The sequence below is a fragment of the Variovorax sp. DAIF25 genome (genome assembly GCF_050711835.1).
GTDB lineage: Bacteria > Pseudomonadota > Gammaproteobacteria > Burkholderiales > Burkholderiaceae_C > Variovorax.
Window position 1 is genome coordinate 2,702,257 of sequence record NZ_CP136636.1, and the last position, 54,834, is coordinate 2,757,090.

General features: G+C 69.5%; 55 protein-coding genes and 1 riboswitch (2 of these 56 cut by a window edge). Of the genes, 20 read left to right on the forward strand and 35 right to left on the reverse strand.

What is annotated here, in order from left to right:
- Window positions 1–235, forward strand: the 3' portion of a protein-coding gene (locus R0232_RS12360) for a molybdenum cofactor biosynthesis protein MoaE (RefSeq protein WP_431512273.1). 245 nt of this gene lie to the left of the window's left edge; the window shows 235 of its 480 coding nt (coding positions 246–480); its start codon lies off the left edge, out of view; it ends in the stop codon at window positions 233–235.
- Between the two features lie 6 nt (window positions 236–241).
- On the opposite strand, the gene R0232_RS12365 is transcribed toward R0232_RS12360, so the two are convergent.
- Window positions 242–1,237 (reverse strand): Bug family tripartite tricarboxylate transporter substrate binding protein, encoded by a 996-nt coding sequence (locus R0232_RS12365; RefSeq protein ID WP_093343468.1) that lies wholly within the window; start codon window positions 1,235–1,237, stop codon window positions 242–244.
- Window positions 1,238–1,379: 142 nt separating this feature from the next.
- On the opposite strand from R0232_RS12365, the gene clpB reads away from it, so the two are divergent.
- Together clpB and R0232_RS12375 are read left to right on the forward strand one after the other, a co-directional pair.
- The gene (gene clpB / locus R0232_RS12370) at window positions 1,380–4,019 is read left to right on the forward strand and encodes an ATP-dependent chaperone ClpB (RefSeq protein WP_431512274.1); all 2,640 of its coding nucleotides are present in this window, start codon (window positions 1,380–1,382) and stop codon (window positions 4,017–4,019) included.
- A gap of 9 nt (window positions 4,020–4,028) precedes the next feature.
- The gene (locus R0232_RS12375) at window positions 4,029–4,358 is read left to right on the forward strand and encodes a hypothetical protein (RefSeq protein WP_256222512.1); all 330 of its coding nucleotides are present in this window, start codon (window positions 4,029–4,031) and stop codon (window positions 4,356–4,358) included.
- 78 nt (window positions 4,359–4,436) lie between these two features.
- Here the strand turns inward: R0232_RS12375 and R0232_RS12380 are convergent, their stop codons facing one another.
- From R0232_RS12380 to R0232_RS12405, 6 genes are all read right to left on the reverse strand, one after another.
- Window positions 4,437–6,251: an AMP-dependent synthetase/ligase gene (locus R0232_RS12380; RefSeq protein WP_431512275.1), complete on the reverse strand. Its 1,815-nt coding sequence runs from the start codon at window positions 6,249–6,251 to the stop codon at window positions 4,437–4,439.
- Window positions 6,248–7,066, reverse strand: a complete 819-nt coding sequence (locus R0232_RS12385) for an ABC transporter ATP-binding protein (protein ID WP_057595848.1) — start codon at window positions 7,064–7,066, stop codon at window positions 6,248–6,250. The genes R0232_RS12380 and R0232_RS12385 overlap by 4 nt, the downstream gene beginning before the upstream one ends.
- A 13-nt stretch (window positions 7,067–7,079) precedes the next feature.
- A complete protein-coding gene (locus R0232_RS12390; protein ID WP_208511168.1) occupies window positions 7,080–8,270 on the reverse strand; it encodes an ABC transporter substrate-binding protein in 1,191 nt (396 codons plus the stop codon).
- A gap of 14 nt (window positions 8,271–8,284) precedes the next feature.
- A complete protein-coding gene (locus R0232_RS12395) occupies window positions 8,285–9,322 on the reverse strand; it encodes a branched-chain amino acid ABC transporter permease (RefSeq protein WP_208511167.1) in 1,038 nt (345 codons plus the stop codon).
- 317 nt (window positions 9,323–9,639) lie between these two features.
- Window positions 9,640–10,518, reverse strand: a complete 879-nt coding sequence (locus tag R0232_RS12400) for a branched-chain amino acid ABC transporter permease (protein ID WP_057595845.1) — start codon at window positions 10,516–10,518, stop codon at window positions 9,640–9,642.
- Entirely contained in the window at window positions 10,518–11,405 is an 888-nt protein-coding gene (locus R0232_RS12405) for an ABC transporter ATP-binding protein (protein ID WP_431512276.1), read from the reverse strand. Before R0232_RS12405 ends, R0232_RS12400 begins: the two co-directional genes overlap by 1 nt.
- 210 nt (window positions 11,406–11,615) lie before the next feature.
- Between R0232_RS12405 and R0232_RS12410 the strand changes: the two genes are divergently transcribed.
- From R0232_RS12410 to arfB, 4 genes are all read left to right on the forward strand, one after another.
- A complete protein-coding gene (locus R0232_RS12410) occupies window positions 11,616–12,329 on the forward strand; it encodes a TetR/AcrR family transcriptional regulator (RefSeq protein WP_431512277.1) in 714 nt (237 codons plus the stop codon).
- 30 nt (window positions 12,330–12,359) lie between these two features.
- Entirely contained in the window at window positions 12,360–13,154 is a 795-nt protein-coding gene (locus R0232_RS12415) for an enoyl-CoA hydratase/isomerase family protein (protein WP_431512278.1), read from the forward strand.
- 42 nt (window positions 13,155–13,196) lie between these two features.
- Window positions 13,197–14,381: an acetyl-CoA C-acyltransferase family protein gene (locus R0232_RS12420; RefSeq protein ID WP_296777997.1), complete on the forward strand. Its 1,185-nt coding sequence runs from the start codon at window positions 13,197–13,199 to the stop codon at window positions 14,379–14,381.
- 237 nt (window positions 14,382–14,618) lie between these two features.
- Window positions 14,619–15,032 carry an alternative ribosome rescue aminoacyl-tRNA hydrolase ArfB gene (arfB, locus tag R0232_RS12425; protein WP_431512279.1) on the forward strand — a complete coding sequence of 138 codons (414 nt, stop codon included), beginning with the start codon at window positions 14,619–14,621 and terminating at the stop codon, window positions 15,030–15,032.
- Here arfB and R0232_RS12430 read toward each other — a convergent pair.
- Complete coding sequence (locus R0232_RS12430) at window positions 14,998–15,471, reverse strand: hypothetical protein (protein WP_431512280.1); 474 nt, start codon at window positions 15,469–15,471, stop codon at window positions 14,998–15,000. The two genes, arfB and R0232_RS12430, sit on opposite strands and share 35 nt — an antisense overlap.
- A gap of 445 nt (window positions 15,472–15,916) precedes the next feature.
- On the opposite strand from R0232_RS12430, the gene R0232_RS12435 reads away from it, so the two are divergent.
- Window positions 15,917–16,504, forward strand: a complete 588-nt coding sequence (locus tag R0232_RS12435; protein ID WP_256222511.1) for a DUF3299 domain-containing protein — start codon at window positions 15,917–15,919, stop codon at window positions 16,502–16,504.
- 20 nt (window positions 16,505–16,524) lie between these two features.
- Here R0232_RS12435 and R0232_RS12440 read toward each other — a convergent pair whose 3' ends face one another.
- From R0232_RS12440 to R0232_RS12455, 4 genes are all read right to left on the reverse strand, one after another.
- Window positions 16,525–17,412, reverse strand: a complete 888-nt coding sequence (locus R0232_RS12440; RefSeq protein WP_431512281.1) for a LysR substrate-binding domain-containing protein — start codon at window positions 17,410–17,412, stop codon at window positions 16,525–16,527.
- Between the two features lie 10 nt (window positions 17,413–17,422).
- On the reverse strand, window positions 17,423–19,168 hold the full coding sequence (locus R0232_RS12445; RefSeq protein ID WP_093342938.1) for a SulP family inorganic anion transporter: 1,746 nt from the start codon (window positions 19,166–19,168) through the stop codon (window positions 17,423–17,425).
- Between the two features lie 154 nt (window positions 19,169–19,322).
- Window positions 19,323–19,784, reverse strand: a complete 462-nt coding sequence (locus R0232_RS12450) for a DUF2501 domain-containing protein (RefSeq protein WP_208511200.1) — start codon at window positions 19,782–19,784, stop codon at window positions 19,323–19,325.
- 82 nt (window positions 19,785–19,866) lie between these two features.
- A complete protein-coding gene (locus R0232_RS12455; protein ID WP_431512282.1) occupies window positions 19,867–21,231 on the reverse strand; it encodes a M20/M25/M40 family metallo-hydrolase in 1,365 nt (454 codons plus the stop codon).
- Between the two features lie 186 nt (window positions 21,232–21,417).
- Here R0232_RS12455 and R0232_RS12460 point away from each other — a divergent pair, with 186 nt between their 5' ends.
- On the forward strand, window positions 21,418–22,311 hold the full coding sequence (locus R0232_RS12460) for a LysR substrate-binding domain-containing protein (RefSeq protein ID WP_296781342.1): 894 nt from the start codon (window positions 21,418–21,420) through the stop codon (window positions 22,309–22,311).
- A 12-nt stretch (window positions 22,312–22,323) separates the two neighbouring features.
- On the opposite strand, the gene R0232_RS12465 is transcribed toward R0232_RS12460, so the two are convergent.
- From R0232_RS12465 to R0232_RS12480, 4 genes are all read right to left on the reverse strand, one after another.
- Window positions 22,324–23,547 (reverse strand): beta-ketoacyl-[acyl-carrier-protein] synthase family protein, encoded by a 1,224-nt coding sequence (locus R0232_RS12465; RefSeq protein ID WP_431512283.1) that lies wholly within the window; start codon window positions 23,545–23,547, stop codon window positions 22,324–22,326.
- Complete coding sequence (locus R0232_RS12470; protein WP_057597863.1) at window positions 23,544–23,786, reverse strand: acyl carrier protein; 243 nt, start codon at window positions 23,784–23,786, stop codon at window positions 23,544–23,546. Before R0232_RS12470 ends, R0232_RS12465 begins: the two co-directional genes overlap by 4 nt.
- Before the next feature lie 138 nt (window positions 23,787–23,924).
- Window positions 23,925–24,617 carry a phosphatase PAP2 family protein gene (locus tag R0232_RS12475; protein WP_208511196.1) on the reverse strand — a complete coding sequence of 231 codons (693 nt, stop codon included), beginning with the start codon at window positions 24,615–24,617 and terminating at the stop codon, window positions 23,925–23,927.
- A gap of 55 nt (window positions 24,618–24,672) precedes the next feature.
- Window positions 24,673–25,569 (reverse strand): AraC family transcriptional regulator, encoded by an 897-nt coding sequence (locus tag R0232_RS12480; protein WP_256222509.1) that lies wholly within the window; start codon window positions 25,567–25,569, stop codon window positions 24,673–24,675.
- Window positions 25,570–25,658: 89 nt separating this feature from the next.
- On the opposite strand from R0232_RS12480, the gene R0232_RS12485 reads away from it, so the two are divergent.
- The 3 genes from R0232_RS12485 to R0232_RS12495 all read left to right on the forward strand — a co-directional run bounded on the left by R0232_RS12485 (window position 25,659) and on the right by R0232_RS12495 (window position 29,544).
- A complete protein-coding gene (locus R0232_RS12485; RefSeq protein ID WP_431512284.1) occupies window positions 25,659–26,915 on the forward strand; it encodes an MFS transporter in 1,257 nt (418 codons plus the stop codon).
- Between the two features lie 39 nt (window positions 26,916–26,954).
- Entirely contained in the window at window positions 26,955–27,704 is a 750-nt protein-coding gene (locus R0232_RS12490) for a sulfite exporter TauE/SafE family protein (protein ID WP_431512285.1), read from the forward strand.
- A 187-nt stretch (window positions 27,705–27,891) separates the two neighbouring features.
- Window positions 27,892–29,544, forward strand: coding sequence for an ATP-binding cassette domain-containing protein (locus tag R0232_RS12495; RefSeq protein ID WP_431512286.1), 1,653 nt, complete (start codon window positions 27,892–27,894; stop codon window positions 29,542–29,544).
- Here the strand turns inward: R0232_RS12495 and arsC are convergent.
- The 6 genes from arsC to R0232_RS12525 all read right to left on the reverse strand — a co-directional run bounded on the left by arsC (window position 29,541) and on the right by R0232_RS12525 (window position 34,914).
- Entirely contained in the window at window positions 29,541–29,924 is a 384-nt protein-coding gene (gene arsC / locus R0232_RS12500) for an arsenate reductase (glutaredoxin) (RefSeq protein WP_296791613.1), read from the reverse strand. The genes R0232_RS12495 and arsC overlap by 4 nt on opposite strands.
- 34 nt (window positions 29,925–29,958) lie before the next feature.
- The gene (locus tag R0232_RS12505) at window positions 29,959–30,666 is read right to left on the reverse strand and encodes a glutathione S-transferase family protein (RefSeq protein WP_431512287.1); all 708 of its coding nucleotides are present in this window, start codon (window positions 30,664–30,666) and stop codon (window positions 29,959–29,961) included.
- A 24-nt stretch (window positions 30,667–30,690) separates the two neighbouring features.
- Entirely contained in the window at window positions 30,691–31,203 is a 513-nt protein-coding gene (locus R0232_RS12510) for a 6,7-dimethyl-8-ribityllumazine synthase (protein ID WP_093342920.1), read from the reverse strand.
- A gap of 99 nt (window positions 31,204–31,302) precedes the next feature.
- Window positions 31,303–31,474: riboswitch (FMN riboswitch) on the reverse strand.
- A 105-nt stretch (window positions 31,475–31,579) separates the two neighbouring features.
- Window positions 31,580–32,674, reverse strand: coding sequence for a DNA glycosylase AlkZ-like family protein (locus R0232_RS12515; protein ID WP_431512288.1), 1,095 nt, complete (start codon window positions 32,672–32,674; stop codon window positions 31,580–31,582).
- 38 nt (window positions 32,675–32,712) lie between these two features.
- Window positions 32,713–33,918: an amidase gene (locus R0232_RS12520; protein WP_431512289.1), complete on the reverse strand. Its 1,206-nt coding sequence runs from the start codon at window positions 33,916–33,918 to the stop codon at window positions 32,713–32,715.
- A gap of 9 nt (window positions 33,919–33,927) precedes the next feature.
- Entirely contained in the window at window positions 33,928–34,914 is a 987-nt protein-coding gene (locus tag R0232_RS12525; RefSeq protein WP_431512290.1) for a Bug family tripartite tricarboxylate transporter substrate binding protein, read from the reverse strand.
- A gap of 146 nt (window positions 34,915–35,060) precedes the next feature.
- Here R0232_RS12525 and R0232_RS12530 point away from each other — a divergent pair, with 146 nt between their 5' ends.
- Window positions 35,061–36,008, forward strand: a complete 948-nt coding sequence (locus R0232_RS12530; protein ID WP_431512291.1) for a LysR family transcriptional regulator — start codon at window positions 35,061–35,063, stop codon at window positions 36,006–36,008.
- On the forward strand, window positions 36,005–36,739 hold the full coding sequence (locus R0232_RS12535; protein ID WP_431512292.1) for a hypothetical protein: 735 nt from the start codon (window positions 36,005–36,007) through the stop codon (window positions 36,737–36,739). Before R0232_RS12530 ends, R0232_RS12535 begins: the two co-directional genes overlap by 4 nt.
- A 44-nt stretch (window positions 36,740–36,783) precedes the next feature.
- On the opposite strand, the gene R0232_RS12540 is transcribed toward R0232_RS12535, so the two are convergent.
- The 9 genes from R0232_RS12540 to R0232_RS12580 all read right to left on the reverse strand — a co-directional run bounded on the left by R0232_RS12540 (window position 36,784) and on the right by R0232_RS12580 (window position 46,165).
- Window positions 36,784–37,662 carry a sugar phosphate isomerase/epimerase family protein gene (locus R0232_RS12540; protein ID WP_431512293.1) on the reverse strand — a complete coding sequence of 293 codons (879 nt, stop codon included), beginning with the start codon at window positions 37,660–37,662 and terminating at the stop codon, window positions 36,784–36,786.
- Window positions 37,663–37,670: 8 nt separating this feature from the next.
- Complete coding sequence (locus tag R0232_RS12545) at window positions 37,671–38,876, reverse strand: dihydrodipicolinate synthase family protein (RefSeq protein ID WP_398497157.1); 1,206 nt, start codon at window positions 38,874–38,876, stop codon at window positions 37,671–37,673.
- Window positions 38,877–38,895: 19 nt separating this feature from the next.
- The gene (locus tag R0232_RS12550; protein WP_203205351.1) at window positions 38,896–40,071 is read right to left on the reverse strand and encodes a Gfo/Idh/MocA family protein; all 1,176 of its coding nucleotides are present in this window, start codon (window positions 40,069–40,071) and stop codon (window positions 38,896–38,898) included.
- Between the two features lie 42 nt (window positions 40,072–40,113).
- Window positions 40,114–41,544, reverse strand: a complete 1,431-nt coding sequence (locus R0232_RS12555; RefSeq protein ID WP_431512294.1) for an enolase C-terminal domain-like protein — start codon at window positions 41,542–41,544, stop codon at window positions 40,114–40,116.
- A gap of 2 nt (window positions 41,545–41,546) precedes the next feature.
- The gene (locus R0232_RS12560; RefSeq protein ID WP_431512295.1) at window positions 41,547–42,326 is read right to left on the reverse strand and encodes an ABC transporter ATP-binding protein; all 780 of its coding nucleotides are present in this window, start codon (window positions 42,324–42,326) and stop codon (window positions 41,547–41,549) included.
- A gap of 46 nt (window positions 42,327–42,372) precedes the next feature.
- Window positions 42,373–43,374, reverse strand: a complete 1,002-nt coding sequence (locus tag R0232_RS12565; RefSeq protein WP_431512296.1) for an ABC transporter substrate-binding protein — start codon at window positions 43,372–43,374, stop codon at window positions 42,373–42,375.
- Between the two features lie 66 nt (window positions 43,375–43,440).
- Window positions 43,441–44,214 carry an ABC transporter permease gene (locus tag R0232_RS12570; RefSeq protein WP_093342908.1) on the reverse strand — a complete coding sequence of 258 codons (774 nt, stop codon included), beginning with the start codon at window positions 44,212–44,214 and terminating at the stop codon, window positions 43,441–43,443.
- Between the two features lie 91 nt (window positions 44,215–44,305).
- Window positions 44,306–45,289: a tripartite tricarboxylate transporter substrate binding protein gene (locus R0232_RS12575; RefSeq protein ID WP_093342906.1), complete on the reverse strand. Its 984-nt coding sequence runs from the start codon at window positions 45,287–45,289 to the stop codon at window positions 44,306–44,308.
- A gap of 228 nt (window positions 45,290–45,517) precedes the next feature.
- On the reverse strand, window positions 45,518–46,165 hold the full coding sequence (locus tag R0232_RS12580; RefSeq protein WP_281077614.1) for a TetR/AcrR family transcriptional regulator: 648 nt from the start codon (window positions 46,163–46,165) through the stop codon (window positions 45,518–45,520).
- Window positions 46,166–46,257: 92 nt separating this feature from the next.
- On the opposite strand from R0232_RS12580, the gene R0232_RS12585 reads away from it, so the two are divergent.
- Complete coding sequence (locus R0232_RS12585) at window positions 46,258–47,982, forward strand: thiamine pyrophosphate-binding protein (RefSeq protein WP_431512297.1); 1,725 nt, start codon at window positions 46,258–46,260, stop codon at window positions 47,980–47,982.
- Here the strand turns inward: R0232_RS12585 and R0232_RS12590 are convergent.
- The gene (locus R0232_RS12590) at window positions 47,948–48,241 is read right to left on the reverse strand and encodes a hypothetical protein (RefSeq protein ID WP_431512298.1); all 294 of its coding nucleotides are present in this window, start codon (window positions 48,239–48,241) and stop codon (window positions 47,948–47,950) included. The genes R0232_RS12585 and R0232_RS12590 overlap by 35 nt on opposite strands.
- A gap of 130 nt (window positions 48,242–48,371) precedes the next feature.
- On the opposite strand from R0232_RS12590, the gene R0232_RS12595 reads away from it, so the two are divergent.
- Window positions 48,372–49,124 carry an AraC family transcriptional regulator gene (locus tag R0232_RS12595; protein WP_431512299.1) on the forward strand — a complete coding sequence of 251 codons (753 nt, stop codon included), beginning with the start codon at window positions 48,372–48,374 and terminating at the stop codon, window positions 49,122–49,124.
- Window positions 49,125–49,207: 83 nt separating this feature from the next.
- On the opposite strand, the gene R0232_RS12600 is transcribed toward R0232_RS12595, so the two are convergent.
- Both R0232_RS12600 and R0232_RS12605 read right to left on the reverse strand, forming a co-directional pair.
- Window positions 49,208–49,675, reverse strand: a complete 468-nt coding sequence (locus tag R0232_RS12600; protein WP_093342900.1) for an SWIB/MDM2 domain-containing protein — start codon at window positions 49,673–49,675, stop codon at window positions 49,208–49,210.
- Window positions 49,676–49,806: 131 nt separating this feature from the next.
- Window positions 49,807–50,721 carry a DMT family transporter gene (locus R0232_RS12605; RefSeq protein WP_208509703.1) on the reverse strand — a complete coding sequence of 305 codons (915 nt, stop codon included), beginning with the start codon at window positions 50,719–50,721 and terminating at the stop codon, window positions 49,807–49,809.
- A 69-nt stretch (window positions 50,722–50,790) separates the two neighbouring features.
- Between R0232_RS12605 and R0232_RS12610 the strand changes: the two genes are divergently transcribed.
- Entirely contained in the window at window positions 50,791–51,201 is a 411-nt protein-coding gene (locus tag R0232_RS12610; RefSeq protein ID WP_431512887.1) for a gamma-glutamylcyclotransferase family protein, read from the forward strand.
- Window positions 51,202–51,464: 263 nt separating this feature from the next.
- Complete coding sequence (aceA, locus tag R0232_RS12615; RefSeq protein ID WP_093342897.1) at window positions 51,465–52,796, forward strand: isocitrate lyase; 1,332 nt, start codon at window positions 51,465–51,467, stop codon at window positions 52,794–52,796.
- A 77-nt stretch (window positions 52,797–52,873) separates the two neighbouring features.
- Here the strand turns inward: aceA and R0232_RS12620 are convergent, their stop codons facing one another.
- A complete protein-coding gene (locus R0232_RS12620; RefSeq protein ID WP_431512888.1) occupies window positions 52,874–53,839 on the reverse strand; it encodes a GlxA family transcriptional regulator in 966 nt (321 codons plus the stop codon).
- Between the two features lie 121 nt (window positions 53,840–53,960).
- On the opposite strand from R0232_RS12620, the gene R0232_RS12625 reads away from it, so the two are divergent.
- Window positions 53,961–54,272, forward strand: coding sequence for a putative quinol monooxygenase (locus R0232_RS12625; protein ID WP_431512300.1), 312 nt, complete (start codon window positions 53,961–53,963; stop codon window positions 54,270–54,272).
- 245 nt (window positions 54,273–54,517) lie between these two features.
- Window positions 54,518–54,834 carry the beginning of a threonine--tRNA ligase gene (gene thrS / locus R0232_RS12630; protein WP_208509700.1) on the forward strand. Its footprint extends 1,591 nt past the window's final position, so the window shows 317 of its 1,908 coding nt (coding positions 1–317); its start codon is at window positions 54,518–54,520; its stop codon lies off the right edge, out of view.

Here is a 54,834-nt window from a genome sequence, read left to right on the forward strand (position 1 = left end):
CGTGATCCACCGCGTGGGCCTGCTGCAGCCGCTCGCGCAGATCATGATGGTGGCGGTGGCCTCGGCGCACCGCGGCGAGAGCTTCCAGGCCTGCGAGTTCCTGATGGACTACCTCAAGACCCAGGCGCCGTTCTGGAAGAAGGAGCAGACGCCCGAGGGCGCCCGCTGGGTCGATGCGCGCGTCGCGGACGACGCGGCGCTCGCGCGCTGGGGCATCAGCGCGTCGAACGCCTGAACGCGCTCACAGCGGCTTGAAGCCGCTCGACTGGATGATCCGCTCCCAGGTCTGCGTGTAGCTGCGCACGCGGCCCGCGAACTGGCCCTGCGGCTCGTAGCCGACCGTCAGGCCCAGCGTGGTGAGCTTCTGCTTCACGTCGGGCATGGCCAGCACCTTCTGCAGCGCCTCGCCGTACTTGTCGATGATCGGCTGCGGCGTGCCCACGGGCGCGAAGATGCCGTAGTAGGGCAGGTCCTCGAGGTTCGCGAAGCCCAGCTCGGTGAAGGTCGGCACGTTGGGCAGCAGCGCCTGGCGCTTGGCGCCGATCGAGGCCACGATGCGCAGCTTGCCGGCCTTGTGGTTCTCGATGAAGTCGGGCACCGAGGCGATGCCGGCCGTGATCTGGTTGCCCAGCATGTCGGCCGTCATCGGCGCGCTGCCGCGGTAGGGCGCGGGCTGCACGTCGATCTTGTACTTGTCCGAGATCATCTTCACGAGGAACTCGGGGATCGAGGCCGGCGCCGGGATGCCGATGGTCTCCTTGCCGCCCTTCTGCGTGCGCACCCACTTGACGTACTCGTCGATGCTCTTGGCCGGCGTGCCGCCCGACACCGCCAGCACGTTGGCGAAGGTCGCGAAGCCGGCCACGGGCACGAAGTCGGTGGCGGGATTGAAGCCCGGGTTCTTGACCACCTGCGGCAGGATCGAGATCGTGTGGTCGTGCGTGAGGAACAGCGTGTGGCCGTCGGCCGGCGAGGACTTCAGCACCTGCGCGGCGATCTGGCCGCCCGCGCCCGCGCGGTTCTCGACCACCACCGGCGCGCCGAGCTCGTCCTTGAGCTTCTCGCCCAGCGTGCGCGCGATCGCGTCGGTGCCGGCGCCGGCCGGGAAGCCGACCAGGATGCGGATCGGCGTGCCGCTCTGGGCCTGTGCCAGCCCGGCCATGCCCAGGGCAGCCGCGAGGAGGCCCACGCCGAGCGCGCGGCGCACCGGTTGGACGCGCTGCATTGAAAAAACCATGATCGACTCCATTCGAGAAGAGAGAAATGCCTACGGGCGGAAGGGTGCGGGCATCGTGCAATAGCCGTGCCCGCCACGCGGGCCCGGCCCGCAACCTTGAATCGTGCCCGAACAGCCCTATTTTGGATGCAGGAATACCACCATGCGACAAGACAAACTCACCACCAAGTTCCAGGAAGCGCTGGGCGACGCGCAGTCGCTCGCGCTCGGCAACGACAACGCCTACATCGAGCCGGCCCACCTGCTGGCCGCGATGCTGCGCCAGGACGACGGCCCGCGCGCGCTGCTCGAGCGCGCCGGGGTCAACGTGCCCGGCCTCGCCCAGGCCGCCGAGGCGGCCATCAAGAAGCTGCCCCAGGTGCAGGGCCACGACATCGTGCAGGTCGGTCCCGAGCTCGGCAAGCTGTTGCAGGCGACCGAGAAGGAAGCCCTCAAGCGCAACGACCAGTTCATCGCGGGCGAACTCTTCCTGCTGGCCGTGGCCGACAGCAAGAGCGACGTCGGCCGGATCGCCAAGGAGAACGGCCTCTCGCGCAAGTCGCTCGAGTCCGCGATCGACGCGGTGCGCGGCGGCCAGGGCGTGAACAGCGCCGATGCCGAAGGCCAGCGCGAGGCACTGAAGAAATACACGCTCGACCTCACCGAGCGCGCGCGCCTGGGCAAGCTCGACCCGGTGATCGGCCGCGACGAGGAGATCCGCCGCGCGATCCAGGTGCTGCAGCGCCGCACCAAGAACAACCCCGTGCTGATCGGCGAACCCGGCGTGGGCAAGACCGCCATCGTCGAAGGCCTCGCGCAGCGCATCGTCGCGGGCGAGGTGCCCGATTCGCTCAAGGGCAAGCGCGTGCTGTCGCTCGACATGGCCTCGCTGCTCGCGGGCGCCAAGTTCCGCGGCGAATTCGAGGAACGGCTGAAGACCGTGCTCAACGAACTCGCGAAGGACGAGGGCCAGACCATCGTCTTCATCGACGAGCTCCACACCATGGTCGGCGCCGGCAAGGCCGAGGGCGCGATGGACGCGGGCAACATGCTCAAGCCCGCGCTCGCGCGCGGCGAGCTGCACTGCGTGGGCGCCACCACGCTCGACGAATACCGCAAGTACATCGAGAAGGATGCCGCGCTCGAGCGCCGCTTCCAGAAGATCATCGTGGGCGAGCCCAGCGTCGAGGCCACCATCGCCATCCTGCGCGGCCTGCAGGAGAAGTACGAAGTGCACCACGGCGTGCAGATCACCGACCCGGCCATCGTGGCCGCGGCCGAGCTCTCCGACCGCTACGTCACCGACCGCTTCCTGCCCGACAAGGCCATCGACCTGATCGACGAGGCCGCGGCCAAGATCAAGATCGAGATGGACTCCAAGCCCGAGGTGATGGACCGCCTCGACCGCCGCCTGATCCAGCTGCAGATCGAGCGCGAGGCCGTGCGCCGCGAGAAGGACGAGGCCTCGCAGAAGCGCTTCGGCCTGATCGAGGACGAGATCGCCAAGCTGCAGAAGGAGATCGCCGACTACGACGAGATCTGGCAGGCCGAGAAGGCCCAGGCCCAGGGCAGCGCGCACGTGCGCGAGGACATCGACAAGATCAAGTTCCAGATCGAGGAATGGAAGCGCAAGGGCGACTTCAACAAGGTCGCCGAGCTGCAGTACGGCCAGCTGCCGGCGCTCGAGAAGCGCCTGAAGGAAGCCGAGGCCAGCGAGGCCAGCAAGGGCAAGTCGAGCGCGCACACGCTGCTGCGCACCCAGGTCGGCGCGGAAGAGATCGCCGAGGTCGTGGCGCGCGCCACCGGCATCCCGGTCGCCAAGCTGATGCAGGGCGAGCGCGACAAGCTGCTCGTGATGGAAGACAAGCTGCACGAGCGCGTGGTGGGCCAGGACGAGGCCATCGGCGCGGTCGCCAATGCGATCCGCCGCTCGCGCTCGGGCCTGTCCGATCCGAACCGCCCCACGGGTTCGTTCCTGTTCCTCGGCCCCACGGGCGTGGGCAAGACCGAACTCTGCAAGGCGCTCGCGGGCTTCCTGTTCGACAGCGAGGATCACCTGATCCGCATCGACATGAGCGAGTTCATGGAGAAGCACTCGGTGGCCCGCCTGATCGGCGCGCCGCCCGGCTACGTGGGCTACGAGGAGGGCGGCTACCTGACGGAAGCCGTGCGCCGCAAGCCCTACAGCGTGGTGCTGCTCGACGAGGTCGAGAAGGCGCATCCGGACGTGTTCAACGTGCTGCTGCAGGTGCTCGACGATGGCCGCCTGACCGATGGCCAGGGCCGCACCGTGGACTTCAAGAACACCGTGATCGTGATGACCAGCAACATCGGCTCGCCGATCATCCAGGCCATGGTGGGCAAGCCGGGCGAGGAGATCAAGGAAGCGGTGTGGGACGAGCTGAAGAACTACTTCCGCCCCGAGTTCCTCAACCGCATCGACGAGACGGTGGTGTTCCATGCGCTCGACGCGAAGAACATCGAATCGATCGCCGCGATCCAGCTCAAGGTGCTGCAGGCACGGCTCGCGAAGATGGACCTGGGCCTCGAGGTGTCGCCGGCGGCGCTGGCCGAGATCGCCAAGGTCGGCTTCGACCCGGTGTTCGGCGCCCGTCCGCTGAAGCGCGCGATCCAGCAGCGCATCGAGAATCCGCTCTCGCGGCTGCTGCTCGACGGCAGCTTCGGGCCGAAGGACACGATCGAGGTCACGACCGACCCGATCCGCTCGCCGGGCCAGTTCGGCTTCGCAAAAGCAGGAAATCCCGGAAAAACCGGGGAACCTGCGGCCGAACCCTCGGCCTAAGATGGAATGATGAACTTCATTCTTCGCGTGATCCTCGTGATGCTGGGCCTGGTCTTCGCGGCCAGCCTGGCAGTTGCCGTGGTGCTGCTGGCCGCGGTGTGGGGCGTGCGCTACGCCTGGGGCCGTCTCACGGGCAAGCCCGTGACGCCGTGGGTGATGCGCTTCAACCCGCGTTCGGGCTTCGAACGCTTCCGCAGCGCCGCCCAGCCGGCCGAGCCCTCGGCCGCCGACGTGGCCAATGCGCGCGCGCGTGGCGAGTCGGTGCGCAGCCCGCTGCTGCGCGAGCGCGGCGGCAACGTGACGGACGTGCAGGCCCGGCCCGCGACGCGCGGCGAGTAAGCAGCTGCAACACGGCTGCAGTTTTTTTCAGATCACGAAAGGCCGGCTTCGCGCCGGCCTTTTCCTTTCTGGCGACCCTCAGGCGTACAGCGCCTCGATCTCCCCCGCATAGGTCTTGTAGATGCTCGAGCGCCGCACCTTCATGGTGGCGGTGACCTCGCCATCGTCGTGGTCGAGTTCCTTGGTCAGAAGGTGGAAGCGCCGCACCTGCGCCACCTGCGCGAGGCGCGCATTGCCGCGCTGCAGCTCGGCGTCGATCAGCTCGCGCACGCGCGGCAGCTCGACCAGCGAACGGAAGTGCGTGAAAGCCAGGCGCTGCGCCTCGGCCCATTTGCCCACGGTCTCGTAGTCGATCTGCACCAGTGCCGAGACGAACTTGCGCCCCTCGGCGATCACTATGCATTCCTTGACGTAGGGGCTGGCCTTCATCGTGTTCTCGATCTCCGAGGGCGTGAGGTTCTTGCCGCCCGCGGTGATCATGATGTCCTTGAGCCGGTCGACGATGCGCAGCTGGCCGCCTTCCTCGGCCACCACGTCGCCGGTGTGCAGCCAGCCGTCGCGGATCGACGCGGCCGTGGCCTCGGGGTTCTTGTAGTAGCCACGGAACACCATCTCGCCGCGGATCTGCAGCTCGCCCTGGTCGCCCACGCGGTGCTCCACGCCCTCGGTCGCCGGCCCCACGGTGCCCACCTTCACCTGGTCGAGCCGGTGGCCGCTGACCATGCCGGTCGATTCGGTGAGGCCGTAGACCTCGACCAGCGGCACGCCCAGCGTGCGGAAGAAGCGCACCACGTCGGGCGGGATCGGCGCGGCGCCGGTCAGCGCCACGCTCGCGTTGCGCAGGCCGATGAAGTTCTGCAGCGCGCGCAGCACGCTCCAGTAGGCGAGGCCGAAGCGCAGCCGTTCACCCGGGGTCCACTGCGCGCGCGGCTTCTCGGCCAGCGGCGCGCAGGTGGCCAGCGCGCGGCGGTAGAGCGCCTGGCGCAGCCGGCCGGTGTCCTGCATCTTGATGCTGATGGAGGCGTGCAGCTTCTCCCAGATGCGCGGCACGCCGAGGAACATGGTGGGCGCGACCTCGCGCAGGTCCTCCTGCACGGTGCGTATCGATTCGCCGAAGTTGACCTGCGAACCCAGGTACAGCGGCACGAAGCTGGTCAGCATCTGCTCGGCCACATGGCACAGCGGCAGGTACGACAGGTGGGTGGTGCGCGCATCGAGCTGCAAGCGCTCGACGATGCCCGGCACCACGCCGCGGATGTTGCGCCACGAGATCATCGCGCCCTTGGGCGCGCCGGTGGAGCCCGAGGTGTAGATCATGAGGCCGATGTCGTCGAGCGACTGCGTGGCCAGCGCGGCGTCGACGCGCGCGTCGCCCTCGCGCGCCTGCAGCGCGGCACCGGCGGCCTCGAGCTCGGCGAAGCTCAGGATGCGCTCGCGCGCTTCGGGCCCGTAGCTCGCGAGGCCCTTGGTCTCGATCACGACGATGCGGCGCAGCCGCGGCAGCGTGTCGATGGCCTCGAGCACCTTGTCGGCCTGTTCCTGGTCCTCGCAGACCACGATCTCGATGTCGGCATGGCCGACCACGTAGGCCACCTCGTTGGTCGGGCTGGTGGGATAGACGCCCACGGTCACGGCGCCGATCAGGCCCGCGCCCATTTGCGCCAGCACCCATTCGACGCGGTTCTCCGAGATCACGCCCACATGGCCGCCGCGCGCCAGGCCCAGCGCCGCGAAACCCAGGCCGACGTGGACCGCGCGCCGGTGGTAGTCGGCCCAGCTCAGCGGATGCCAGATGCCGAAGTCCTTCTGCCGGATCGCGATGCGCGCACCCAGCGCGCGCGCCTGCTCGCGCAGCATCTGCGGCAGGCTTCGTTCGGGGAGGGGATGCGTCATGACAACCAGCGCTTGCGCCGCTTGTAGTGCTTCAACTCGCGAAAGCTCCTCGATTCGCCGGCACCGCCGACGCCCAGGTAGAACTCGCGCACGTCGGGGTCGGCCGCGAGCCGCTCGGCGCTGCCGTCGATCACGATCTTTCCGTTCTCCATGATGTAGCCGCTGTCGGCCACGGCCAGCGCGAGGCTGGCGTTCTGCTCCACCAGCAGCATCGACACGCCGCGCTCGGCGTTGATGCGCGCGATGATCCCGAAGATCTCCTCCACCAGCTTGGGCGAGAGGCCGAGCGAGGGCTCGTCGAGCAGGATCAGCTGGGGCTCGGCCACCAGCGCGCGGCCGATCGCGAGCATCTGCTGCTCGCCGCCCGAGAGGTAGCCCGCGAGGCCGCGGCGTCGCTCGTGCAGCCGGGGGAAGTAGGCATAGACGGCGTCGAAGTCGCGTGCCTGCGCGCCGCGGCCGGCGCGCGCGTAGGTGGCGGCCACGAGGTTCTCCTCGACCGTCAGGTCCTCGAACACGCGCCGTCCCTCCATCACGTGCGCGAGGCCGCGCCGCACCAGCTGCTGCGGCGCGAGCCGCTCGGTGGGCTGGCCGTCGAAGGCGATGCGCCCGGCCTCGAGCTCGCCGTCCTCGAGCGGCAGCAGGCCCGAGATGGCCTTCAGCGTGGTCGACTTGCCGGCGCCGTTGCTGCCCAGCAGCGCCACGATCTGCCCGCGCGGCACGGCCAGCGACAGGCCGCGCAGCACCTGCACGACCTTGTTGTAGACCACCTCGATGTTGTTGACCTCGAGGATGGGGCTGCCGCCGCCGGTGTTCATCGCCGCCGTCCGCTCACTTGTCGAGCGAGATCCAGTCGGATGCCGCCACCATCTTCTGCGCCTTCATGTCGGCGCGGTAGACGCGGCCCACCGGAATGGAGTTGCCCTTGATGGTGATCGGCACGCCGATCAGGCCGCCGGTGTCGAAGTCCTTGATGCTGTTGAGCGCGGCCTTGAGGTTCTTGCCGTCCAGCGGCTTGCCGGCGTCGAGGGTGCGCTTGGCGGCCTCGGTGAACAGCATGGCGGTGAGGAAGCCCTGGGTGTAGGCGGTGCTCTGGTACTCGGGGCGCAGGGCGCGGATCTTCTCGAGCATCGGCGCCTTGGCCGAGGTGTCGTAGTAGTAGCGGTAGGGCATGACGCCCATGAAACCGTCGCCGGCCTCGCCCATCTTCATGACGGTGGAGCTGTCCATGGTCCAGAAGGTGCCCATCCACTTGGTGGTCATGCCCATCTGCTTGCCCTGCTGCACGAACTCGGGAATGGGCGCGAGCACGTAGCCGTGGAAGATGGTGTAGTCGGGCGCTGCGCGGCGCAGCTTGATGACCTCGGTCGAGACGTCGACGCTGCCGGCGGGCGTCATGATCTTGACGGGCACCGTGAGGCCCAGCTTCTTGGCGGCGGCCTCGCTCGACTCGATGGGGTCGCGGCCGAACTCGGAGTCGGAATAGACGAAGGCCACCTTCGCGCCCGGCTTCTCCTTGGCGATATGGCGCAGCAGGATGCCGATCATCTCGGTGTAGTCGGGGCCGACCAGGAACTGGTTCGGGTACTTGGCCGGGTCGTTGAGCTCGGTGGCGAACGAGGCGCCGGCCATCAGGATCTGGCCGCTGCGGTCGAGCTCGGGGTTGATGGTCTTCGAGAAGCCGGTCGAATCGCCGTAGTAGAGGTTGACCTTGTTCTGGCTGGTGATCTTCTTGTAGGTGGCGACCGAGACGTCGACCTTGTAGCCGGTGTCCTCGGGCACATAGCGCAACTTGCGGCCCTTGATGCCGCCGCCGTCGTTGACGATCTTCACGTAGTCGGCGATGCCGGCGTTGATGCCGATGCCCGCGAAGGCGAACACGCCGGTCATCGGGATCGAGCCGCCGATGACGATGTCTTCGCCCGACTGGGCATACACGCTGAGCGGCGCTGCGAGCGCGGCGCCGGCGGCCACGATGAGTTCGCGGCGGCGCAGGACGGGGGTCTTCTTGTCGGATGCCATGCTTCGTCTCCTTGTCAGTTCTTGAAAGGCCACAGATGAAAGAAACGGCGGATGCGCCGCCACACTTCGGCGAGCCCGTGCGGCTCGAACACCAGGAAGCCGACGATCAGCAGGCCGAAGACGACCGTGCGCACCGGCGACAGGAAGACGGTCATCTCGTGGCCGCCCGGCAGCAGGTCGAACACCAGCTTGAGCAGCTCGGGCACCATGGTCATGAACACGGCGCCGAGGATGCCGCCGAGGATCGAGCCCATGCCGCCGACGATGATGGCGGCGAGGAAGAAGATCGACATCAGCAGCGGAAAGCTCTCGGGCGTGACGACGCGGAAGAAGTAGGCCCAGAGGCCGCCGGCCACGCCGGCATAGAACGACGAGAGGCCGAACGAGAGCAGCTTGTAGCGCAGCAGCGGAATGCCCAGCACTTCGGCCGAGATGTCGCGATCGCGGATGGCGATGAAGGCGCGGCCCACGCGGGTGCGAAACAGATTGGCCGCACCCAGCAGCATCAGCACGGTGATCGGCAGGATCAGCCAGTACAAACGGAACGAGGTGTCGAGTGCGATGCCGAAGAGCTGCGCGGGCGGCAGCGACAGTCCGGTGGTGCCGCCGGTGAGCTTGAGGTTGGCGAACAGGAAGTGGGTGATGAACGAGGCCGCGATGGTGGCGATGGCGAGGTACAAACCCTTGACCCGCAGCGAGGGAATGCCGACGACGAGCCCGCCCACCATGGCCACGACGCCGCCCGCGAAGAGGTTGAACAGGAAGGGCGTGCCGAAGCGGATCTGCAGGATGGCGACGGTGTAGGCACCGAGGCCCATGAACGCGGCCTGGCCCATGCTCACGAGGCCGGTGTAGCCGGTGAGGATGTTGAGACCGGTGGCGCTCGCAACGTTGATGGCGACGAGGCAGGCCAGGTAGAGCCAGTAGTCGCTGGCCATGAAGGGGAACAGCACGAGCAGGGCGGCGCCGATCCACAACCAGGTCTTCTGGGTGCGGGAGTCGAACAGTGCGGCGTCGGCGATGTAGCTTTGCTTGAGGGTGCCTATGCGCATCGGGTCACCTTTCGATGAGGCGCGAGGATGCGTCGGGGCGCGTGCACAGGACGCCGGGTACTTCCCTCCGCGAATGTCCCCCGCCCTTCGGGCTCCTCCTTTATTTCGCTGCGGGAAGCACCCGGCATCCTGTGCACGAGAAGCGCAGCGGTGGTGCGGCCGGTTCGACCAGCGTGTCCAGGCGCACGTCGATGGGGTACTCCCCGCAGCGAAATCAAGGAGGAGGCCGCAGGCCGGGGGACATTCGCGGAGGGGAGTACCCCGTCGGCGTGAGCCCACCCCGAACAAAGCGATCGTGTGAAAGAAGAGACCCTCATTCAGAGCCTCTCGATCTCATGCGTACCGAACAGCCCGTAAGGCCGGATCATCAGCACGATCACCAGCACCACGAAGGTCGCGAGCAGCTTGTATTCGCCGCCGAGGTAGGACCCGGCCAGCGCCTCGACCAGCCCGATGAAGAGACCGCCCACCAGCGCGCCGAGCACGCTGTCCAGACCGCCCACGATCACCACCACCAGCACCGAGAGGCCGAAGATCCCCATCGACGAGGAGATGCCGCCGATCGCGCCGACCACGATGCCCGCGACCGCCGCGATCATGGCCGAGGCCACCCAGGCCAGCGAGAACACGCGCGGCACGTTGATGCCCATCATGTAGGCCGCGCCCTGGTCCGACGCCGTGGCACGCAAGGCCACGCCGCCGCGCCAGAAGCGGAACAGCAGCAGCACCAGCACGATCAGCACCAGCGCTGCGAGCGCGCCGTAGGCCACCTTGGGCGCGAGGAAGGCTTCGCCCACCATCACCGGCGCGCTCGGCATGAACTCGGGCAGCCGGCGCTGGTCGGCGGTCCAGACGATCTCGACCAGGCCCACCAGCACAGAGGCCAGCCCCACCGTCACCATGAAGGCCGAGATCGGCGGTTCGCCCAGCAGCGGGCGGATCATCGTGCGCTCGATCACCGCGCCCAGCAGGCCCGTGCCCAGCACCGAGCCCAGCACCGCGAGCCAGATCGGCAGCGAGAAGGTCGCGGCGAAGGCGAAGAACAGGTAGGCGCCGATCATCAGCATCTCGCCGATCGCGATGTTGACCACCCGCGTGGCCTTGTAGACCAGCACGAAGGCCAGCGCCGCGAGCGCATAGAGCCCGCCGCCGGCCAGGCCGGTCAGTGCGATCTCGAACAGGTAGGCCCAATCCATCACGCCACCGCCGTTGCCGCGGTGGCCGCCGCCTGGCCGCGCAGCCTGCGCCGCAGCTCGCCCACGTCGCCCGCGCCCAGGTAGGCGCGCACCACCTCGGGATCGGCCTGCACCTGCGCCGGCGTGCCCTGCGCGATCACCTGGCCGAAGTTGAGCACCACCACATGGTCCGACAGGTCCATCACCATCCCCATGTCGTGCTCCACCATCAGCACCGTGATGCCCCATTCGCGCCGCACGTCGAGGATGAAGCGCGCCATGTCCTCGGTCTCCTCGCGGTTCATGCCGGCCACCGGCTCGTCGAGCATCAGCACCTTGGGGCGCATCGCGAGTGCGCGCGCCATCTCCACGCGCTTCTGCAAACCGTAGGGCAGGGCGGCCACGCTGGCATGGCGGATGTGGTCGATCTCGAGGAAGTCGATGATCCGCTCCTCGATATCGCGGCGCAGCTCGGCCTCCTCGCGGCGCGCGCGGCCCAGGTAGAACAGCGCATCGAACACGTTGGCCTTCAGGTGCACGTGGCGGCCGAGCTTGATGTTGTCGAGCACCGTCATGCCGCGGAACAGCGCGATGTTCTGGAAGCTGCGCGCCAGCCCGAGCGCGGCGCGCCTGGGCGCCGGCAGCCGCGTGATGTCCGCGCCCTCGAAGACCACGCGGCCGGCGGTTGGCCGGTAGAAGCCCGAGACCGTGTTGAACAGCGAGGTCTTGCCCGCGCCGTTGGGGCCGATCACCGCGGTGATCGAGCCGGGCTGCACGTCGAAGCCCACGCCGCTGAGCGCCTTCACGCCGCCGAAAGCCAAGGTGAGCGCCTCCACGCGCAGCACGGGCGCGGCGGCGCTTCCGTCGGCGGGCGAGGTGGCGCGCGGGCGCTCGGTGTCGGCGTGCATGGCGTCGAATCGTGTCCTGTGTCCGGGCTTCTGGACGAGAAGAGAAAAAAGCAAGTGAGCGATGCGCCGCCGCCTCAGGGTTCCTCCGGCATCCGCATCGCGGGCTACTTGCCCGTAGAATTTCTACTCCTCGGTAACGTCCGCGATCTTCCAGACGCGACTTCGCCGCGGCATCAGGACTTACCCCTGCGCGCAAACCCGGATCGCCCCATGACCCTCACCAAGCGCCGTGCCTCCGCCGCCAAGGCCTCTGCCATCGAGGCCGCCGACGAATCGCCCTGGGTGCCCTCGGCCCAGCGCGCGATGCAGCGCGAACTCAAGCGCCAGGCCGTGCTGCAGACGGCGGCGCAGCTGTTCAACGAGCGCGGCTTCCACGCCACCTCGCTCGACGACATCGCCGAGCGGCTGCACGTGACCAAGCCCACGCTCTACTACTATGTGAAGAGCAAGGACGACATCCTGCTCGAGTGCGTGCGCGCCGCGCTGGGCATGATGCAGGAGGGCATCGACGAGGTGCGCCGCAACGGCGGCCGCGCGCTCGACCAGCTCATGGCCTGCATGCGCAGCTACTCGGCCATCGTCTGCGAGGAGTTCGGCAAGTGCGTGATCCGCATCGGCGAGGACCCGCTGCCCGAGCCGCTCAAGAAGGAGCTGCGCCGCCTCAAGGCCGGCATCGACCACGAGTTCCGCCGGCTGATCGACGAGGGCATCGCCGAGGGCTCGATCGCGCCCTGCGACCCGAAGATGGCCGCCTTCATGCTGGCCGGCGCGCTGAGCTGGATCGGCCGCTGGTACCGGCGCGACGGCGACCTCACGCCCGAGCAGATCGCCGACCAGGCGATCGCGCTGCTGCTCAACGGGGTGCTGCAGCAGGTGCCCGCGGCACCGGCGCGGCGCAAGACAACCCGGGCGACGGCGGCCTGAAGTCCTTCCCCTCTCATGGAGCAGACGACGATGACCCAGACAACCACCCCCGACACCCCGCTCGAGTTCGGCCGCGAAGGCGCGGTCGCCACGCTGCGCTTCAACCGCCCGGCGGCGCTCAACGCCATCGACGTGCCGATGGCGCAGGCCTTCCTCGCGGCGGTGCGCGCCATCGCGGCCGACCGCTCGGTGCGCGCGGTGCTCATGAGCGGCGCCGGCAAGGGCTTCATGGCCGGCGGCGACCTCGCGCTGCTGAGCGCCGATCCGCAGGGCGGCGCGGCCGCGCTGATCGGCCCGCTGCACGAGGCGCTGGAAGTGCTCGCCACCATCGACGCCCCGGTGGTCGCGCAGGTGCACGGCGTGGCGGCCGGCGCGGGCCTGAGCCTGATGCTGCAGGCCGACTTCGTGCTCGCGGCCGAGGGCACGCGCTTCAACCTGGCCTACGTCAACATCGGCGCGAGCTGCGACGTCGGCGCCTCGTGGGCGCTGCCGCGCTGGGTCGGGCTGCGCCGCGCGCTCGAGATCGCGATGCTCGGCGACATGCTCGACGCGCCCGAGGCCGAGCGCATCGGCCTCATCAACCGCGTGCTGCCGGCCGATGCGCTGGCCGGCGAGGCGATAGCGCTGGCGCAGCGCCTGGCCAACGGGCCGACCGTGGCGCTGGGCCAGTTGCGGCGGCTGATGCGCGGCAGTTTCGAGCGCGAGTTGCCGACGCAGCTCGCCGCCGAATCGGCGGCCTTCCAGGTCTGCGCCGCGAGCCAGGATTTCCGCAGCGGCGTCGACGCCTTCTTCGCGAAGAAGCCGGCGCGCTTCGAAGGCCGCTGATCCCTTTTTCCCTTTCTTGTTCATTTCATCCAGGAGCAGTTCATGACCTCTCGCGAGATCTTCGTCGTCGGCAGCGCCCGCACGGCCATCGGTACCTTCGGCGGTTCGCTGAAGGACGTGCCCAACACCCAGCTGGCCACCACCGCGGTCAAGGCCGCGATCGAGCGCAGCGGCGTCGCGCCCGCGGCCATCGGCCACGTGGTGATGGGCAACGTGATCCCCACCGACACCAAGGACGCCTACCTCAGCCGCGTGGCCGCCATCGATGCCGGCTGCCCGATCGAGACGCCAGCCTTCAACGTCAACCGCCTCTGCGGCTCGGGCCTGCAGGCCATCGTCTCGGCGGCGCAGGCGATCGCGCTCGGCGACTGCGACATCGCGATCGGCGGCGGCTCCGAATCCATGAGCCGCGGCCCGTACTTCGACACCGCCGCGCGCTACGGCGCGCGCATGGGCGACGTGCAGCTGGTCGACTACATGCTCGGCATCCTCCACGACCCGTGGGAGAAGATCCACATGGGTATCACGGCCGAGAACGTCGCCGCGCGCTACGGCATCACGCGCGAGCAGCAGGACGCGCTGGCCGTGGCCAGCCAGCAGCGTGCCGCGGCCGCCATCGCCGCGGGCCGCTTCAAGGAGCAGATCGTTGCGGTCGAGGTCAAGACGCGCAAGGGCGTGGTGCTGTTCGACACCGACGAGCACGTGCGCGCCGACACCACGCTGGAGACGCTCGCCAAGATGAAGCCGGCCTTCAAGAAGGATGGCCTGGTCACGGCCGGCAATGCCTCGGGCATCAACGACGGCGCCGCCGCGCTGGTGCTGGCCGAGGGCGCGCGCGCGAAGGCCGAGGGCCTGAAGCCGCTGGCGCGGCTCGTGGGCTATGCGCACGCGGGCGTGGAGCCGGCCTACATGGGCATCGGCCCGGTGCCGGCCACGCGCAAGGTGCTCGAGCGCACCGGCCTCAAGGTGAGCGACTTCGACGTGATCGAGTCGAACGAGGCCTTTGCGGCCCAGGCCTGCGCGGTGATCCAGGAGCTGGGCTTCGACCCGGCCAAGGTCAATCCCAACGGCTCGGGCATCTCGCTGGGCCATCCGGTGGGCGCCACGGGCGCGATCATCGCGGTGAAGGCGATCGCCGAGCTGCACCGCGTGCAGGGCCGCTATGCGCTGGTCACGATGTGCATCGGCGGCGGTCAGGGCATCGCCGCGGTGTTCGAGCGCGTCTGATCCGGCGCGAGCAACGGAACGCGGTGTGTGGCGGCATCCTCCACAAGGAGGATGGCCCGAAGCGACACCCCCGCTAATCTTCTGCCTGCCCGGAGAGGAGGAGCGAGTGATCGAGGAGAGGACTCCGGGTGTGTGCAGCGCGTCGGGCGGGGTGGTCTGCCCGACGCGACATGCCTCCTTCCGGACCGCTCTCCCCACGCTCCCCCCCGCTTCGCCGCACCGCGCACAATGCAGCCCGTGCAGCGCCATCCCCCCATCCTCGTCGACGAATCCGAGATCGATTTCAGCGCGATCCGTGCCCAGGGCGCGGGCGGGCAGAACGTCAACAAGGTCTCGAGCGCAGTCCACCTGCGCTACGACATCCGCGCGAGTTCGCTGCCCGAGGACATGAAGGAGCGGCTGCTCGCGCTGCGCGACAGCCGCATCACGCAGGAGGGCGTGCTGGTGCTAAAGGCTCAACAGCACCGCAGCCAGGAGATGAACCGCGCCGATGCGATCGCGCGCCTGCAGGCCGTGGTCGACAGCGTGGCGACGGTGCCGCGCGTGCGGCGCGCCACCAAGCCCACCTACGGTTCGAAGCAGCGCCGGCTCGAAGGCAAGAGCCAGCGCTCGCAGGTCAAGAGCCTGCGCGGACCGGTCCGGGGGGACTGAGCGGTGCGGTGCCGCCGCGCAGCCGCCGGATCTGCAGGCTCAGGCCCACCGCATAGAGCACCAGCAGCACGCCGGTGATCGCCTTGAGTTCGGGCGCATCGGGGCTCGCCAGCAGTGGCGCGCCGAGCGGCAGCCGCGTCAGCGTTTCGGTGAAGGTCGGAATCCAGTGGAACATGAAGGTGGCCGAATAGGCCGCCAGCTCGGCATGGCGCGCGAAGCGCCCGAAGAGCCGGCCGCGCCCGGCCTGGAAGCCGATGGCCAGCGCCAGCAGGGTCACGATGCCCAGCACGTGCGGCCGGCCGAAGCCGCCATGCTGGAAGATGCCGAAGCCCGTGAGGCAGGTCAGCACCGTGGTCCAGACGTAGAGCCGGCCGAGGCCGGTGCGCCAGGAGATCTCCTTGTAGCGGATCAGGGCCAGTGCCCCGGCCGCCAAAGCCACCAGGCGAGGGCCTGTTCACCCTACGCAAGGGGTCGCGAAGCTCACCAGAGCCCGCCCATCAAGGCGCGCGACGCCGCGTGTGCGTCCGCACACGCTAGGAGCGCAACGCCGAGGGGCGGGCTCTGGTGAGCTTCCCTTCGGGCTGCTTCGCAAAGGGGCCGTCTGCGGCGTTGCCCGCGCTTGCAAGGCATCAGCCTTGCTGCGCGCGGGCGCCTTGCATCCAGCCCCTTTGCGAAGCAGCGCGACCCCTTGCATAGGGTGAACAGGCCCTCTCGCCGTATGGACGATCCCCAACGAAGTCAACCCCAGCCAGACCGTTGCCGCCATGTGCTGCTCCTCATGTTTCGTGGTGCGCGCGATTCTGTCGTGTTCGGCCGGTTTTGGGGAGGGGCCGGTTAAGTCCTGCTTAAACCTGCGCCAGGGCGCTGCTTGCACAATCCAGGCCATGACCGCTTTCCCGATGCATTGGCGGCCCGTGCGGGCCGTCGCCCTCTCGCTGGCACTGGCCGCGGGGCTGCTGGCCGGATGCGGACCCGAGCGTGCCGCGCCGGCCAGCGCGGCCGCCGGCGTGGCGCCCGAGCTCAAGTGGGAGGAACTGATCCCCAAGAGCTGGGACCCGACCCAGCGCTACCGCAACATCAGCCTCGAATCGCTGCGCGACAACGACCCGCGCGCGATCCAGATGCTCGACGAGATGCGCGCGGTCTGGGACAACGCGCCGGTGAACGTGGCGCTCGACGGCGTCGACGGCCGCCTGACCGGCTTCGTGGTGCCGCTGGACGCCTCGCCCGACGGCATCCGCGAGTTCCTGCTGGTGCCGTACTTCGGCGCCTGCATCCACACGCCGCCGCCGCCGGCCAACCAGATCGTGCGCGTGATCGCCCACGAGACGGTGAAGGGCCTGCATGCGATGGACACGGTGCATGTGCGCGGCACCCTGCGCGCGGCGCGCTACGCCTCGGCCGACATGGGCGTGAGCGGCTACGAGATCCGCTCGGCGGCGGTCGAGCCCTTCGTCGCCAAGGCGCAATAGGCGCAAGCGAGCGGCGCGATTCAGTCCGCGAGCCGCTCGGCCAGGAAATCCAGGAACGAGGTGATGCGCGCCGACAGCTGCGTGTTGCGGTAGTAGACCGCGTTGACCGGCTGGCGCACGTCGACCGTGTCCCTGGCCAGCACCTGCACCAGCGCGCCGCTCGCGCGGTCGGCCGCGGTCATGAAGTCCGACAGGCACACCATGCCCACGCCGGCCAGCGCGAGCTGGCGCAGGGTCTCGCCGCTCGAGGCCGCGAGGCCGGGCACGATCTGCCATTCGTCGCCATGCGGGCCGCGCAGCGGCCAGCGGTTGAGCGACTCGGGCTGGGTGAAGCCCAGCAGCGTGTGCGTGGCGAGCTCCTCCACCTTGCGCGGCCGGCCATGGGCCTCGAGGTAGGCCGGGCTCGCGAGCACGCGCAGCCGGTGCGTGCCCAGCGGCCGCGCATGCAGCGTGGAGTCGCGCAGCGGGCCGATGCGGATCGCGATGTCGGTGCGGCGCTCGAGCAGGTCGATCGGCAGGTCGTCGGTGTCGAGCTCGAGCTCGATCTGCGGATAGCGGCGGCGGAACTCGGCCACCAGCGGCACCACCGCATGCAGCATGTAGGGCGAGGCGGCATTCACGCGCAGCCGGCCCGCGGGCTGCCCGCGGCGCGAGGCCATCTGCTCCTCGGCCTCGTCGATGGCGTCGAGGATGCTGCGGGTGCGCTGCAGGAAGGCCGCGCCTTCCTCGGTCAGCTCGAGCCGCCGGGTGGTGCGGCGCAGCAGCGTGGTGGCCAGCTTCTGCTCGAGCCGGCTCAGCGCGCGGCTCACGCCCGAGACCGTCTGCGAGAGCTGCTCGGCCGCGGCCGTGATCGAGCCGGTGTCGACCACGGTGCGGAAGGCCAGCAGTTCCTCGATCGTGGTCTTCATGGACGCTCGCTCAGTGCGCGGCCTGGGCCTCGGCCTCGGTAGGCAGCGGCACCTCGATGCGCGGCACCAGCGCCGCCAGCGCCTCGCCGTCGGTGCGGTAGCTGAACAGCAGCGGCCCCGGCGCGAGCAGGCCGGCGCGTTCCAGCACCTGCATCGCAGGCAGCTTGAGGCCGCTCAGGTGCAGCCGCACGCCGCGCGACTCGAGCATGCGGCGGATCGAGCCGAACACCTCGGCGCCGGTGATGTCGATGCGGTTGATCGGCTGGGCGAACAGGCACACGTCGGTCAGGTCGGGCCGGTCGGCCAGCGCCACCGTGAGCGCGCGCTCGAGCGTGGAGGCCGAGGCGAAGTCGAGCTCGGCGTCCATGCGCAGCGCATGCAGGTGCGGCGCCAGCGGCGGCAGCTTCCACAGGTGGCGGTCGCGCAGGCTGCCGTCGGGATGCAGGCCGACCTCGATGATGCGCGGGTGCAGGTGGCGGTACATGTAGTTCGCCAGGCTCGCGAGCAGGCCGCCGAGCACGCCCCAGTAGATGCTGGGCGCGGTCGCGATGGTGAGCACGAAGGTGCCGATGGCGATGCCGGCCTCGAGCCGCGAGATGCGCCACAGCGCGGTGAAGCTCGAGGGCTTGACCAGCCCGAGGATGGCCGTCACCACCACCGAGGCCAGCACCGCCTGCGGCACGTGGTAGAGCAGCGGCATCAGCCACAGCAGCGCGCCGGCCACCACCACCACGCTGAACAGCGTGGCCCAGCCGGTCTGCGCGCCGGCGTAGAGCGTGATCGCCGAGCGCGAGAACGAGGAACTGGTGGGAAAGGCGCCCGTGAAGCCCGAGGCCAGCTTGGCCAGGCCCTGGCCGATCAGGTCCTGGTTCTCGTTCCACAGCGTGCCGGCGCGCGCGTTGTCGACCTTGGCACTCGAGGCGGTCTCGAGGAAGCTCACCAGCGTGATCATCAGCGCCGGCAGCACCAGCGCGCTGAAGGTGCTGGCCGGCAGCAGGCCGGGCCAGTAGAAGTCGGGCAGGCCCGAGGGCAGGCTGCCGACCACCGCGCCGCCGCGCAGCGCATAGCTGATGCCCCAGCTCAGCGCGGCCGCGCCGGCCACCAGCGCCATGGTGGTTGGAAAGCGCGGCACGAAGCGCTTGCCCAGCCACAGCACGGCGATGCCGCCGAGGCCGAAGGCGATGGCCGTGAGGTCGGGCAGCGGGCCGTCGCCGCGCAGCACCTGCGGGATGGTGCGCCCGGTGAAGCCCAGCAGCGCCGGCAACTGCGAGATCGCGATCAGCACCGCCGCGCCCTGCGTGAAGCCGATCAGCACCGGCGAGTTCACCAGCCGCAGCATCCAGCCGAAGCCGCCCGCGCCCAGCACGATCTGGATCGCGCCCGACATCAGCGTGAGCCACACCGCCATCGCCACCCATTCGGGGCTGCCGGCCACCGCCAGCGGCGCGAGCGAGGCGCCCACGAGCAGGCTGGTGAGCGCGGTCGGACCGACCGACAGCCGTTGCGAGGAACTGAACATCACGGCGATCAGCGCCGGGAACAGCGCCGCGTAGACGCCGGTGACCAGCGGCATGCCCGCGAGCGCCGCATAGGCCACGCCCTGCGGGATCACCATCAGCGCGACCGTGATGCCGGCCATCGCCTCGCCGCGCAGCAGGGCGGCGGAGGGGCGCGGCCAGCCCAGACAGGGAACCCAGCGCGCCAGGCGCTGGCGCAGGGACGGGGAAGAAGCGGAGGTGGCGGGTGGCGGCGTCATGGAAAGCGGTCTGTCGCGCACGCGGGGCGTGGGCGGACGCGGCACGGGAACGAAGGGAAGAGGAAAAATGCCGCGACCGTGCGATGTTAGTGCGCCGCACGGTGCCGGCGCAGCACGGTTTACCCCGGCATCGCCGCTGCCGGGGCCCCGGGCCTCAGAGCAGCTTGGTCGCGTTCTTCAGCACGTAGTCGCAGCCCTTTTCCTTGACCTTCGAGGTCAGCAGCTTGAAGTTGAGCGTCTGGCCGTCGCCGCCCTTGAGCAGGCCCTTGGCGCCGTTCGCGAAGCCGGTCTGCTGCTGCTTCTGGCCGGTGATCTTGGCCAGCAGCTTGTCCTTGACCGAGGCCGCGTCGCCGCCGCCCAGGTAGTTGTTCTTGATGCAGTACTGCAGCACGCCGGCCGCGTTGCCCATGGTGTTGTTGCCGATCGCGGGCATCGAGAAGCCGAGGTTCTCGGCCAGCCCGGCGGTCGCGCCGCCGCTGCTGCCACCGTTGCTGCCGGCGCTGGCCGCGCCGCCGCCCATCTGGTTCTTGAGCTGGTCGAGCAGCTTCGATTCGGCGCTGGCCGAGACGCCGGCCGCGAGCAGGGCGAGCGCGATCAGGGTGGAACGGAACTTCATGGCGACCTCCTTGGTGCGAATGGATATGCGGGCACAGCATACGCCGCCCCGGTGGCGAAAGGAGGTCGCCGCGCGGACCGGCTCAGCGCGTGCGCGCCGGGCGCTTGGGCAGCAGCGGCTCGCTCACGCCCGCGACGCCGACCAGCCCGAGCACGGTCACCAGCGAGTTCTGCGCGCCCTTCCAGCCGTCGGTCACGTCGATCCACTCGCTGAGCGCGTGGAAGCCGCCGGTCTTGCCGCCGCCGCCGATGATGATCGCGGGGATGCCCAGCGAGATCGGCACGTTGGCGTCGGTGCTGCCGCCGCGCAGCAGGGTCTTGTGGCCGAAGGCCGCGTTGGCGCGCGTGGCGGCCTCGACGATCACCGAATCCGGTGGGGTGCGGCCACCGGGCCGGTCGCCGATCAGCCTGGTGCTCACGCTCAGCGTGTTCACGTTCCAGCGCTTGTTCTCCTCGGCCACGGCTTCGTCGAGCGTGGCGAGGATCTTCTTCTCGGCCTCGAGCAGCGAGGCCATGTCGTCCGAGCGGATGTCGATCGCCATGCGCGCATCGGGCGCGATGGTGTTGACCGAGGTGCCGCCGCCGACCGTGCCGACCGTGAAGGTGGTCTTGGGGAAGCTCGGCGTGCGCACCTCGGCGATCTTGGCGATGGCGCGGCCCATGCCGTGGATCGCGCTGGGCACCTGGCCGAAGGCGCCGAAGCTGTGGCCGCCCGGGCCCTTGAAGTTCACCTCGTAGCGATGGCTCGCGGTGCCCAGCACCAGCACGTTGCCGTCGGGCGAGGGCTCGAGGCCGACCATGCCGTCGATGTCGAGGTGGTCACGGAAGATCGCCTTCATGCCGCGCAGGTTGCCGAGTTCCTCCTCGCCGACATTGCCCACGAACAGCAGGTCGCCGCGGGTCTGGATCTTGTTGTCGTTGAGCACCTTGAGCCAGGACAGCAGCACCGACAGGTCGCGCGTGTCGTCGGAGATGCCCGGGGCGAACAGCTTGCCCTCGCGCTCCTTGACCTTCACGTCGGTGCCGGCGGGGAACACGGTGTCGAGGTGCGCCGAGACCAGCAGCTTCGGACCATTGCCCGTGCCCTTGCGCAGGCCGACCACGTTGCCTTCGGCATCGATCTTCGCGTCGGCCAGGCCCAGCGCCTTCATGCGCGCGAGGAAGGCCTCGGCACGCTTCTGTTCCTTGAACGGCGGCGCCTCGATCTCGGTCAGCAGCTTCAGGTCTTCCACCGAGCGCTCGTGGTCGGCCTTCACCGCCTCGAGCAGCTTCTGGACCGTGGGCGCGGCCATCAATTGCGTGTAGGCCTTCTCGACCTCCGGGCTCACCTGGGCCGGCGTGGGCGCCACCGCCGCGCTCTGCGCATGGGCGAGCGGGGCGGTGCCGAACACCGCGAGGGCGAGGGCGAGCGGGGCGAGGCGGAGGGAAGAGGGCGCGAGACGGGGCATGCGGTAGTCCGGGAGTGAGGGATCCTGTTGAAAGAAAAACCGTCGTTCGACGGAGCCGGAGGGATTCGAACCCCCGACGACGGCATCACCGGTTCGCCGAGGACGAAGCGTCGGCGATTCTTCCTTTCAGTCGCCTGTCGTGCTGGGGTTTAATCTTCGACTCCGTCAGTTTTTCTAACGAACACCATGCGACGTCACATCCCGAGCACGCGCGCGCTGCTGGTCTTCGACGCGGTCGCGCGCCAGCACGGCGTGAGCCGTGCCGCCGAGGAGCTGTGCCTCACGCACAGCGCCGTGAGCCAGCAGCTGCGGCTGCTCGAAAGCCAGATCGGCGTGCGGCTGGTGCAGCGTTCCGCGCGCGGCACCACGCTGACCGAGGCCGGCCGGCGCTACCACGGCCAGATCTCGGGCGACCTGATCCGGCTGCAGGACCACACGCTCGAGGCGATGGCGCGGCGCACCGACGGCCTGCGGCTGATCGTGGGCGCGGTGCCGGTGCTGGCCGAGGGCTGGCTGCTGCCGCGGCTGCCCGGCTTCACGGCGCTGCAGCCGGGCTGCAGCCTGCACCTGCAGGTCTTCCCGACGCTGCGCTACATGGAGGACCTGCCCTTCGACGTCGGCGTGCAGTACGACGACGCGGTCTGGCCCGGCGCCCACACGCAGCCGCTGATGGCCGAGGCGTGCGTGGCGGTGTGCGCGCCCGGTGCCCGCGGCCGCGCCGAGATGGCGCGCGGCGATTTCCGCGCGGCGCCATTGCTGCAGCTCCGCAGCCGGCTCGGTGCCTGGGAGGAGTGGTTCGCGCAGGCGCCCGCCGCGATGCAGCCGCCCGAGAACCTGATCGCGGGCCATCGCTTCGACCTGTTCTCGATGCTGGTCGAGGCGGTGCGGGCCGACCTCGGCGTGGGGCTGGTGCCGCGCTACTACGTCGAGCGCGCGCTGCGTTCGGGCGAACTGGCGCTGGCCTGCGAGCACGAGGCGCCCTCGCGCCGTGGCTACAGCGTGTTCGTGCCGCCGCAGCGCGCGGCCGATCCGCTGGTGCAGGCCTTCATCGACTGGGTCTGCGAACTGCCGACCGCTTGAGGCCGGCGCGATTCAGGCGCGGCGGAACAGCAGCACCGAGTTCGTGCCGCCGAAGGCGAAGGAGTTGCTGATCGCCGCCTCGAGCGCGGGCGCGTCGGCGTCGCCTGCGGCCACGAGGTTCAGCGCGCAATCGGGATCGGCCTGGCCACCGTTCACGTTCGGCGGCAGCCGGCGTTCGCGCAGCGCGAGGATGGTGATGACCGCCTCGAGCGCGCCGGCGCCGCCGAGCAGGTGGCCGTGCAGCGCCTTGGTCGAGCTGGTGCGCAGGCCGTCGAGATCGTCGCCCCAGACCGCGGCCAGCGCGTTGCGCTCCACCGCGTCGCCGATGCGGGTGGCGGTGCCGTGCGCGTTGCAATAGCCCACGTCGCGCGGCGCGAGGCCGGCCTGGCGCAGGGCCGAGCGCAATGCGCGCGCCTGGCCGGGCGCGTCGGGCTTGGTGAGATGGGTGGCGTCGCTGCTCAGGCCCCAGCCGGCGAGCAGCGCATGGATGCGCGCGCCGCGCCGGCGTGCGCGTTCGGCCGACTCGAGCACCACGAAGGCCGCGCCCTCGCCGAGCGCGAAGCCGCTGCGGTCGGCCGCGAAGGGCTTGACGGCCTGCGCCGCCTCGCCAGGCTGGAAGCCGGCCAGCGTCATCATGGCCTGCCAGGCCAGCACCACGCCGGGCACGATCAGCGCCTCGCTGCCGCCCGCGATGGCGAGATCGACCTCGCCGCGCTGGATCGCCTTGGCGGCCTCGGCGATCGCCACCGACGACGAGGCGCAGGCCACCGAATAGGTGAGCACCGGGCCCTGCACGCCCTGGCGCATCGACACGTGGGCCGCCGGCGCATTGGGCATGAAGGCCGGAATGGTCAGCGGCGACACGCGGCCGTTGCCGCGGTAGGCGGCCTCGAGCGCCGCCGCGCCGCCCATGCCGCAGCCGCCGTAGACGCCCACGCGTTCGGCATCGAGGCCGCTGTCGGCGAGGGCGGGAATGCCGGCATCGCGCATCGCGAGGTCGGCGGCGGCCACCGCGAGCTGGCTCACGCGGTCGACGCCCGCGAGCTGCAGCTTGGTGAACCAGCGGCTCTCGTCGAAGGCGACGGTGGCGGCGGCGGCCGGCTTGGGGAGTTCGGGAAACACCGGCGCGATGGCCGAGCGGCCCTGCAGCAGGGCCTCGAACAGGGTGTCTGGATGGTCGCCGTGCGGGGCGATGACGCCCAGCCCGGTGACGGCGACCTCCGAGGGCGTGTTCACGCTGGCTTGGCGGCGCGGACCTTGTCGACCAGCACGGCCAGTTCGGCCAGCGTGTCGATGTTGGCGTCCTCGTCGGGCATGGTGATGCCGAAGTGGTCTTCGATGGCGAACAGGAATTCGGCCAGCGCCAGCGAATCGAGGCCGCCTTTCTCCCGCATGGAGGCATGGGGGTCGAGGGTCGACGGTTCGATGCCGTACTTCTCTTGGATCAGGTCCTGCAATTCCTTCAGCGAACTCATCGTGCGATGCCTGTGGTCTCTCTTGCCAGCCGCTGATCGATTGCAATCGATCCCTTCCTCGCTCGGCGTATGTCTAGGGTCGGTGAGCGCCAATGATATCCGCTCCCACCGCAGGGACATGCCGGCCGGAAGGGGGAGTCAGCGTGCTCGGTAACCCGGACGCCAGCGCAGCGAGGGCAGCGCGAAGGCCAGCCCGAGCAGCGCGCCGGCCAATGCATCGAGCGCCACGTGCTGCTTGACCGCCAGCGTCGACCAGGCGATGGCCGCGAACCAGAGCCAGTTCAAGAGCCGCGGCCACAGCGGCGTGCGGGCCTCGCGCAGCACGTGCTCGAGCCGCACCGCGGTGAAGATCGCCACCGCCACGTGCATCGACGGGCAGGCGTTGCCGGCCGCGTCCACGCCCTGCAGCATCTCGAAGCCCGGATAGCCCGAAACGTCGATGGCCAGAGGAGGTATCTGCGTCGGCCACAGGTAGAACAGGCCCAGCCCGGTGAGGCACAGCCCGCCGACCCAGAAGCCGTAGACCAGCAGCTCGCGGAAGTTCGGCTGCAGCCCGGGCGCCACGCCCACGTAGAGCCACAGCGACAGGTAGGCACCCAGGAAGTGGGGCTGGAACGGGACCAGCGCGTCGAGCGCGGTCAGCGGCATCACCGTGACCGGGAAGGCCGGGTTGCGCAGCAGGTGGAAGTAGCCGATGAAGAACAGCCAGGTGAAGACCGTGGTGCCGACCGCCTTCAGCAGGAACAGGCTGCGCACGCGGCGCCCGATCTCGGCGCCCCAGGTGGGCGTGGCCGGTGCGGCGGGCAGGGGCAGGGGGAGCGGTCGGTTCATGGCGGGCTGGCGGCCGATCTTGCCAGAGCCCCATGACCGGACGCCGCAAAGCACCTCAGGCGTGCGCGGACGAGGGACCGCGCTTGCGGTGCTGGAACGAGGTCGGCGAGCGCCCGGTGGCGGCCTTGAACATGGCGCAGAAGGCGCTGTCGGTGGCGTAGCCGCTGGCGGCCGCCACCTGGCTCACGGCCATGCCGCGCGCCAGCAGCGGCAGCGCATGCGCCATCACCGCCTGCTGGCGCCACTGCTGCCAGCTCATGCCGAGCTGGTCGCGGAACATGCGCGCCACCGTGCGTTCGCTGGCGCCGATGCTGGCGGCGCGCTCGGCCAGGGTGGCGCGGTCGGCTGGGTTGCGCAGCAGCGCCTCGCAGAGCTGGCGCAGCCGCTTGTCGGCGGGCAGCGGCACGTCGATGCGGATCTGCGTGGCGCGCTCGAGTTCGTCGACCAGGAGCGGCGCGATCATGCGTTCGCGCTGCGGCGCATGCGCGTCGGTGGGCGGCAGGCCGTCGGGCGTGGTGTCCAGCGCCAGCATCAGCGCGCGCAGCAGCGGGCTGATCTCGAGCACCTCGCATTTCTCCCAGGCCGGGCCCAGCCAGGCATGCAGGTAGATGGTGCGCAGCTCGGCGTCCTCGATCAGCATGATGCTGTGCGGCATGTCGGCCGGCACCCAGACTGCGCGCGAGGGCGGCACGATGTAGCTGCCGTCCTGGGTGTTGAGGCGGATCACGCCGCGGGTCGAGAAGGTGAGCTGCGGCCACGGATGCTGGTGCAGCTCGACGAAGGTGTCGGCGCTCAGGAAGTGTTCCTTGGCGCGCAGCGGCCGCACCGCGTCGGGCGCGTACAGGTGCGGCGTGAGCGAGGCCACGCTGGTGACCGGCGCGGGCACCGGGGCCGCGCGCGGCTTGTCGGGTCGCGGAACGCCGTCCGCAGGGGTGGGGGGCTCGCTTGGCATAGTTTCGACAAATGTTGTCGCGGTATCGCCATTCTGCCGCCGAGCCCGGACATAGCATCGGGGCTTGCCCCGGTTTTTTGTAGCAATCCATGTCTTCCTCCGCCTCGACCACTCCCAACGCCACCGCCCCGACCACCCTGCGCAACGACGCCCAACTGATCGGCCTGGTCGGGCTGGCGCATGCGATCAGCCACTTCAGCCAGCTGATCCTGGCGCCGCTGTTCCCCTGGCTCAAGGACGCCTTCGGCGTGAGCTACACCGAGCTGGGCGCGGTGCTGACGGTGTTCTTCGTGGTCTCGTGCATCGTGCAGGCCGCCTCGGGCTTCATCGTCGACAAGCTGGGCCCGCGGCCGGTGCTGTTCGTGGGCCTGGGCGCGCTGGGCCTGGCCGCCTTCGGCTACGCGGCGGCGCAGAGCTACTGGATGCTGCTGCTGTGCGCCGTGGTCGGCGGCATCGGCAACGGCGTGTTCCACCCGGTCGACTACACGCTGTTCAACCGCAAGGTCGCGCCTACGCGCCTGGGCCATGCCTACAGCGTGCATGGCATCACCGGCAGCCTGGGCTGGGCGCTGGCACCGGCCCTCGTGGTGCCGATCGCCATCGCCACCTCGTGGCGCGTGGCGCTGGCCTCGGCCGGCGTGCTCGCGATCGTGGTGCTGCTGGTGCTGTGGGTCTACCGCCGCGTGCTCGACCTCGACGTGAAGGCCGTGCACAAGGCCACCGGCCAGGGCGAGGCCGCGGTGGGCGGGCAGTTCGACTTCCTGCGCATCCCGGCCGTGTGGATGTGCTTCGGTTTCTTCTTCTTCTATGCGGCCGTGATCAGCGTGGTCCAGACCTTCGCGCCGGTCGCGGCCGGCCACCTGCACGCGGTGCCGGTCGGCATCGTGGCGGTGTGCCTCACGGTCTACATGGTGGCGAGCTCGGCCGGCATGGTGGCGGGCGGCTTCCTGGCCTCCGATCCCTCGCGCTGCGAGCGCATCGTGGGCCTGGGCTTCGGCATCGCCGCCGCGCTGGCCTTGGTGCTGGCCTTCGCCGACTTCCCGCCGCTGGTGGTGCCGGTGCTGTTCGGCGCCATGGGCTTCGTCTCGGGCGTGGCCGGTCCCTCGCGCGACCTGCTGGTCAAGCGCTCGACGCCGCCCAATGCCACCGGCCGCGTCTATGGCGTGGTCTACGCCGGCCTCGACATCGGGCAGGCCGTGGCACCGCTGATCTTCGGTCGCCTGATGGACCATGGCCAGTACGTGGCCGTGATCGTGGGCCTGGCGCTGGTGCAGGGCGTGCTGATCGCGAGCGCCTTCAACGTGACGCGCGTGCGCCGCACGGCGCTGGTGCCGGCCTCGGCCTGAGTCCCTTCTCTCGCAGGGGCGGCCGATATCATCGGCCGCATGCAGGCCTTGTATCTCTATGTGATCGTCGGCGCGGTGCTGGCGGGATTCGTGCAGGGCCTGTCCGGCTTTGCGTTCAGCATGGTGGCGATGTCGGTCTGGGCCTGGACCCTCGACCCGCAGCTCGCGGCCATCCTCGCGCTGTTCGGCGGCATGACCGGGCAACTGATCACCGCCTTCAGCGTGCGCCGCCGCTTCGACCGCCACCTGCTGTGGCCCTTCGTCGCCGGCGGCCTCGCGGGCATTCCCTTCGGCGTCTGGCTGCTGCCGCACCTCGACGTCGAGCTGTTCAAGGTCTGCCTCGGCGTGGTGCTGGTGCTGTGGTGCCCCGCGATGCTGATGTCGCAGCGGCTGCCGCGCGTGCGCTTCGGCGGCCGGGTGGCCGACGGCGTGGCCGGTGCCATCGGCGGCGCGATGGCCGGCATCGGCGGCTTCTCGGGCGTGGTGCCCACGCTGTGGTGCACCCTGCGCGGCTTCGAGCGCGACACCCAGCGCGCGGTGATCCAGAACTTCAACCTCACGATGCTGGTGGTGGCCTTCTCGCTGCACGTTGCGCGCGGCGGCGTCGCCATATCGACGATCCCGCTGCTCGGCCTGGTCGCGGTGGCCGTGTTCGTGCCGGTGCGGCTCGGCGCGCGGCTGTACATCGGCATCAGCGAGGCCACCTTCCGCAAGATCGTGCTGAGCCTGCTGACGGCCTCGGGCGTGGCGATGCTGGCCTCGGCGCTGCCCGCGCTGCTGCGGCGCTGAAGAAGACAGAGAAAGAAAAGTCGCGGAACCTTCGCGCGAGGCCCGCCTCCAAACCGGCCCGGGGCCTTTCAGGGCCCTTTCGTTTTTTCCGGAGCGTCCCCCCGAAATGCGCCTTTGAGCCTTCCTTGATCGCCGCGATGCATGACCACCGTGCATCGCCTTGCCAACGATTCATCGGAGGGCCGGCATGGCTCATCGCACGCACGCACCGCGCCCGGGTTCAGGGCCGGACGCTTCCTTTTCTCTTTCCGCCACCGCGGGCTTCGAGCTGCGCCACGCCAGCCTCGCGCTGCCGGGCGGGTACCTGTTGTTCGACGATCTCTGCGAGACCTTCCAGCCCGGGCGCATCGGGCTGGTCGGGCGCAATGGCGCCGGCAAGTCGATGCTGCTCGACCTGCTCGCGGGCCGGCGCGAACCCACCACCGGCGCGATCGTGCGGCCGTCGCGCCGTGTGCACGTGGCGCAGAACGCCGGCGCCGCGCCGGATGCGGACCTGGCCGCGCTCGCGCGCATCGAGGCCGGGCAGGGCACGCCCGCCGACTTCGACGATGCCGAGGGCTGCTGGGACCTGCCCGCGCGCTTCGCGGCCGCACTCGCCGACGCGGGCCTGCCCTTCGCCATCGACCGCCGCGCCGACAGCCTGAGCGGCGGCGAGCGCACCCGCGTCGCGCTGGCCGGTGCCTTTCTCTCGGGCGCCGATGCGCTGCTGCTCGACGAGCCCAGCAACCATCTCGATGCCGATGCGCGGCGCTGGCTGCGCGAGCGGCTCGCGGCCTGGCGCGGCGTGGTGGTGGTCGCGAGCCACGACCGCGAACTGCTCGAGGGCATGGACCGCATCGTCGAGATCACGCCGGCCCGCGGCCTGCGCGGCTGCACCGGCGGCTGGCAGGCCTACAGCGCCTGGCGCGAGCGCGAGGCCGATGCCGCGCAGGCCCGGCTCGCGCATGCGCGCAACGAGCGCGACGTTGCCTTGCGCGAACTGCGCCGGCAGCACGACGCGCAGCAGCGCCGTGTTGCACGCGGCGCCGCCTGGGCACGCGATGCCAATCTGGGCGGTCTCCACCTGGGCCGCCTCCAGGGCAATGCCGAGGCCCACGCGGGACGCGAGCACGAGCGGCAGCGCGAGCGTCGCGCGGTGCTCGATGCCGCCGTGCGCGAGGCGGCCGCCGGCGTGGCGCCACCGTCGGCGATCGCGCTCGCATTGCCGGGTTCGGTGGTGCCCGCGGGGCGCCGCGTGCTGTGGCTCGAGGGCGCGGTGCCCGCGCAACCGGCCGGCGCGAAGCCGCTGGACCTGTGTCTGCAGGGCCCCGTGCGCATCGGCATCGGCGGCCCGAATGGCTGCGGCAAGACCAGCCTGCTGCGCATGCTCGCGGGACAGCAGGCACCGATCGCCGGGCGTTGCGAAGCACCGCTGCGCTCGGCATGGCTCGATCAGGATGGCGGCGCCGCGATGCCGCTCGACAGGTCGTTGCTGCAGCAGCTCGATGCGCTGCATTCGCCGCTGCCCGAAGGCGAGCTGCGCACCCGGCTCGCGCTGCTGGGGCTCGGTGCGGCCGAAGTGCTGCGGCCGCTGGCGCAACTGAGCGGCGGCGAGCGACTCAAGGCCGCGCTGGCCTGCGCGCTGTGGAGCGGCGCTCCGGCCGAGATGCTGTTGCTCGACGAGCCCACGAACCACCTCGACATCACCTCGGTGCTCGCGCTCGAGCAGGCGCTGAGAGGCTTCCCGGGCGTGCTCGTTGTCGCTTCGCACGATGCGCGCTTCCTCGACGCGCTCGCGCCGACCCATCGGCTGGTGTCTCGCGACAACGGCTGGACGCTGCGCGAGGCGGACAGCCCTTAGGCCGCAGGCAGGATCTCGCGCACCCGTTCCCAGGGCCGGCACATCAGCGTGCCGCGCGGCGACACCACGATCGGGCGCTGCAGCAGGATCGGATGCTCGACGATGAAGCCGAGGATCTGGTCGTCGCTCCACGTCGGGTCGTCGAGATTCAGCGCGGCGTACGGTTCTTCCTTGGTGCGCAGCAGTTCGCGCGCCTTCAGGCCCATCGCGTCGGCGAGCTCGCGCAGCTTCTTCTTCGACGGCGGCGTCTTCAGGTACTCGACGATCTCGGGCTCCACGCCGCTTTCGCGGATCAACGACAGCACGTTGCGCGAGGTGCTGCAGTTGGGCTTGTGGTAGATCGTCATCGGGTAGTCGGTGGTGGCTTCTTTGCGGGTCATGGCGCGATTATCGGAAGCCGCGGCCCGACGGGCATCACCCGCCGCGTTCCCAGCCCGGCGTGAACGGAAAGCGCTCGGCCCAGAACGCGGCCAGCCGCGGTTCGGCATCGACGCGCTTCACCACCTCGGCCATGCGCGGCGCCTCGCGGTAGAAGCGTTCGCGGCAGGGTGTCCAGCGCGACATCACGGCCACGTAGAGGTCGAGCATGCCGATGCGCTCGCCGAGCAGGTAGGGCGAGGGCGGGTCGATCTGCGTGTCCATCAGGTGCCAGCAATGGGCCACGCGCTCGGCCGAGCGCTCGAGCATCGCGGGCTGCGCCGCCTTGTCGGGCACCAGGCGCGCGGGATCGTCGCGCACCCAGAACATCGAATAGATGGCGGCCGGCAGGTAGACCATCCAGCGCAGGTACTGCGCGCGCAGCGCATCGCCGGGCGCGGGGCAGAGGCCGGCCTCGGGATGGCGGTCGCCGAGCCAGATCAGGATCGCCGCGCTCTCGGTCATCAGCTCGCCCGAGGGCAGCACCAGCGCCGGCACCTGGCGCATCGGGTTGAGGCCGGCGATGCGGTCGCGCTCGGCATCGCCTTCCCAGGTCGCGATGTCGACCGTGTCGACCCGGTCGCCGAGGCCGATCAGCGTGAGCGCCGCGTGCACGGGCGTGGCGCCCGAGCCGGGCGCGCCGTAGAGCGTGTAGCGACCGGGTGCGGCGGAAGGTGGGGTGGTGGGGGATGACGGGGAGGCCATCCGCCCAGACTAGCGCGCCCGCGTTCAGGCCGCCAGCAGCGTTTCGACCTCTTGCAGACCTTTCAGCGTCTTGACGCAGGCCTCGGCCACCTCGGAGCCCTTGACCGCGAAATGGCGGTGGAAGTACTTGCGGTGCTCCACGTGCTCGTGGAAGTGGTGCGGCGTGAGCACGGCCGAGAAGATCGGCACGTTGGTCTCGAGCTGCAGCGACATCAGCGTGCTGACCACCGTGCTGGCCACGAACTCGTGGCGGTAGATGCCGCCGTCCACCACCAGCGCGCAGGCCACGATGCCGGCGTAGCGGCCCGACAGCGCGAGCCGCTTGGCATGCAGCGGGATCTCGAAGGCACCGGGCACGTCGAAGACGTCGATGCGATCGCGCGGCACGCCCAGGCGCTCCATCTCCTCGAGGAAGGCGTCGCGCGCCTGGTGGACGATGTCGGAATGCCACTGCGCCTCGACGAAGGCGATGCGCTGGCCGCGCGGCGCGTCCGTCGCGGCGATGGCGGAAAGGGGAAGGTCGTTGATCTGACTCATGGTGTGCCTCTTCAAAAGCAGGTTTCCTGAATCAGGGCGCACGAAACCACGGAGCAGACCGCACGCTCCATGGAAGAAGCGCGCGGGCCGGCCCGCATTTCGCGCTCTCTTTCATCCGGACTGTGACCGTCGGCCCCGGGATCGCACCGGGTCTGCTGACCCCGCGGCTCATTGCAAGCCACGGGCGCTCGCGGGCTCATGCGGCGCCTTCGGTTCGAAGAACGCCGCCATCACCGCCGGTGGGGAATTGCACCCCGCCCTGAGAACGCTTGCCCCGGCTCGCACCGGGGCGAGGGCGATTCTAGGCAGGCGCCGCGGCCGGCCCTGTCGCGCACGGGCCAAGACCCCAGGCCGCCGGGGGTGGCCCGCGGCCGGCTCAGCGCGCCGCGAGGAACTCGGCCATGCGCCCGAGCTCGTCGTCGAGCGCCGCGCGGAAGGCCGCGCCGTGCGGCTTGCGGCCCTCGACGTAGCCGAAGGCGGGCTGGGGCCGTCCCTCGGGTGCGCTCACGTTGGCCCAGCCGATCACGCGGTCGTGCCACAGCAGCGGCAGCGCGTAGTAGCCGAACTGGCGCTGCGGCGCGGGCGTGTAGGCCTCGAACTTGTAGGTCCAGCCCCAGAGCAGCTCGAAGCGGCGGCGATCCCACACCACGGGGTCGAAGGGCGCGAGCAGGCGCACCGCGTCGTCGGGCGCATGGCGGCGCGAGGCCGGGTTCTCGTCGGCCGGCCAGTACCAGGTGGTGCCGTCAATGCGCAGGCTCGCGAGCTCCTCGCGCGCGAGGCGCAGCGCGGCCTGCGTCTGGGCCGACAGGTGCGGCGCGCCGTAGCCGAGCAGCCGCACCAGGTAGGTCAGGCTGCCGGCCGGCAGCGGCGCGTACTTGCGCACGATCAGTTCGATCAGCGCGGCCGCGCGGCGCGCGCGGCCGGCCGGGCTCTCGTCGGCCGGCGCATGCTCGACCGCCTCGTAGATGCGCGTGCCGCTGTCGCGCCGCACCACGCGCAGCAGGCCGCGGTAGTGCATGCCGTCGAGCAGGTGCGTCGACGCATTGCCCGAGCCGCCCCAGTAGTTGCGCATGCGGCCGTGCGCGAAGTGCTGCTCGACCTCGCGCGGATGCACGCGGCCGCGCTCGCGCACGAAGGCCAGCACCTCGGCGGCCTTGCGCCGCGTCTCCGCGTCCCAGGGCTTGGCGGCCTCGCGCGGATGCATCAGCGCCAGGTGCTCGCGCGGCAGGAAGCCGTAGTTGACCAGGCAGTCCTCTTCGATCGCGAGCCGCGTGTAGCGCCGCTCGAGATCGCCCGCGCGGTAGTCGTTGACACGGTGGCGCAGCGTCAGGTCCTGCGCGCGCGCCGGGGCGCGGATCGGATCGGCCTGCACGAAGCCGAGCTTCTTGATCGCGCCGGGGAGCGTGGTGGGCTTGAACAGAGTGCGCGCCACGGCGTAGCGGCGCAGGTCGTCGAGGCTGGGGGCGGGCATGGGCGCATTGCAGCACAGGCGCGGCCTGCTCGCAGCGCTCAGCTCAGGTGCGCGTGCACCGCCTGCGCGGCCGTCAGCACCAGTGCATCCGCATGGCTCGGACCGATCAGCGACAGCCCGACCGGCGCGCCGTCCACCGCGATCCACGGCAGGCTCGTCTGCGGCAGGCCGGCCAGCCCGGCGATGCACAGCAGCGCCTGCGAGCGTGCGCGGATGGTGTCGACCGCCTCGCGCGGCGCACCGAGGGCCGGCGCCGCAGTCGGCACGGTTGGCAGCAGCAGGAGGGCGTCGTCGGCCAGCAGCGTGGCGATGCGGCTTGCGGCGGCCGCACGCACGGGCTGCGCGGCGGCCACCTGCGCGGGCGCGATGCAGGCCGCGGCCTCGAAGCGCTGTCGCACGTCCTCGCCCAGCGACTGGCCGTGCGCGCGCACCCAGGCGCCGTGCTGTTGCCAGATCTCGGCCGCCTGCAGCGTGCGGTGCGCCTGCGCCCAGTCCGCGAGCGGCAGCGTGCCGGCGGGCACGGCCGCGATTCGGAACAGCGCGTCGCCGAGCTGCTTCGGCAGCGCCTCGAAGGCCGTCCGCACGGGCGCGTCGCACCAGGGGGCAGCGTCCTGCACCGTCAACAGGTTCACCGTCCGCGACAGTGGTGTGGACACCTCCGTGCCCGTCAGCGCGGCGAACACCGCCGCCATCTGCGCGCCGGTGCGCGTGAACCAGCCCACGGTGTCGAAGCTGTGCGCCAGCGAGAAGCCGCCGTTCTTCGCGACCAGCCCCTGCGTCGGCCGGAAGCCCCACACGCCGCAGTAGCTCGCGGGCAGCCGGCACGAGCCGCCGCAGTCCGAGCCCAGGCCGATGTCGGCATCGCCCGCGGCCACCGCGACCACCGAGCCCGACGACGAGCCGCCCGCGATGCGCCGCGGCGCGGCCGGATTGACCGGCGCGCCGTAGTGCGCATTGACGCCTGCGAGGCTGTAGGCCAGCTCGTCGGTCACCGTCTTGCCGACCCATCGTGCGCCGGCTTCGAGCAGCCATTGCACCGCGTGGGCCGAGGCACGCGCCGGCGCCTGCTGCGCATGCCACAGCGGATTGCCCGCGCCGGTGCGCAGGCCTTCGACCGCGAACACGTCCTTGACCGCGAGGCGCAGGCCCGCGAGCAGTTCGGAGCGGTGCGCCACCGCGGGGCCGTCGCCGAAGCCTTCCGCGAGGAATGCGCCGTTCAGGCCGGGTTGGAGAAGCGATGCCATGGACACGCCTCAATCCTTCGCGAGCTGCAGTTCGGCGATCAACTGCTGCCAGGCGGTTTTCTCGCTGCGCAGCTGCGCGACGAAATCGGCCGCGCTGCCGGCCGCGATCTCGGTGCCGTTGTCGGCGAAGGCGCGCCGCACGTCGGCATCGCTGTCCAGCAACCGGCGCAGCTCGCGCTCGTACAGCGCGAGCACGTCGCGCGGCGTGCCCTTGGGCGCGAACATGCCGATCCACACCCGCACGTCGACGCCGGGGATGCCGGCCTCGGCGAGGCTGGGCACGGACGGCAGCAGCGGGGAGCGCCGACTGCCGGTCACGGCCAATGCGCGCACGCGGCCCGCATCGATGAAGGCCTTGCCGGCACCGATGCTGTCGAACATCAGGTCGATCTCGCCCGCGATCAGCGCCGTGGCGAGCGCCGCCGAGCCCTTGTAGGGCACGTGCACGATATCGATGCCGGCCTTGCGCTTGAACACCTCGCCCGCGAAATGCGTGACGCTGCCTTCGCCGATGCTGCCGAAGTTGAGCTTGCCGGGCTGCTTCCTCGCGAGCGTCACCAGCTCCTGCGGCGTGCGCGCCGCCACGGCGGGATTCACCTGCAGCGCGAGCGGATAGCTACCGAGCAGCGCGACCGCCTCGAAGTCGGCCACCGGGTCGTAGGGCGGCCTCGACTTCAGCAGCGGCGCGATCACCTGGCTGCTGTTGCTTGAGACCATCAGCGTGTAGCCGTCGGGCCTCGCGCGCTGCAGATAGGCAGTGCCGATCAGGCCGGTGGCGCCTGCGCGGTTGTCGACCACGAAAGGTTGCCGCAGCGCGACCGAGAGCTTGCGGCCGAGCACGCGCGCGAACACGTCGCTCGCGCCGCCGGCGGGGAATGGCACGACCAGCGTGACCGCGCGTTCGGGATAGGCCCCCTGGGCGTGCGCGCCGCCGACGGCCCAGGGCGCGGGCAGCGCCAGCGCGGCGCATCGTTTCAACAGGTCTCGGCGGTCCATCGCATGTCTCCTCGATCATTCGTGTGTACGGGGAGGCGAAGTATCGAAACGGGCGGTCCGCGCGAGAAGCGAGCATTGGCAAAGCCGGCGTTCGCGGCGCGCGAACGCTGGTGCGCACGAACCGTGGCGGGCTACGATGCCGTGCCTTGAACCGCTACGACCTGACCGACCTGCGCATCTTCCTGGCCGTTGCCGAGGAAGGGAATCTCTCGCGCGGCGCCCGGCGCTGCCATCTGGCGCCCTCGTCGGTGAGCCTGCGCCTCAAGGGGCTCGAGGACGCGATCGGCGTGCCGCTGCTCGAGCGCCAGGCCCGCGGCGTCGCGCTGACACGCGCGGGCACAGTGATGCTCGAGCACGTGCGGCGCTGCCTTTCACAACTCGAGCAGATGCATGTGGACCTGCAGCCTTTCGTGCAGGGGCTCACGGGCCACCTGACGCTGTTCGCCAACAACAACGTCATCCACTCGCACCTGCCCGACGACCTGGCGCGTTTCTTCCAGGCCTTTCCTTCGGTGCGCGTCACGCTCGAGGAGCGGCTGGGCACCGACATCGTCGCCGCCGTGGCCGAGGGCCGCGCCGATCTCGGCGTGGTCGCAGTCGAGCCCGCGCATCCGGGGCTGCGCTTCATTCCCTACCGCGAAGACCGCTTCGTCGTGCTCGCGCCGCCGGACAGCGCGCCGGCGCGCGCGCAAAAGCCGCTGCGCTTCGTCGATTGCTTCGGCCAGCCCTTCATCAGCCTGCAGAACGGCACGGCGCTGCACACCTACCTGATGAACCAGGCGGCCGCGCTCGGCGGCCGGCTCGACGTGCGGGTGCAGGTCTCGGGCTACCGCGCGATCGCGCGGCTGGCGGCTTCGGGCGCGGGCATCGGCATCGTGCCGCAGTCGGCGCTCGAGGCGGCCGACAAGGAGCGGCTCGCGGTGCTGGCCCTCGACGAGCGCTGGGCCGCGCGCCATCACCAGGTCTGCGTGCGGCCCGAGGCCTTGGCTTCGAACCGCTTCCTGCGGGCGTTGGTGGGGGTGCTGTGCCCGGGTGATGCGAAGTCCGATACCCGCAGTTCATCTCTTCGATCCGAGTCCGAATGTCGTCGATGAGCCGAAGCTGGACCGAGTTCGAGGCGCGGGTGCTTTTGCGAGCGATCGATTCGATCAGCACGTTTTCGAACTTGACTGGGTTCGCTCTGCGTGGTGCGTTTCATTCGCTGGAGCACTGCTACGCGCGCGACGTGCTGGTTGCAGTCAACGTTCCCCGTCAGCTGTTGGGATTGGACGCGAAAGGATGTCCTGGAGACATCGATCTGTTGCTCGTACCGCTCGGCGACTCGCTGATGGTGGATCGTGCGATCGGCATCGAGGTCAAGGTCGTCCGGCCAACGATGGAGAATCCTTCGCGCAATGCCAACTCAACAGGGCAGAAGCAGGCACTCGGGTTGGTGCGTGATGGCTTTCCTTTTGTCGGGTTGGCGCACATCTGCATCCCGGAGCGCTTTCCCGATGAACTGCATCTGCGTGTTCCCTGGATGTCGACGAAATTCGGTCCGACAGGAGAGGTACAGATGCTGGACAAGCACATGAATGTCGACCCCTTTCCGTTGATCTGCGCTCAACGGCAGTTCGGTCGCTTGCGCGCGATGAATCTCCCTCGAGAAGTCGGCTACAAGGTGCTGTCCGTCGAGCTTTCGAGAGATGGTCAACGGTTCGCGGGCTACAACATGAATGAAGAGAGGATGCCGCTACGCAATCCGTGCTCATCGCCCGCGCTTGTGGACGCCGTCCGACAGCTCTGTGATCGACGGGCCGACCTCTTCCGTCGAATCAGGTCGTAGCCGTCGAAGTGCGGCGCATCGTCCATGCCGCCGCTTTTCGGAGCTCAGACCGCGCTGCGATGCCGCTCGATGCAGACGTCGAGCGTCTCGGCCCCCGGCCGCTGCCACCAGTCGAGGTTCGAGAAGATCTCGACCTCGCTGAAGCCCGCGAAGCCGGCTTCCTCGACCCAGCCGCGGATCTTCTTGAGCTCGACCACGCCGTCGCCCATCATCCCGCGGTCGGACAGCAGGTCGCGCGTGGGCGTGAGCCAGTCGCAGACGTGGTACGCCAGCAGGCGCTCGCGGCCCGCGCGCGCGATCTGCTGCTGCAGCTTCGGGTCCCACCACACGTGGTAGACGTCGAGCGCCACGCCGAGCATGCCGCTCCTGCCGGCATCGAGCTCGTCGCAGAGGTCGAGCGCATGCTCCAGCGTGTTGATGCAGGCGCGGTCGGCCGCCTGCATGGGGTGCAGGGGCTCGATGGCCAGCGGCATGCCGACCTCGCGCGCGTACTCGAGCGAGGCCGCGATGCCGTCGCGCACCTCGCCACGTGCGCGGGCGATGTCACGGTAGGCCGCCTTGCCGTCGAGCGCGCCGGGCAGCGCGCCGACCACCAGCACGAGGCAGGGCGCGTCGAGCGTCTTGGCCTCGTCGATGGCACGGCGGTTGTCGTCGAGCGCTGCCTTCAGGCCCGCAGCATCGGGCGCCGGGAAGAAGCCGCCGCGGCAGTAGCCCGAGAGGCCGATGCCGTGCGCCTTCAGTTGCCGCGCGATCTTGTCGATGCCGACGGCCGCGACCTGGTCGCGCCACGGGCTGATGGCGCGGATGCCGCGCTCGGCGCACTGGTCGACGATGCGGTCGAGCGGCACCTCGGCGCCCGACTGCTTGCGCACCGTGGCGGTGTTGATCGAGAGCCAGTCGTGGTTCTGCGAGAAGTCGCGCATGGACGGGCTCACTCCACGCCGTGCAGCGACAGCAGCGTCTTCATGCGCCGCACCGCGAGCTCGGGCTGCTCGAACAGGTTGGCCGCGTCGGCCAGCCGGAACAGCTCGGCGAAGTGCTGCAGCGAGCGCGTGCTCTGCTGGCCGCCGACCATGGTGAAGTGCTTCTGGTGGCCGTTGAGCCAGGCCATGAAGACCACGCCGGTCTTGTAGAAGCGCGTGGGCGCGGCAAAGATGTGGCGCGACAGCGGCACGGTGGGACCGAGGATCTCGTGGAAGCGCTCGACGCGGCCCGCGGCCAGTTCGCCGAGGGCGGCGCTGGCGGCCGGCGCGATGGCGTCGAAGATGCCCAGCAGCGCATCGCTCTTGCCATGCGTGGGGTGGCTGCCGTGGCCGTCGCCCGCGATCAGCTCGGCGTAGTTGAAGTCGTCGCCGGTGTACATGCGAACGCCCTGGCCGTCGGGACCGCCGGTGGTCGGCAGGCGCCGGCGCATCGCGATCTCCTTGTCCTTGTCGAGCAGCGAGATCTTGATGCCGTCGACCTTGTCGGGATGGGCCGCGATCACGCCGAGCGCGGTCTCCATCGCGGCATCGACGTCGGTCGTGCCCCAGTAGCCGGCCAGCGCGGGGTCGAACATCTCGCCGAGCCAGTGCAGCACCACGGGTTGCTTCGCCTGGCTCAGGATGCGGTCGTACACGCGCTCGTAGTCGGCCGGGCCCTTCGCCACGCGCACCAGCGCGCGGCTGCACATCACGATCAGCTTGCCGCCGAGCTTCTCGATGGCGGCCATCTGTTCCTCGTAGCCGCGGATCACGTCGTCGACGCTCTTCACCGCATCGAGGTCGAGGTGGTCGGTGCCGCAGCCCGAGGCCACGAGCGCGCCGGGGATGTCGCTGGCGGCGTCGATCGAGCGGCGGATCAGCTCGAGCGAGGTCGGCCAGTCCAGGCCCATGCCGCGCTGCGCGGTGTCCATGGCCTCCGCCACGCCCAGGCCGAGCGCGTAGAGGTGGCGCCGGTAGGCGAGGGTAGCGTCCCAGTCGACCGCGCATTGCAGCCAGGGATCGATGGCCGCGAGCGGGTCGGCCACGACGTGCGCGGCCGAGTAGGCGATGCGGTCGAAGCGAACGCCCGCGGGCGGCTTCGGCGGCGTGCTGCCGCGCAGCGCGTAGTCGGCGAGCGCGCCGCCGGCGGTGGGGAGCTTGAGCGAGAGGGCCATGCGGTCGGGTCTCCGGGTCTCAGACCTTCAGCGCGGGCACGTCGACCCAGCGGCGGTCCTGCCACGATTCGAGCGCGGCCTCGACCAGCTGCACGCCCTTGGCGCCTTCGGGCAGGGTCCACTTGTAGGGCGCGTCCTCCACCACGTGGCGGATGAAGTGTTCCCACTGGATCTTGAAGCCGTTGTCGTAGAACTGCGAGTCCGGAATCTCCTGCCACTGGTCGAGGAAGTTCATGGTCTGCTTCTCGTCGGGGTTCCACACCGGGCGCGGCGTGGCCACGCGCGACTGGGCGCGGCAGCTCGACAGGCCGGCCACGGCCGAGCCGTCGGTGCCGTCGACGTGGAAGGTCACGAGGTCGTCGCGGCGCACGCGCGTGACCCAGCTCATGTTGATCTGCGCGATCACCGGCTCGCCGTTGTGGCCGGTGAGTTCGCAGGTGGCGTAGGCGGCGTCGTCGGCGGTGGCCTCGTAGGGCTGGCCGGCCTCGTCCCAGCGCTTCGGGATGTGGGTGGTGCCCAGGCACGACACCGACTTGACCTCGCCGAACAGGTTGTCGAGCACGTAGCGCCAGTGGCACATCATGTCCAGGATCATTCCGCCGCCGTCTTCCTTGCGGTAGTTCCAGCTCGGGCGCTGGATCGGCTGCAGGTCGCCCTCGAACACCCAGTAGCCGAACTCCAGGCGCACGCTGAGCATGCGGCCGAAGAAGCCGGCGCGGCGCAGCATGTCGAGCTTGCGCAGGCCGGGCAGGAAGAGCTTGTCCTGCACCGCGCCGTGCTTGAGGCCGTGCTTCTCCTTGGCTTCCTCGGCCAGGCGCGCGATCTCCACCGCCTCGTTGAGGTTGGTGGCGATGGGCTTCTCGCAGTAGACGTGCTTGCCGGCGCGGATCGCCTTGGCCAGCAGGGTGGGTCGCATCTGCGTGGTGCCGGCGTCGAAGAAGACGGTGTCGTCCTTGTTCTCGAGCGCCTTGTCGAGGTCGGTGCCCCAGCGCTGGATGCCGTGGGCCTTGGCCAGCGCCTCGATCTTCTCGGCGTTGCGGCCGATCAGGATCGGGTCGGGCATCACCTTGTCGCCGTTCGACAGCGTCACGCCGCCCTGGGCGCGAATGGCGCAGATCGAGCGGATCAGGTGCTGGTTCATGCCCATGCGGCCTGTGACGCCGTGCATGATGATTCCTAGACGTTGGGTGGGCATGTTCTTTCCTTGAGTGAGAGAGAGGGGCAGAGAAGCGCTGCTTCAGTAGACGGAACGCATGGCGTCCCACGAGATGCCCGCGCCGGGCTGGCTGGTGGCGAAGCCGGGCGCGGAAGCGAGCGAGGACAGGGCGAGCTGGCCGCCGCGGATCGCGAGGCGCACCGCGCCACCGCTGGATTCGTAGAGATCGGGGTGGGCGCGCAGCAGTGCCTGCTGCTCGGCCTCGGGCACGGCCGCGAGGCCGTTGACGTAGTGGTGGCCGTTGCGCTCGACATGCGAGAGGCCGAGCCAGCTCACGAGCGCCAGGTCCTGCTGCACGCCGAGGCCGGCCTGCATGGTCAGGTCCTCGCCCGAGAGAAAGTAGCGCGTGCCGTCGTCGGCTGCGTTCCAGCGCGCGCAGCGCGCCGCGTTGACGGCCGATTTGTAGAAGCCCTTGCAGCTCTTGCTCGACACGCCGGTGTAGCCGAGTTCGCGCGCCCGCACGAAGGCATCGAGCGTGGCATCGGATTCGTCGATGAGCAGCGGGATGCGCCGGCCGAGCGCGCGCACGTCGCGCTCGAGCGCGGCGTCGCGCCGGATCGGCTGCTCGACGAACACCGTCTTCTTCGCCAGCGCCCACAGCGCGGGCGTGGACAGCAGGCGGTCGAGGAAGGCGCCGAAGGCGTCGGCATCGGCGTACTGCTCGTTGCCGTCGAGCGTGACCAGCTGCGCATGGCCGTCGATGGCGCGCGCGATGCGCTCGAGCCGGTCGATGTCGCGCGCGGTGTCGCCGCAGAGCTTGAGCTTGAAATGCGTGAGGCCGTAGCGGCGCACGGCGGCCACGAGCGTGGTGGGCAGGCCGTCGGCCGGTGCGTCGGGCAGGGCATCGTCGTCGTCGATCGCGTCGGCCAGGCCCACGGTGTGGCGCGCGGCGATGCGCTCCGCGGGGCGCTGCCGCGCGAGGAAGCCGGGCATGTCGAAGCCCGCGAGGTCGTCGGCCAGGCCGCTGCCCGCGATGTCGATGCCGCCGAGGTTGGCGCTCATCGCGGCGGCGAAGCCGGCGCCGGCACGCAGGCACAGCGCATCGAAGATCGCGCGGTCGATCAGGGCCGGCCCATAGCCCGCCACCAGCGGCTGCAGGCCCTTGGCACGGGCGCGCGCCATCAGCGCGGCGTAGTTGGCGGCGAAATGGGTCCACGCGGTCTGGGCATCGGCCTCGCCGGTGTAGGCCTCGCGCGCGTCGCGCAGCGCGAAGCGCAGCTGCTCGAAGTTCTGTTGGTTGGTGAGCGCCGGGTTCTTGTCGAACCACTTGGGCACCATCATCTCGGCCGCGCAGCCGCTGGCCGTGCGGCCGTCCTCGAAGCGGATGCGCGCGCGCACGTAGACCTGCGGGCAGGCGGTGACGGTGGCGGCGCCGAAGCGAAACGGCAGCCGCAGCGCGACGTCGCGCTCGGCGAAGCGGATCTCCTCGACGTGGAAACGGGGCGCGTCCATGGTCAGTGGTCCAGGATGCCCTGCGAGAAGAAATGCGCGCGCACCAGCTTCGTGTAGTGGCCGAACTCGCTCGAGGCCATCATGTCGAGGGTGCGGGCGCGCGGCAGTTCGATGTCGTAGACGGCCGCGATCGAGCCGGGGCGCTCGCTCATCACGATCACGCGGTCCGACAGGAAGATGGCCTCGGGGATGCTGTGGGTGATCAGCATCACGGTCTTCTTCGAGGCCATCCAGATGCGCTGCAGCTCGAGGTTCATCTTCTCGCGCGTCATCGCGTCGAGCGCGCCGAAGGGCTCGTCCATCAGCAGCACCGACGGGTCGTGCAGCAGCGCGCGGCAGATCGAGGCGCGCTGCTGCATGCCGCCCGAGAGCTGCCACGGGTATTTGCGCTCGAAGCCCTTGAGGCCGGCCATGGCCATCAGCTCGTGGGCGCGCGCCTTGGCGGCGTCCGTCGGCAGGTGGCGCATCTCGGCCTGCAGCAGGATGTTGTCCTCCACGCTGCGCCAGGGCAGCAGCACCGCGCTCTGGAACACGATGCCCACGTCCTTCTGCGGTCCCTGGATCGGCTTGCCGGCCAGCGTGAGGCTGCCGCCGCTGATCGGCAGCAGGCCCGCCACCATCTTGAGCAAGGTGCTCTTGCCGCAGCCCGAGGGGCCGACGACCGAGACGAACTCGCCCTCGCGGATCGCGAAGTCGAGCGGCTTCAGCGATTCGACCGGGCCATCCTTGCTCTGGTAGGTTTTCGAGACGCCGCGCGCTTCGATCAGGTTGACTTGGGACATGGGTGCGTGTGGGAGGTCGGGATGCGGGCGCGCGGGCGAAGGGAGATCAGTTCGGCAGGAAATCGAGCGTCACGTAGTCCTCGGGCTTGCCGCGCGTCGAGGCTTCCATGCCGCCGTACTGCACCAGCAGGTCCAGCGACTCGTTGACATTCTTCATCGCCACGCGGAAGGGGCGCTGGTTCGCCGTGTCCTTGGTGTGATAGAGCGCCACGCTCTGCTTCATGCCCACGATCAGCGTGTCGCGCACGCCGGCCTTGGGGTTGGCCTTGAGCATCGCGTCGACCGCGGCCTCGGGGCTCTTCTCGGCGGCTTCGGCGGCCTTGGTCGAGGCGCGCATGAAGCGCTTCACCAGGTCGGGGTTCTCGGTCAGCAGGTTCTTGTTGGTGATGATCCCGGAGCTGATCTGGTTCACGCCCGAGTCGGCGAAGCGGATCGGCGACACCGGCTTGCCGGTGGCGTCCTGCAGCTTGATGGCCTGGTCCATCACGTAGCCCAGCAGCAGGTCGGCCTGGCCGTTGATCACCGCATTGAGCTTGGTCTGGCCGTCGCCCGAGACGATCTTCACCTGGTCGGGCTTGATGTCGTTGACCTTGAGGAACAGCGGCCACATCTGCGACATCGAGTCGCCCGGCGTGACGGCCACGGTCTTGCCGACGATGTCCTTCGGCGTCTTGATGTTCTTCTCGGTGAAGCCCATGACCGACATCGGGCTGACCTGGAACAGCACGCCGGTGGACTTCAGCGGCGCGCCCTTGGCGGCGGCCTTGATCATGGTCGTGACGTCGATGTAGCCGAAGGTCGCCGACTTGGCGGCCACCGCCTGCGCGGTGACGGCGGAGCCGCGGCCCTCCTGGATGTCGAGGTCGATGCCTTCCTCGGCGTAGAAGCCCTTTTCCTTGCCGAGGAAGAAGGGCGCGTGCTCGCTGTACAGATACCAGTTGAGCATCAGCGTGACCTTGTCCTTGGGCTTGTCTCCCTGCGCATGGGCGGGAGCGATGGCGAAGGTGGCGAGCGCGGCGGCGAGCAGCGAGGGAAGCAGTTTCTTCATGTCTTGTCTCCAGGGAGTTGTTGGCGTGGGCGAAGGAACCAGAAAGCAGAAAGAGGGCGGGATGGATCAGTCCGCGTGGCGCTGCGAGGCGTGCCAGGGGATCATCAGGCGCTCGACCAGGTCGACCGCCACGAACAGGATCACGCCGATGCTCGAGAGCACGACCAGCGCGGCGAACATCAGCGGCAGGTCGAAGTTGCCGTTGGCCACCTGCAGCACGTAGCCGATGCCCGAGTTCGAGCCGACGAACTCGCCGACCACCGCGCCGACGACGGCCAGCGTGACCGAGACCTTGAGGCCGCTGAAGATCTGCGGCAGCGCCTGCGGCAGGCTGATCTTGAAGAAGGTTTGCAGCCGGCTCGCGCCCATCGAGCGCGCGAGGTCGAGCATGTCGGGCTCGACCGACTTGAAGCCCATCACGGTGGAAACCACCACCGGGAAGAAGCCCAGCAGGAAGGCCGAGATCACCTTGGGGAAGATGCCGAAGCCGAACCACACCACGAACAGCGGCGCGATGGCGACCTTGGGGATGCTCTGCGAGAACACCAGCAGCGGATAAACATAGGACTCGACCAGCCGCGAGTAGGCGATGACCATCGCCATCGGAATGCCGATGAGGATGGTGAGGCCGAAGCCGCCGAGCGTGGCCAGCGTGGTCTTCCAGCTCTCGGCCAGCAGGCGCGGCCATTCGTTGATCAGCTGCTTCACCACCTCCCACGGCGGCGGGATCAGGTAGGCCGGGATCTTGAAGAGGCGGATAGCCAGGTCCCACAGCACCAGCAGCAGCAGGATCAGCAGGAAGGGGCGCAGCGCCGGGGAGAGCAGGAGTTTGCGGATCATGGAGAGCGCGCCGGTGGCGGCGCGGGACGTTCGGTCGGAGGTCGGTGGGCTGCGGGCGGAGCGGGGGAGGCGGGCGCTGGCGGAAGCGGCGTTACTGCTGGACCGCGAGGCCGGCGGCCTTCACGAGCTCGGCATTGCTCGCGATCTCCTGCTTGATGTAGGCATCGAACTGCGCGGGCTTGAGCGTCCAGGCATCGGCGCCGAGCTTGAGGAAGCGCTCCTTCACCTCGGGCGTGGCGAGGGCCTTCGCCACCTCGTCGTGCAGGCGGTCGACCACGGCGCGCGGCGTCTTCGCGGGTGCCATCATCCCGATCCAGAAGTTGAACTCGGAGCCGGGCACGCCGGCCTCGGCGGTGGTGGGCACGTCGGGCAGGGCGGCCGCGCGCTTGGGCGAACCCACGGCGAGCGCCAGCAACTGGCCTTCCTTGATCTGGCCGATGACCGGCGCGATCGGCGAGAAGTAGTAGTCGACGCGGCCCGAGAGCACCTCGGTGACGGCCTCGCCCGATCCCTTGAAGGGGATGTTGGTGGCGTCGATCTTGGCGGCCATCTTGAACTTCTCGGCGTTCAGGTGGGTGGCGCTGCCCTGGCCGGCCGAGGCGAAGTTCATGCTGCCGGGCTTGGCGCGCGCGGCGGCCAGCAGTTGCGGCAGCGTCTTGATGTTCTTCGAGGGCGCGATCACCAGCGCGTTGGGCAGCGAGGAGATCGGCGTGACGCCGGCGAAATCGTTCACCGTGTCGAAGGGCAGCTTGGCGAAGGTGGAGGGGCTGACCGTGTGCGACGACGAATGGATCATCACCGTGTAGCCGTCGGCCGCCGCGGTGGCCACCGCCTGCTGGCCGATGGTGCCGCTGGCGCCGCCGCGGTTCTCGATCACCAGCGGCTGGCCCATGCTCGCGCCCATCTTGTCGGCGATGGCGCGGGCAATGATGTCGGTGGTGCTGCCGGCCGCGAAGGGCACGATCACGCGGATCGGCTTGCTGGGGTAGGCGGCTTCCGCGCCGGCGAGGGCGGGGAGCAGGGCGCCCAGGCCGACGATCGCGGCCAGCGTGGCGGTGCGTGCGAGTTGCTTCATGGGTGGTGTCTCCGCGCGGCCGGGCCGCTGGTGTCGTTGCGAGCTTAATTCACCAATAAGTGAATTGCTGATTCTAGGAACGCGGGCGCGGCAGCGTCAACGGGTGGACCCTGGTGGATACCCGTAGATCTTTGAAGCGATGGGGGTCGTCGTGCGCGGCGATGGCGCGCGGCCCCGCCGCCGCGCGAGGAGCGGCAGGAAGCGACGGAGCGCGGCGGGAAGGGCTCTTCAGTGCAGCACGTAACCGAGCACGAGGTCGGTCATGTGCGAGAGGCGCTGCGCCATCGCCTTGGGCGCGCGCAGGTCACGGCCGAAGATGGCCGAGAGCGTGTGGTTGTTCGAGAGGTAGAAGTAGCACAGCGAGGCGATCGAGATGTAGAGCTGCACCGGATCGACGCCCGCGCGGAACAGGTTGTCGCGCCGGCCGCGCTCTAGCACCGTGTCGAGCAGCTGCACCAGCGGCGAGTTCATCTCCTGGATGCGTTCCGAGCGCTTGAGGTGCGAGGCCTGGTGCAGGTTCTCGCTGTTGAGCAGGGTGATGAACTCGGGATGCTCGAGGTAGTAGTGCCAGGTGAACGACACCAGCTGGCGGATCGCCTCGACCGGATCGATCTCGTCGAGGTGCAGCCGCTGCTCGGCTTCGCGGATGTCGGCGTAGGTGCGCTCGAGCACCGCGAGGAACAGGTCGTCCTTGCTGCCGAAGTAGTAGTAGATGAGCCGCTTGTTGAGGCCCGCGCGCTCGGCGATGCTGTCCATGCGCGCACCCGCGAGGCCGCGTGCCGAGAACTCGTCGCGCGCCGAGGCGAGGATCGCGAGTTGCGAACGGTCGGCATCGCGCGAGCGGGGTTCCAGCGTGTCGGGGGCGGTGGCCTTCATGGCGCGAATTTAACCATTTGGGGAATTAAAACAAGGGAGGCGGGGCGGGCGCACATAATCGCCGCGGACAAAGTGTTGGAGTTCTACTGCTCATGAGTACATCACAACCCGCAGGCCACCTGATCGTCGAGTGCCTGCTCGAACAGGGCATGGAGATCGCGTTCGGCGTGCCCGGCGAGAGCTTCCTCGCGGTGCTCGACGGCTTCCATGCCTACGGCGAGCGCGCGCGCTTCATCGTCAACCGGCAGGAGGGCGGCGCGGCCTTCATGGCCGAGGCGCACGGCAAGCTCACGGGCCGTCCCGGCATCTGCTTCGTGACGCGCGGCCCGGGTGCCACCAATGCGTCGATCGGCGTGCACAATGCCTTCCAGGATTCCACGCCGATGGTGCTGTTCGTCGGCGACGTGGGCAGCGACTTCCGCGACCGCGAGGCCTTCCAGGAGGTCGACTACGGCAGCTTCTTCGGACCGAGTACCAAGGGCTTCGCCAAGCGCGTGGAGCGCATCGACGATGCGAACCGCATCCCCGAGTACGTCGCGCGCGCCTTCTCGACCGCGATGAACGGCCGCCCCGGCCCGGTGGTGCTGGTGCTGCCCGAGGACATGCTGCGCAGCGAGACCGCCGCGCGGCCGCTGCCGCGGGTGGAGGCGGTCGAGCCCTGGAGCGACCCGGGCGCGCTGCGCACCCTGCGCGAACTGCTGCTGAAGTCGCGCCAGCCGCTGGTGATCGCCGGCGGCGGCGGCTGGACCGCGCAGGCCGCGCAGGCGCTGCAGCGCTTCGCCGAGAACTGGCGCCTGCCGGTGGCCAATGCCTTCCGGTTCCAGGACACCTTCGACAACCACCATCCGCTCTATGCGGGCGACGTCGGCATCGCGATCAATCCGAAGCTGGCGCAGCGCGTGAAGGACGCCGACCTGATCCTCGCCATCGGCCCGCGCCTGGGCGAGATGACGACCGGCGGCTACACGCTGCTCGAGGCGCCGAAGGCGAAGCAGACGCTGGTGCACATCCATGCCAGCGCCGAGGAGCTCAACCGTGTCTACCAGGCCGACCTCGCGATCAATGCCGGCATGAGCGCCGCGGCGCGCAGCCTCGAGGTGCTGAGCGCGCCGCCCACGCTGCCCTGGGAGGACTGGGCGCTGCAGGCGCATGCCGACTACCAGGCCTGGCTCGAGCCGCAGGCACTGGCCGGCATGCCCGCGGAAACGCCGCGCGGCGCGGTCGACATGGCGGCGGTGGTGGCGACGCTGCAGGAGCATCTGCCGGCCGATGCCACGATCACCAACGGTGCCGGCAACTTCGCGAGCTGGGTGCACCGCTACTTCCGCTACCACGGCCTCGCCAAGGGCCACAAGACGCAGCTGGCGCCCACCAGTGGCGCCATGGGCTACGGCGTGCCGGCCGGCATCGCCACCAGCCTCGCGACCGGCCGGGTGGCCTTCACGATCGCGGGCGACGGCGATTTCCTGATGACAGGCCAGGAACTGGCCACGGCCGCGCAGCATGGCGGCAGGAGCATCGTCGTGCTGCTGAACAACGGCATGTTCGGCACCATCCGCATGCACCAGGAGCGCGAGTACCCCGAGCGCACCAGCGGCACCGCGCTGCGCAATCCCGACTTCTGCGGGCTGGCGCGCGCCTACGGCTACGCGGCCGAGCGCGTGACCGAGACCGCGCAGTTCGAGGCCGCGCTGCTGCGCGCACTGGCGGCCGACACCGGCACGCTGATCGAGATTCCGCTCGACCCCGAGGTCATCACCACGCGCGGCACGCTGTCGTCGATCAGGCGCGCGGCGCAGCAGCAGGCGCAGGGCTGAGCGCGGCGCGATGCCTCGCGACCTCCGCGCGCAGGGCTGTGGAGCGCAGCTCGAACACCTCGAACAGGCCGAGCGCCTCGAGCGCGGGGATCAGCGCGACGAGGTCCTCGTGCGCGGCCTGGCGCTGCGCCTCGCCGGCCTGGGCGTCCTCCAGCACGCGCACGTTGGCGAGGAAAGCACCGACCGAGCCCTTGCGCACGGGCTGGCCGTTGAGGACGGCGAAGTTCTGGTCATCGGGCAGGACATCCTGGGCTTTCATGGCGACTCCTTGAAGAAGAGAGGGAAGGGTGGATCGATGGCTTCGATGCTAGGCAGGCGCCGCGTTGCGGGCTTGCGGCGCGGTGCCAATCGGTATCGCCATCGGGCCATGCCGCAGATGGAGCGGTGCGATGGCTGAGCCCGCGGTGCGGCTCGATCTCAATGCCTACGAGACGGCGCGCACCACGGGCGCGCATGCGCACGAGGAAGGCCAGCTGTTTGCGCTGCGCGCCGGCCTGCAATTGATCGAGACCAGCGCGGGGCGCTGGGTGCTGCCGCCCGGATGGATCGGCTGGATCGCGCCGCGCTGCGCGCATGCGGCGCAAAGCCATGGCGCGACGGCCGGGTGGAGCCTCTATCTCGATCCGGCGCTGACGACGGCCTTGCCCGCGCAGCCGCATGTGTTCGCGTCGACGCCGCTGATCCGCGAGCTGGTGGGGCGGCTGGTGTCGCTCGGCGAAGAGGGGGAGGCAGCGCGCCGCCTGCGGCTGGTGGCCGTGCTGGTCGACGAACTGGCGGCGGGCGCGCGGACCTCGCTGCACCTCGCGCTGCCGCAGGAGCGGCGCCTGCTCGCGCTGGCCACCGCGCTGGCCGACGATCCCGCGCGCGACGACACGATCGAGCAATGGGCCGATCGCATCGGCATGGCACGCCGCACGCTCACGCGCCGCTTCGCCGCCGAGACCGGCCTGAGCTTCGCGCAGTGGCGCCAGCAGGCGCGGCTGCTCAAGGCGGTGCAATTGCTGGGCATGGGCGAGCCCGTGACGGCGGTGGCGCTGTCGGTGGGCTACAGCTCGGTGAGCGCGTTCATCGAGACCTTCCGGCGCCATTTCGGCTGCACGCCCTCGCGCTTCTTTGCGCAGGGTGCCGACGCAGCGCGCTGAGGCGATCGCAAAAGGCACGGACGAAAAAAAGCCGGCTGTCGCCGGCTTTCCTGATCGACCCGGAGGTCGTTCGAGTGGTGCGCTTACTTGACGTGCTTGCCGATCAGCGCGGCCAGTTCGAACATCGACACTTGGGCCTTGCCGAAGATTTCCTTCAGCTTGGCGTCGGCGTTGATGTTGCGCTTGTTGGCCTTGTCTTGCAGGTTGTTCTTCTTGATGTAGTCCCACAGCTTGCTCACGACGGCGGTGCGCGGCAGCGGCGTCGAGCCGACCACGGCAGCCAGTGCGGGGCTGGGGGTCAGGGCCTTCATGAAGGCAGCGTTCGGGGTGCGCTTCTTGGCGGGAGCCTTCGCAGCAGCCTTCTTCGCGGGTGCAGCCTTCTTGGCAGGAGCAGCAGCCTTCTTCGCCGGTGCAGCAGCCTTCTTGGCAGGAGCAGCAGCCTTCTTCGCCGGTGCAGCGGCCTTCTTCGCGGGAGCAGCAGCCTTCTTCGCGGGAGCAGCGGCCTTCTTTGCCGGAGCTTTCTTGGCCGGAGCCTTCTTTGCAGTTGCCATGGTTGATTTCCTTTTTTGGTTGAACAGTCACCAATGAAAAACAGGGTCTCCACTGGCATCGCGGATGCTAAATGAGAAAAAACGCGTTTCCAAGGGAAAAAGCGGTTTTTTCATTGGAGGCTGTTGTTTTTTCAGAGGGGAGAGCGCCCGTTTTGCCTGCGGCGCGTGGGCCAGGTCGCCAGGAAGACGCCAGCGAGAGCGAGCGCGAACGCGAACAGCTGCACCAGGGAGAGGCTTTCGCCGAGCACGAGCACGCCCACGAGGGCCGCGCTCACGGGCAGCATCACGGCGAAAACACCGGCCTGCGCGGCGGGAATGTGGCGCAGTCCGGTCATCCAGAGCCACACCGTCCAGATGCTCGCTGCGAGGGCGTAGGCGACCAGCAGCAGCCACAGGCCGGGACGCACCGCGGCGAAGTCGAACTGCAGCGCGAACCAGATGCCCAGCGGCGTGCTGAGCACGAAGCCCCAGAGGTTGATCAGCGAGGAGATCCGCTTGGGGCCGAGCCGTCCGGTGAGCGACTTGCCGATCACCGCGTAGGCGGCTTCGCAGAGCACTGCGCAGAACACCAGCAGGTTGCCGAGCCACGGCATCGACGAAGACGCTCCCGTGCCCGGGTGCGCGCTCGCATGCGCCGGCGCGAGCGCGAGCAGCCCGATGCCGATCGCCGCGCAGAGGATCGCGAGGCCGATGCGCAGCGTGATGCGTTCGCGCAGGAACAGCCAGCTCGCCACCGCGACCGCCGCCGGGATCGACGCCATGATCACGCCCGCCGAGACCGCGCTCGTGAGGCTCACGCCGAACAGCATGCAGATCGAGAACAGGAAGTTGCCGAGGAAGGACTCGAGGAACACCAGCCAGCGCGTGCGCGCCGTCATCGGCGGTTCGTCGGGCGCGCGGCGCAGCCAGTGCGGCATGGCGAGCGCCGCGATGCCGAAGCGCAGCCAGGCCAGCAGCAGCACCGGGAAGGCCGCGACCAGCGGCTTGGAGAGAGCGACATAGCAGCCGACGAGCGACATGCTCAGCGCGAGGCAGCCGTAGGCCATGAGCCGGCCTGGGGCGGGTGCGGCGGGGTTCAATAGACTGGGGTGATTTGGAGAAAGGAAGCATCGATGATGCCGCAACCGACGCACGCGCCGGGCGTTCGCCACGTCTTCGTCTACGGCACCTTGCGCGCGGGCGGGCGCAACGACATCGCGCGCTTCGCGCCGCTGCCGCGCCGCGTGGCCGATGCCGAGGTCGCGGGCACGCTCTACGACCTCAGTGCCTATCCGGGCATGGTGCTCGGCGGCGAGGGCCGCGTGAAGGGCGAGATCTACGCGATCGATGCGCAGGTGGAGGCCGCGCTCGACCGGCTCGAGGAAGTCGCCGACGACGATTCGGGCGAGTACATCAAACGCTGGCTGTGCGTGCAGGCCAGCGACGGCCGCGCGTTCGATTGCCTGGTCTACGAGATCCATCCGTCGCGCATCGAGGGGCGCGCGGTGATCGTGGGTGGCGACTGGATCGTGCATTCGCGGCGTTGACGGCGCGCGTTCCGGCCCGCGTTTTTCACAGACGAAAGGGTGGTTTCGCATCGTGAAAATTGCCGCTGCTGCACCGCAGTATTTTTTCTCGATATGAGAAAGTTGTTTTCTCATTGAGAAATATCTCCATAAGTTGTTGATTTCGTTGATGCAAAAATATGTCTTCTATAAGACATAAGAGTGGGCGACGCGATTACAGTAAGCCCATGGCCGCAGCGCCGAAACGCTCGAAACCAACCCTTCAATCAACTCACGGAGTGACCATGCCCCAGACCCTCACCGAACAACTCAGCCGCGAACAGCAGATTGCCGCCCTCGAGAAAGAATGGGCCACGGACCCCCGCTGGAAGGGCGTGAAGCGCGGCTACAGCGCGGCCGACGTGGTGCGCCTGCGCGGTTCGTTCCCGATCGACTACACGCTCGCCAAGCGCGGTGCCGAGAAGCTCTGGGACAAGATCAACGGTGGTTCGAAGAAGGGCTACGTGAACGCCTTCGGCGCGATCTCCGCCGGCCAGGCCATGCAGCAGGCCAAGGCCGGCCTCGAAGCCGTGTACCTGTCGGGCTGGCAAGTGGCCGCCGACGGCAACAGCTCGGAAACCATGTACCCCGACCAGTCGCTCTACGCGTACGACTCGGTGCCCACCATGGTCCGTCGCATCAACAACACCTTCCGTCGCGCCGATGAAATCCAGTGGGGCCGTGGCGTGAACCCGGGCGACAAGGAGTTCATCGACTACTTCCTGCCGATCGTGGCCGACGCGGAAGCCGGTTTCGGCGGCGTGCTCAACGCCTTCGAACTGATGAAGAACATGATCGCCGCGGGCGCTGCCGGCGTGCACTTCGAAGACCAGCTCGCCGCCGTCAAGAAGTGCGGCCACATGGGTGGCAAGGTGCTGGTGCCGACGCGCGAAGCCTGCGAGAAGCTGATCGCCGCGCGCTTCGCCGCCGACGTGCTGGGCGTGCCCACCATCGTGCTGGCCCGCACCGATGCCGAAGCCGCGAACCTGATCACCTCCGACCACGACGCCAACGACAAGCCCTTCCTGACCGGCGAGCGCACCTCGGAAGGCTTCTACCGCGTGAAGAACGGCCTCGAGCAGGCCATCAGCCGCGGCGTCGCCTACGCGCCCTATGCCGACCTGGTGTGGTGCGAAACCGGCGTGCCGGACATCGGCTTCGCCCGCGAGTTCGCGCAGGCCGTGCATGCCGCCTGCCCGGGCAAGCTGCTGTCGTACAACTGCTCGCCGTCGTTCAACTGGAAGAAGAACCTGGACGACAAGCAGATCGCCACCTTCCAGGAAGACCTCTCGGACCTGGGCTACAAGTACCAGTTCATCACGCTGGCCGGCATCCACGTCAACTGGTACAACACCTTCAAATTCGCGCACGCCTATGCACGCGGCGAGGGCATGAAGCACTACGTGAACATGGTGCAGGAGCCGGAATTCGCGGCGCGCGAACAGGGCTACACCTTCGTGTCGCACCAGCAGGAAGTCGGCGCGGGTTACTTCGACGACGTGACCACCGTGATCCAGGGCGGCCAGTCGAGCGTGAAGGCATTGACCGGCTCGACGGAAGAAGAGCAGTTCCACTGAGCAACTGACTCGACATTCGCTGTCACCTTGAAGCCCGGCCGCGTGCCGGGCTTTTTTTCGTCCGTGCCCGGCCCGCCTCAGTCGCGCATGCGCACTTCGCGCACGCCGCGGCCCAGCTTCTGGCGCAGCAGGGTGCGCAAGGTCACGCCGTCGGCATAGCCGACCAGCGCGGCGATCTGCTCGAGGCTCCGGTCGCTGGTCTTGAGCAGGTGCACCGCGCGCTCCACGCGCAGGTCCTGCACGTAGCCGAGCGGGCTCTTGCCGAGCACCTGCTGCAGCCGGCGCGCCAGCGTGCGCTTGCTGGTGCCGACGGCGCGCGCCGCGTCGTCGAGCGAGAAGCCGTCGGCCAGCCGCGCGCGCGCCCAGCGCTCGAAGCGCTCGACCATCGGATCGGCATGGCTCAGGTGGTCGTGGATCACGTAGGCGGATTGCGCGGGCCGCGAATCGACGATCAGGTAGCGCGCCACCGTGGCGGCCAGCTCGGGACTGACCTGGCGCACCAGCCACAGCGCCATGTCGACATGGCCGAGCGCCGCGCCGGCGGTGACCAGCGACGGGCCCGAGGGCACGAGCATGCGCGTGTCGTCGAGCCGCACCTCGGGATAGCGCTGGCGGAACATCGAGGCGAGCCACCAGGTGGTGGTGGCCTGCTGACGATCGAGCAGGCCCGATTCGGCCAGCACGAAGGTGCCGATGCAGGCGGCGGCGATCTTCGCGCCCTCGTCGGCACGTTCGCGCAGCGCGGCGCCGGCATCGGCGATGTCCTTGCGTTCGAGCGCCCGCGCCAGGCCCGCGGGCATCTTCTCGCCGATGGCCGGGATCGCGATCCAGTCAGGTGCCTTGGCAGCGGCGAACGGCACGACCGGCACGCTCAGGCCTTGCGCGGTGCGCACGCGCTTGCGCAGGCCGGCAAGGCGGACCTCGAAGGGCGGCACGCCGAGCGCGAGCAGGCCCGCCAATTCGTTGGCGGTGGTGAAGACGTCCGCCACCGTGGCCAGGCCGGTGTCGAACACGCCGTCGAGCGCGAGGATGTCGAGTCGAATGGCAATAACAATATCGAAGATGTCAAAAATGCCAATAGGTGAGAGCGAGGGGCAACTCTAGAGTCGCCACCGCGGTTGCGATCCGCGCACCGCTTCCACCTTGCAACGACCGGAGATGTCCATGATCAAGTTCGCCCTGTTCGCCCGCCTCGAAGCCAAGCCCGGCAAGGAGGCCGAGGTCCAGCAGTTCCTCGAGGCCGGCCTCGCGATGGCGCGCGACGAAGCCACCACGCCGATCTGGTTCGCGCTGCGGCTGTCGCCGACCACCTTCGGCGTGTTCGATGCGTTCGAGACCGAGGCGGGCCGCCAGGCGCACCTCGTCGGCCCGATCGCACAGGCGCTGATGGCGAAGGCGCCCGAGCTGTTCGCCAAGCCGCCAGCGATCGAGCCGATCGACGTGCTGGGGCTCAAGAACGCGGCGGCCGCGGCGTAATGGGCTAATGGGCCGCTCGGCACGGCCCGCGCGCCGAGCGGCTAGAATCCGAGGCTCCACTGTCAACAAGGGCGAGAAAGGCACTTTGGTTATGACACCGCGAACTACTCCGCAAGCCACCTGCGGTGTTTTCTTCTTCGAAGGAAGCGCCCGCTAAACCGCGCGCGCTGGTTCGAGCCAGCTTCCCTGCCACAGCAAAGCGCGGTCATCCACCGCGCTTTTTTGTTTTTCGCCCGAGGTTTTTCATGATCCACATCACGCTCCCCGACAACTCGCAGCGCGAGTACCCCGGCCCGGTCTCGGTGGCCGACGTTGCCAAGTCCATCGGCCCCGGCCTCGCCAAGATGACGGTGGCCGGCAAGGTCGACGGCCGTCTGGTCGACGCCAGCGACGTCATCGACCACGATGCCAAGCTCCAGATCATCACGCCCAAGGACGACGAGGGCCTGGAGATCATCCGCCACTCGACGGCCCACCTGGTCGGCCACGCGGTCAAGCAGCTCTATCCGACGGCCAAGATGGTGATCGGCCCGGTGATCGAGGAGGGTTTCTACTACGACAT

Bases quoted from the DNA above. Each gene is read 5' to 3' on its own strand.
- R0232_RS12510 (WP_093342920.1), bottom strand. From the start codon at position 31,203: ATGAGTCAGATCAACGACCTTCCCCTTTCCGCCATCGCCGCGACGGAC.
- R0232_RS12485 (WP_431512284.1), top strand. From the start codon at position 25,659: ATGTCTTCCTCCGCCTCGACCACTCCCAACGCCACCGCCCCGACCACC.
- R0232_RS12525 (WP_431512290.1), bottom strand. From the start codon at position 34,914: ATGGACCGCCGAGACCTGTTGAAACGATGCGCCGCGCTGGCGCTGCCC.
- R0232_RS12445 (WP_093342938.1), bottom strand. From the start codon at position 19,168: ATGACGCCGCCACCCGCCACCTCCGCTTCTTCCCCGTCCCTGCGCCAG.
- R0232_RS12540 (WP_431512293.1), bottom strand. From the start codon at position 37,662: ATGCGCGACTTCTCGCAGAACCACGACTGGCTCTCGATCAACACCGCC.
- arsC (WP_296791613.1), bottom strand. From the start codon at position 29,924: ATGACCCGCAAAGAAGCCACCACCGACTACCCGATGACGATCTACCAC.
- R0232_RS12450 (WP_208511200.1), bottom strand. From the start codon at position 19,784: ATGAAGTTCCGTTCCACCCTGATCGCGCTCGCCCTGCTCGCGGCCGGC.
- R0232_RS12580 (WP_281077614.1), bottom strand. From the start codon at position 46,165: ATGAAGGCCACCGCCCCCGACACGCTGGAACCCCGCTCGCGCGATGCC.
- R0232_RS12415 (WP_431512278.1), top strand. From the start codon at position 12,360: ATGACCCAGACAACCACCCCCGACACCCCGCTCGAGTTCGGCCGCGAA.
- R0232_RS12455 (WP_431512282.1), bottom strand. From the start codon at position 21,231: ATGCCCCGTCTCGCGCCCTCTTCCCTCCGCCTCGCCCCGCTCGCCCTC.
- R0232_RS12475 (WP_208511196.1), bottom strand. From the start codon at position 24,617: ATGAACCGACCGCTCCCCCTGCCCCTGCCCGCCGCACCGGCCACGCCC.
- R0232_RS12480 (WP_256222509.1), bottom strand. From the start codon at position 25,569: ATGCCAAGCGAGCCCCCCACCCCTGCGGACGGCGTTCCGCGACCCGAC.
- R0232_RS12545 (WP_398497157.1), bottom strand. From the start codon at position 38,876: ATGGCCCTCTCGCTCAAGCTCCCCACCGCCGGCGGCGCGCTCGCCGAC.
- R0232_RS12600 (WP_093342900.1), bottom strand. From the start codon at position 49,675: ATGGCAACTGCAAAGAAGGCTCCGGCCAAGAAAGCTCCGGCAAAGAAG.
- R0232_RS12595 (WP_431512299.1), top strand. From the start codon at position 48,372: ATGGCTGAGCCCGCGGTGCGGCTCGATCTCAATGCCTACGAGACGGCG.
- R0232_RS12380 (WP_431512275.1), bottom strand. From the start codon at position 6,251: ATGACGCATCCCCTCCCCGAACGAAGCCTGCCGCAGATGCTGCGCGAG.
- R0232_RS12590 (WP_431512298.1), bottom strand. From the start codon at position 48,241: ATGAAAGCCCAGGATGTCCTGCCCGATGACCAGAACTTCGCCGTCCTC.
- R0232_RS12390 (WP_208511168.1), bottom strand. From the start codon at position 8,270: ATGGCATCCGACAAGAAGACCCCCGTCCTGCGCCGCCGCGAACTCATC.
- R0232_RS12565 (WP_431512296.1), bottom strand. From the start codon at position 43,374: ATGAAGAAACTGCTTCCCTCGCTGCTCGCCGCCGCGCTCGCCACCTTC.
- R0232_RS12385 (WP_057595848.1), bottom strand. From the start codon at position 7,066: ATGAACACCGGCGGCGGCAGCCCCATCCTCGAGGTCAACAACATCGAG.
- R0232_RS12570 (WP_093342908.1), bottom strand. From the start codon at position 44,214: ATGATCCGCAAACTCCTGCTCTCCCCGGCGCTGCGCCCCTTCCTGCTG.
- R0232_RS12420 (WP_296777997.1), top strand. From the start codon at position 13,197: ATGACCTCTCGCGAGATCTTCGTCGTCGGCAGCGCCCGCACGGCCATC.
- R0232_RS12410 (WP_431512277.1), top strand. From the start codon at position 11,616: ATGACCCTCACCAAGCGCCGTGCCTCCGCCGCCAAGGCCTCTGCCATC.
- R0232_RS12575 (WP_093342906.1), bottom strand. From the start codon at position 45,289: ATGAAGCAACTCGCACGCACCGCCACGCTGGCCGCGATCGTCGGCCTG.
- R0232_RS12435 (WP_256222511.1), top strand. From the start codon at position 15,917: ATGACCGCTTTCCCGATGCATTGGCGGCCCGTGCGGGCCGTCGCCCTC.
- R0232_RS12585 (WP_431512297.1), top strand. From the start codon at position 46,258: ATGAGTACATCACAACCCGCAGGCCACCTGATCGTCGAGTGCCTGCTC.
- clpB (WP_431512274.1), top strand. From the start codon at position 1,380: ATGCGACAAGACAAACTCACCACCAAGTTCCAGGAAGCGCTGGGCGAC.
- R0232_RS12625 (WP_431512300.1), top strand. From the start codon at position 53,961: ATGATCAAGTTCGCCCTGTTCGCCCGCCTCGAAGCCAAGCCCGGCAAG.
- R0232_RS12610 (WP_431512887.1), top strand. From the start codon at position 50,791: ATGCCGCAACCGACGCACGCGCCGGGCGTTCGCCACGTCTTCGTCTAC.
- R0232_RS12495 (WP_431512286.1), top strand. From the start codon at position 27,892: ATGGCTCATCGCACGCACGCACCGCGCCCGGGTTCAGGGCCGGACGCT.
- R0232_RS12535 (WP_431512292.1), top strand. From the start codon at position 36,005: ATGAGCCGAAGCTGGACCGAGTTCGAGGCGCGGGTGCTTTTGCGAGCG.
- R0232_RS12460 (WP_296781342.1), top strand. From the start codon at position 21,418: ATGCGACGTCACATCCCGAGCACGCGCGCGCTGCTGGTCTTCGACGCG.
- R0232_RS12440 (WP_431512281.1), bottom strand. From the start codon at position 17,412: ATGAAGACCACGATCGAGGAACTGCTGGCCTTCCGCACCGTGGTCGAC.
- R0232_RS12365 (WP_093343468.1), bottom strand. From the start codon at position 1,237: ATGGTTTTTTCAATGCAGCGCGTCCAACCGGTGCGCCGCGCGCTCGGC.
- R0232_RS12405 (WP_431512276.1), bottom strand. From the start codon at position 11,405: ATGCACGCCGACACCGAGCGCCCGCGCGCCACCTCGCCCGCCGACGGA.
- R0232_RS12470 (WP_057597863.1), bottom strand. From the start codon at position 23,786: ATGAGTTCGCTGAAGGAATTGCAGGACCTGATCCAAGAGAAGTACGGC.
- aceA (WP_093342897.1), top strand. From the start codon at position 51,465: ATGCCCCAGACCCTCACCGAACAACTCAGCCGCGAACAGCAGATTGCC.
- R0232_RS12395 (WP_208511167.1), bottom strand. From the start codon at position 9,322: ATGCGCATAGGCACCCTCAAGCAAAGCTACATCGCCGACGCCGCACTG.
- R0232_RS12490 (WP_431512285.1), top strand. From the start codon at position 26,955: ATGCAGGCCTTGTATCTCTATGTGATCGTCGGCGCGGTGCTGGCGGGA.
- R0232_RS12515 (WP_431512288.1), bottom strand. From the start codon at position 32,674: ATGCCCGCCCCCAGCCTCGACGACCTGCGCCGCTACGCCGTGGCGCGC.
- R0232_RS12605 (WP_208509703.1), bottom strand. From the start codon at position 50,721: ATGGCCTACGGCTGCCTCGCGCTGAGCATGTCGCTCGTCGGCTGCTAT.
- R0232_RS12520 (WP_431512289.1), bottom strand. From the start codon at position 33,918: ATGGCATCGCTTCTCCAACCCGGCCTGAACGGCGCATTCCTCGCGGAA.
- R0232_RS12400 (WP_057595845.1), bottom strand. From the start codon at position 10,518: ATGGATTGGGCCTACCTGTTCGAGATCGCACTGACCGGCCTGGCCGGC.
- R0232_RS12375 (WP_256222512.1), top strand. From the start codon at position 4,029: ATGAACTTCATTCTTCGCGTGATCCTCGTGATGCTGGGCCTGGTCTTC.
- R0232_RS12550 (WP_203205351.1), bottom strand. From the start codon at position 40,071: ATGCCCACCCAACGTCTAGGAATCATCATGCACGGCGTCACAGGCCGC.
- R0232_RS12555 (WP_431512294.1), bottom strand. From the start codon at position 41,544: ATGGACGCGCCCCGTTTCCACGTCGAGGAGATCCGCTTCGCCGAGCGC.
- R0232_RS12505 (WP_431512287.1), bottom strand. From the start codon at position 30,666: ATGGCCTCCCCGTCATCCCCCACCACCCCACCTTCCGCCGCACCCGGT.
- R0232_RS12560 (WP_431512295.1), bottom strand. From the start codon at position 42,326: ATGTCCCAAGTCAACCTGATCGAAGCGCGCGGCGTCTCGAAAACCTAC.